This is a genomic window from Paenibacillus roseus, assembly GCF_016424485.1.
Lineage (GTDB): Bacteria > Bacillota > Bacilli > Paenibacillales > Paenibacillaceae > Paenibacillus_D > Paenibacillus_D roseus.
The window spans coordinates 1-57,671 of sequence record NZ_JAELUP010000077.1 but is presented as its reverse complement, the minus strand read 5'-3'; the positions used below and the strand labels follow the sequence as shown (position 1 = coordinate 57,671).

Sequence of the window (57,671 nt, the reverse complement as noted above, 5' to 3'; positions counted from 1 at the left end):
CGTATGAAGTATCTCAGTGAAGCGCTATCCGTTGAGCGAGCTCGATTGTTCGTAGGGAGAGAAGAAGAGCTCAGCTTCATGCGAAACTGGGTAACCCGTGAGGATGCCCCGACCGAGGTGCTGTTTCTCTCCGGCATGGGCGGCATTGGAAAATCCGCGCTCATGCTTCAATTTCTCAATATGGCGCAAATGGAAGGGATATTCTACATTTGGCTGGACGGACGGGTATGTACGGACACGCCGGCCGGATTTATAGAATCGCTTCATTCCTTTCTCATTCATAAACCGCTTGCTTACGCTTCACCGAACAGAACGTTTCAGGATATCGTTGCGGAGATGACCCGTCAGAAAGTGCTGCTGTGTATCGATAATTACGAAAACATTCATCGAATCGAAGGCTGGCTGAAGGAAGTATTCCTCCCAGGGCTTTCCTCGACGGGACTGCTTGTCATGCTCGCTTCGAGACAAGACTTGTCGTTCCATTGGCAGAATGACTTGGCCTGGCAGAGCAGGATCAGGCATATCCGTCTCGGCCCTCTCACGCGGAGCGAGGCGCAGCATTATTTTCATCAAAGAGGAGTGGGGACGGAGACTGAGCGGCTCATCAGCGATTCGCAGGGGCTGCCGCTCGCCATGGCGCTTTTTGTGGAGCATTTGAGATTGCTGGCAACGGATACCGCCGCTTTCGCTTTGCCGGTTTCCATGCGGGTCAGTGCGGAAATGCTGCGGGAAGCAATCTCGTCCAATTTGAAAGAGGTACTGGATTTGCTCTGCGTTTTGCCGTATGCGAATTCGCAGTGGTTGGGACGTTTTCTCACCACCCCACTGACCGGGATGGATCTGCAAAAGTTGATTCAAATTTCCTTTGTGCGTCCCACCGCCGGGGGCTTGGCGCTGCACGACGTTGCGCGAACGTTTTTAATCGAGGACTTTTTACAGCGCGATCCGGAACGTTTCCAAGCGCTGAGATTGAAAATCATGATTGAGTTGGCGAAAAATTTCAAGGAAGCCGTCGGCCAGGAAAAAAAACGGATTGCGTCCGTCATGCTTTCGGTTTGCCGCGACGTCTTTCGCCTGAATTCCAACTTCATCTTTGCTATCAACCCGGATGTGCTGCAAATGCAGCCCTACCAAAAGAGCGATTTGCCACACCTCCATCAGATCATAGCGGAAGAGTCGGAATACACCGTCTCTGCAGCAACCGCCCACGCCCTTCTGGACGCGTTGTCGGAACAATTCCCGGATTGCATTCAAGTCATCCGCTCCAAAGACGGGATTCCGCAAGCCTTTACTTCGGGTGTGCTCCTTTATAAGGAAACAATCTCGTTGTTGGAACGCTTTATGCCGAATATCCTGGATCTCGTTTTTCCAAAAGAGATCCATCAAATGCGGAGTTTGTCTATTGAGGAGGCAGATACCTTTTACCAGTTAATATCGGGTGTTTCATCCCGCATTAACGACACTTCATATTACGAAATGGTAGGCTCCTTCGTCGGTACGGTCGTGCTGGACATGATTGCTTCGAATTCTGCGGGTCTTTGTATCGTCATTGTGACCGCTCATGAACAGATTAAAGAACTGCTTCGAAATCTGAGCTTGCAGTCACGGCCGTTTCCGACAAGGACAAAGAAACACCCCCTATTTGGCGCTACCATTTACGAAAATGACTTTCGCGGTCTAGATTTCGGCGATCACTTGTTGAAATTGGTTAAAACACCTTTAGGCCGCGGGAATACGGACAAGTCTTCCGATCACGAACTTTCTGAGAAAGAGATCGTCGACCTGCTGACGCGAATTGGCGATCCGGCTGCCTTGGAACGGACAGACGTGGCACATAGACTATCATGCAGCGGACCCGAGTTGAACCAAATCTTGCAAAGCGTTTTTTCGGAGCAGCCTCCTTTTCCTATTACCATGAGAAATCAAGCCATTCTGCAAATGATATCCGAAGCGCCGCTGCTGTCTGCGGAAATCGCGGCTGACCGGCTTCACATTAGCCGCGCAACATATTACCGGGCCCGAAACGCTGCAATTGGAAGCCTCAAGAAAGTGCTGATGAGGAAGGGTTTGTAGGAACGAAAGTATAAGCAAAAAAGACGCGCGGGAGTAAACCCGGCGTCTTCTGTTGTTCAATGATATTGTCATTTATACGAAAATCGGGTCTCATGCTTAACTCGGGAGATTATACGCAAGCGCTACGTTTTTCGCATTTTTTTGAGCTTTCAACAGGCCCTAATTGCTCCTTTGTGTCAACAATTTTAGAAGAACGGTCACGGCCTCTGCCCTTTTCGTCCTGGCACTAGGATCGAAATGATTTGATCCTTTGCCTTTCATATAGCCCATCCTCTTAATGGCGGCGACTGCTCCTCTGGCCCATGCGGGAATGTCCTTATCGTCCTGGAAACCGGTCGAATCATTCGCATTTGCTTCTAAAGACAAATTCAAAGCGTTTGCAACCACCATAGCCATCTCAGCAAGAAGTAATAGGCGCGTCCGGACGGAAACTGCCATCCGCATAGCCAGTAACGATTCCACCGCTTAAGGATTGCTTGATGCTTGCCTCGGCCCAATGTCCGGAAATATCATTCAAGTCCTCATGAACTTAATCGCAACACTCAATTTATTTTACCAAAACAAGGGTCATTAATAGCTCCATCCGGTCGGTAATACCTGGCTTAATTCACCGTGCATCGCCATACGATCCCACTATGCGCCCAAACAACAAAAAACAGGTATCCTTTCAAGGCGGCCTAGGCACGGAACGGGATCGTTCTAATCTTAAAGAAACCTTAAGGATTGAACATCATCGCCTTGAAAAAAATCATATTTCGGATGAATCATGCTATGATCGAGTTAATCTATATTTTGGTGGTGACGACAATAGAATGGAACGAATTCTCATAGTTGACGATGATCCACAAATTCGCGAAGTGATCCGTATCCATATCGAACAATCCGGCATGCATACGCTCGAAGCCGAATCCGGACAACAAGCGATCGAACGGCTCGAAGCCGAGCAAGTGGATGTCCTCATTCTGGACCTCATGATGGATGATCGCGACGGATTCGAAGTACTGCGTTACTTGAACAAGCGCAGATTAGACGTATTGGCTATTGTGGTCAGCGCAAGAAGAGCAGAACAAGATAAGATCGCCACGCTTGGACTCGGGGCAGACGACTATATGACAAAGCCTTTTAGTCCCATGGAATTAATGGCTCGCATTCAAGCGGTTCTGCGCAGACGGCATCCTAAATCCAGTCCCCCTTCTTTGGTCATTCGTTTGAGCAATATGATTCTGGATATCGATAACTACACGCTTCTCATCTATAACGAGAAGATTTCCTTAACGATGGTAGAGTGCGATCTCATGCAACTCCTGATGCAGAACCCCGACCGCGTGATGACGAAGCTCGAAATCTATCAACAAGTCTGGCAGCATGAGCGGTATGACGATAACAACTTAAGCGTATATATGAGCCGGCTGCGTAAACAGTTGGAACGGACTCAATCGTCTTGGGAAATTCAAACCGTACGCGGCGTTGGTTACCGGTTGACTGGAGCCGGCCTATGAAATTGCGTACCAAGCTGTGGATATCACTTGTGCTTAGCGCCGCAATGAGTATGGTACTATTCGGTTATACGACAGTCTGGATTGGAAAGGTAGCGAATAAAGGCTACGCACTATTCGAGTTAAATCCGCTTGCGCAATCCATTGTCAATTCTATGGAGGAGCAGCCTGAATTCGGGGTGGATACGGTAAAACAAACCTTCGACAGCGCGCACGCAGAACATCCTGCCATTCGTTGGGTGTTGCTGAACGATCAGGGACAATCCCTTTATGATACAGCAGGGCTTAATCCGACATTTAACTTCCATGACTTGGCGATGCTGATGCAGAATATACCCAGAAGTTACTTAACCGAAGAGGAGGTTCATATCCTCACGCCTGCCACCAAGAACGGACAGTCGTACTTCTTGCTTATGAGCATTCCGGCCTCCGCGATGAAGCAAGGCGAGGCTTATTTTCTCATTCGCGAGCTCAAATCGTTGCTCACACTGGTATTGCCGCTTATCTTGTCGTTTTCGATTCCCTTTCTGTTGGCCTTATGGTTGTTCACATCCTTGAATAAAAGAATTCGCAAACTCAACCATGCGCTGAATCAACTGACTATCCAAAGCGATTCACCCCTTGAAGAACTGACCGACACCTCCAAGGACGAGCTTGGCCAGCTGACGCAGCACTATAATTCCATGGCGCATCGAATCCGAGCTCAATTCGCGGAAATTCAACAGTTCGAGAGTAAGCGCAAGCTCCTGCTATCCAATCTGTCACATGATCTGCGGACGCCTCTGACGACGATGCTCGGCTGCGCCGAAATGATACGCACCGGAAATTATAAAGATCAGCAAGAGCTCCAGAGCAGAGCCAAAATCATTCTTCAACGTTGCAGATACATGGACAAGCTGCTCGACCAAATGCTGGACATCTCTCGCTCGGATGCGGATGATCTGACCCTGCGCCTGGCGAATCACAATTTATCGGAGATCGTTCGCAAAATCGCGGTGGAATACATCATGGTGCTCGATGGCGATCACGTGGAGTTGGACGTCGAAATGCCTGATGAGGATATTCATCTCCTTATCGACGCTCCCCTTATGGAGAGAGCCTTACGTAATCTTCTCGACAATGCGATCCGGTACGGCAGGGATGGACGATATCTTGGCATCCAGTTGACAGCGGACGATCAGTCCGTGAATTTAACCGTGAAGGATAGAGGGAAAGGGATTCCTACCGAGCATCAGGCGCACGTCTTCGAACGCTTTTACCGCGTGGACAGCGGAAGAAAGGGAGAAGGGTTAGGGATTGGCCTGGCTATTGTCAAGGACATCGCCTATGCCCACCAAGGCAACGTGGAGATGAATAGTACGCCGAACGTGGAAACGGTGTTTCGAATCAAGCTGCCTCGTTAAAATAGAATAGTATTGGCCCCACTGTGGTTCCTAGCTAAGATGTCACTGCCCATCGCACACAAAACCGTAAAAGGACCGGCCGCCTCCAGAATTGGGAGCAAATGCTCCACCAACTCTCCGTCTTTTGCCAAACCGCGTCGGGCAGCATCTTCGCTAGGCGGCCCCTTTCGGGAAGGAATTTCTTGTTCAGCCTAAACACTTTTTTTCCTAAGTGTCCAGTCTGTGGGGACCAGTTTATATTCTCTGATGCAGACGAAATCTGTTCGAAGTTCCACCATGCATTACCATACGATCCTGCCATGCGCTCACATAGCAAAAACAGGTATCCTTTCATGGAGCCTAGCGCTTGCTATTTCCCGGTTAAGGCCGCTACAACATCATCAATTACTTTGCCATTTGCAGTCGGACCCGAGGACATCCAGTGCCGGGCAGAAACTTTGAAGACATGGTTTTTTCCTACTGCTGGAATCGATTTCCACACATTCAGCTTTTCTACCTCACTAGCTTCTTCGGTGTACTTCTGGAAATCCTCTGCCGAATCTATCGAACCGCCATAAATGGCAAATACATAGTCCGCTGTAATCGATGGCAACTTTTCGAGCGACGTATTGACGCCCCAGTCATCCTGGCTTCCTTTCTGCAACTCAGCGATACTCGCATCCGCTTTCAGACCGAGCTCATCATATATAAGCGGCGCAAAGCTTGGGAAAAACACTTGCAAATCTTTATTGGACGGACGAATGTAGGCAACAGTAGCGTCAGAGCCGACTGCCTTGATAATCGTTTCTTTCGCTTTCTGGAGCTTATCCTCATAATCGGCAATAACGGACGCTGCTTTTTCTTCTAACCCGAGCACTTTGCCGATCGTTTTAATATTCGTCTTCCAGTCATCCGGCTTATAGGCAATTGTCGGGGCAATCTTGCTAAGCTCTTCATATCCCTTTTCGTCTGTAAAGTATTGCTGCAGGACGATCAGGTCAGGCTGAGACGCCAGGATTGCTTCCAAATTGAACGAAACATCCGCGCTTCCAGACAGTTCTGCTCCTGCCTGCTTGAGCTCATTTTCCAAATAATAGCCCTTAAAGCCAAATGCGTAGACAATTGGCGCGCCGAGCGACAGCAAAATATCTTCATGGCCGATAACTGCGATCCGCTGCGGATGAAGCGGCACTTCGCTCTTACCGAAGCCATGTTCCACCGTCTGCGTTTGAGGCTTTGCTGGTGCAACATTGCTGCCCTTCGCTGCTTCTTCCTGCTGGCCATTGGCATTGGTAACTGCCGATGGAGTTGATGCTGCTCCCTGTTCTTCCTTTGCTACCTTGCCGCATGCAGCGAGCATAACCGCCAGCAGCAATAAAACGACTACTCCCGCAATCCCGCGGGCCTTACTACGTTTTGCTTTCTCTTTATAATGCAATGTTTACCCTCCACCTATTTGATATTGAAAATCATTACCATATATATGATAAATCAATTGCCTGCTCCTGTAAATAAAAAATTGTGCTCGATTTAAGATCTTTGCTTCACTCTTATCATGTACGCTGGCCAGAGACGCTGCAGTACGATGGCTGCTGTTATCTCAGCTATAGAATATACTAATCCAAACCATATAAAGAGGGTTGCCCCGAAAGCCGATCGTTCACAGCTTTTAGGGCAACCCTCTCATCTCTACAATATGTCGTTAGTCGATCATCCCAAGCTGCCGCAGCATGCGGATAAATACGATCGACGCTTGCGCGCGTGTTGTAACGCTCTTGGGACTAAAAGCGTCTTCGCTCGTACCCACCATAATCTGAAGCTTCACCAACAAGCGAATGCTTTCCAGGTAAGAAGCATCCACACTTCCGATATCGTTGTAGCGGTCCAGATTGGCTGCTTCACTGGCTGCCTTCGGCTGCTCAAGCCGGATCGCCGCAGCCAGCATGCTTCCCATTTCCTCGCGGGTCAACGCTTGATTCGGATTGAAACTGGCGCCTCCTGCGAAATCCAGCAACCCCATGGCCTTCGCCGTCGCTACCTCACCGGCGTACCATGCGTCGGCTCCAACATCCCCATAGGATGCTGCATCACTAGCGGATGCCCCTCGTCCCAACGCACGGACGAGCATAGCGGCAAACTCCGCTCTCGTCACTGCCTTGTCAGGGTGATACCGGTCGTTGCCAACCCCTGAAACAAGCCCTTTGGCTGCCACCAGTTCAATGGAAGATTTGGCCCAATGCTTCTGCACATCGACGAAGCTTGTGGCATTGTCCGCCACCATGTAAGTGCTGTTGGAGTAGGAGTTGATCACGACAACCCATACGCCGTCTTTGCCATCCCCACCACCCATCTTTACAGCTCTGGCAGGGACAAAACCCCATTTCCCTGCTACTTCGTTATAGCTGAACGCCCCCCACTGCGTCGGCATAGCCGACATAGGCTTCAGCAGCGGAATGATTCTAGTAATCGCCTTGCTGAACGTATCTACTTTTCCGAGTGATTGACCTGTCTTCGTTTTCACAATCTCCAGATGATAATCGACCATTGCTCCCAGCACTTTTCCATTCGGCAGTCCTTTTTCCAAAACCGCTTGAAGCGCCTTATTCCCGGACTTGTCGGTTAATGTGATCTTAAAGCTAATATCCCCGACTTGGAGATTGTGCTTCGCCAGCAGTTCCTTCCATTCAGGTATAAGCGACGCCAGGTTAACCGGTATTCGATAGCTACCATATGGCGTCTTGATTTCGATGTAGAAGCTGGCATTTTTAGCCGCGAAGCTCGCTAAAATGCTCGCCGGTATGCCGACATAGGCTGTTCCGTTCTGCAGCCCCGCCTCAAGCGTAACAGACGGCTTGGTCAGGTCAATGCCAGCTGGATCAAGCGGCGTGCCATTAAGATCAATGGTCGGTTTGTCTGGCAACAGCCGATCCGCTCCATCCTTCTCGTCCATATCCGGTTTTGGATTCCCTTCATCACTACCACCGCCACTACTACCACCGCCGCCAGTACTCTGTTTCGTGAATGTCATCGACAACACATCGCTGTCCGCCATCCCTGATTTGACCGCAATCGCTTTGATCGTTGCAGTGGCCCTCAAGGTGAACGGTGCTGTATAGGGCGTGCTTCCAGTTGTCGGTGCTGTGCCGTCAGTCGTATAGTAAATGTCTGCACCGGCTGTTGCGCTGGACAAGGTTACGATTTGACTGCCGATGAACATGCCGCCAGCAGGTGAAGCTGTCGGTGATTTTACTTGCAGCAGCGGCAGGGTTACGCTATCGCTTGTGGCCGGACTGGCGTTATAGCCCGCTCTGGCTGCCACGCGCTTGTATCCGGTGATAGTTGCGCCGGGTGTAACATCCTCAATACTGTTGTTGCTGCTCCATGCAATGCCGTCAAAGCTGTATTCCGCGCCTGCCGTCGCCGGTATCGTTACGGTATAGCTCTCATCGTCTACGCTTGCATAGATAAGCGAAAATGCCTGCGGCGCGCTTTGATTGAGATTGTCAAAGACTACTGTACCGGTTTCGCCTGCCGCGCCCGCTTCAACGTTAGCTGTCTCCTTGATCCGGGCGAAAAAAGTGTGACTGCTTGTCGGCGCAATACCCGCAAACACATTGCTGTCCTGCCATTCGCCGCCATCCATCCGGTACTCCGCGCCAATAATGGCGTCCACCGTATAGGTGTAAGTATCAGTGCTGTTATCTACGACAGAGCTTCCATTGACCGCCGGTGCGGCGGGGCCCGCAGCTTTCTGAATGATGAAAACAACATCCTGAGTTCCCGTGAAATTGCCTATGCCCTGGACGGTCAAGACGGCGCTATTTCCAGCTTCCGTGTTGCGCTTGTCAGATACGGTGTAATCCACGCCCGCCGCCAACGTTTTACCATCAAAAGCTACAGTAATTGTCGGCCGAACAGGACTTCCGGTGTAGGTATAGCTTCCCGTCACCTGAACGGCAGCGTGGGCAATATCCCGCATGGTGAGGTATGGTCCACCATCACCGCTCTGAGTGCCTCCGACGTTTTTCAGAATGGGCAGCTTGCCGTCCTCGATCATCCAGACATTCGAATCCCAACCGGAAGTGTCCCAATTGCCCGCTGTCGTCCAAAAAGCAGCGGCATATATCTGCGTGAGGAATACATCTGCACCGTTCAATCTGTCAGCGTCCAGGTCATTCCAAACGCCAGGCATCGCGCTGAACGCCAAGTTGCCGGCGAGAACAGCACCAGGCATTTTATATCCTGCCACACGCCCGATATTGGAAGTTCCGCTGACCGAAGCGTTCAGCGCGACGCTGTTTTTCAACATGCCCTGAGATGAAATGCTTCCTGCCACGCCTCCGACATAGGCACCGCCGCTGATATTGCCTACCGCGTAAACGTGCTGTACCTTGCCTTCGTCAATGATCGACCCCACCATGCCCCCGACTTCGTTGCCTTCCCCGCTGACGTTAGCGGCGCTGTAACAGTTTTGTACAATGCCATCGGTGATCTTTCCCGCTACGCCGCCGATATCGCCTGTGCCGCTGACGCTGACGCTGCTGTAACAGCTTTGAATAATGCTGTTAATGGCATTGCCGGCCACGCCGCCAATACTGAAGATCCCACTCACAATGCCAGTAACAAAGGAATTCTGCACAGTGCTGTTCTCCATATTCCCAGCTATGCCGCCGATGAAGTTGCCACCTTTGATATTCACATTCGCTACACCGAGATTGTGCACGGTACCGGAGTTGATATTTCCAAACAATCCTTGATAGCTGATGCCTGATCGATTGATATGCATATTGGAAATCACTTTGCCGCCGCCGTTAAACCTGCCCCTGAACGGATTGTCATCTGTTCCAATAGGCTCCCACCCGCCGTTGTCAACGTAGCCGGAAAGGTCAATGTCTCGCATAAGCTCATAGTACTTCGCAACATTTGCATACGGAGCAGTGCCAGCGTTCACCAGTTCGGCAAGTGTGGCAAGCTCTGACGCCGTGCGGATTTGGTAGGGGGCTTGCTCCGTTCCGCTACCCAGAAACTCTGCGCCGTTTTTGTCCACAATATGATCGGGCAGATCTACCGCCGCGCCGAATAGACCGGGCAGCTTGCCGATTGCGTAGGTCCAGACAGCATCATTTCCAAACAACGCTTCAAAAAAGCCTGCGGCGCTGATTTCCTCGGCAGTTCTGCTTTCTCCGTCGAACCCGTCTGCAAAGTCATCACTCCATGTACCTGGTATTCCGCTAAAGGCCACATTGTCGGAAAGATCGCCTCTGGAATCTCCCGTCACACGCCCGACATCCATACTGCCGCTGATTACAGGATTTAACGCAGCACAGTTTTGCAGCGTTCCATATATTGATCCCGCTATGCCCCCAACACTAAAGATACCGCTGACGTTGCCGGCAGCATAGCAGTTTTGCAACGTGCCGTAGCCGGTAACATGCCCTGCCACACCGCCGATATCGCTGTTTCCACTAATACTGCCGAAGGTGGAACTGTTTTTTACCGTTCCATCAACATACCCGGCGATGCCGCCTATATAGTTTCCTGTCCCTCTTACGCTGACGGAAGCGTAACAGTTCTGAACAGTTCCATTCCCATTATTGGTTTCGTCAATATACCCCGCCACACCGCCGATTGTGTTGACACCGCTAACGCTGCCCGTAACATAGCAATTTTGTACGGTTCCGACAACATCCCCCGCCACGCCGCCAACATAGCGTTTGCCAGCAACCTTCACATTCGCCAAGCCGAGATTTTGCACGGCTCCGCCGAAGTCGATGACTCCGAACAAGCCCTGATTATCACTGCCGGGGCGATTGATGACCAAACCGGTTATTTTATTGCCGCCGCCATCAAAAATCCCCTTGAACGGCTTGGTATTTGTTCCAATGGGCGTCCAGCCCCCGTTAGAGTTGTAAACGGATAGGTCAATATCATTCGCTAGTTGAAGATATACTTTGGCGCTGGCATTGCCCAGTATAACAGATTCCAACTTGCCTGTATTAACAAGGGCGGCAATCTCGGCAAGCTGTGCCGCTGTGAAGATTCCCAGCGGACTTGTGTCCGTGCCGTTGCCCTCCATGCGCATCAGCATACTGTCCGCGCTTTGCGGAATATAAACGGTGATACGAGGCGCCTCCACGCCCGGCGCGATCGCGTACCCCTCATCGGGAACAGCCGTGAATACATACAGCCCTCGCGCCGGGAAATCTGCATTGAAGCTATGGTCTGCCTCCCATATCACCGGGATTTGAGCCGATTCCTCCTCTACGATGCCGGAAATAGTCGCGGGAAGCTCCGGTGTCATGGTGTTCTGCCAGCGCAGCTCATCGGGCAGTTCGTCGAATGCCGTAACGATTATCGAATCCGTAAATGTTTCCAAAGCGGCCCCTTCTTCGCCTGCACCGAAAGACGGCTCATCTGCCGCCGCCGTAACCGGCACCATGTTCAGCACCATGACGATCGACAATACTACCGTCAACCATCGCCGGGTTGCGATCGCGATACTTGCCTTGGACCAAGATGCAATCGCCGCCTTATGTCTTGTTAATCTCTTCATATTTTGCACTTCCTTCTCATATGTCGTCTATCTATCAACCAATAATATCAATCGCAAGCGCATAACACTCTTAATGAAATCTTAAAAGATTCCACAAACACAAAAAAACCTCTCATCCAAGAGAGGGCTTCGATTATTTCGTCAAGCGCTGATTTTGATTTTGAGCCCAAAAAAACAGGGCTATCTCTAAGGTCTTATTGATGACCTTTTGAGACAGCCCCTCATGTTAGTGTGTTATTCCTCGCCCTTATTAGCAAGCATTCTCACGATAATGACTACTGCTTCTGCTCTGGTTGTGCGACTTGTCGGATCGAACTGATTCGATCCCTTGCCTTGTATAATACCATCTTCTTTCAAACCAGCTACGGCATCTTTAGCCCAGAGCGGAATGAACTTATCATCTGCGAAACTAGTTTGACCCTGAGATTCGAAATGAAGACCCAGCGCATTAGCCATCATTACCGCCATCTCCGCTCGTCCGATTTCCGCATTCGGGCGGAAAGTACCGTCTTTATAGCCATTTACGATTCCTGCTTGAACAGCTTGAGCAATCGCTTGTTCTGACCATTCATTCTCGGTATCTTTGAACTTTGTATCTTTTGCTGCTTGCGGAAGCTTCAGCGCATTCACAAGCATGGTTATAAATTCCGCGCGCGTCACATTCTTCTCAGGCTTGAATGTTCCATCCGCATATCCTTTAATAATACCCTTGCTTATCGCTTTAGATATACTCTCTGACGCCCAATGCTTCGCCGTATCGACAAATTCGACTGTCGTTGCCGGGGAATCATTCGTATTTAGCGCCATTACCGCATATAGACCGGACAATTCATCCAACTCCACTGTAATACGGTTTCCATCGACCTTACCGCCTGCAACTTCTACCCATTCTTTCTTTGCTTCATCATAAGAGAAAATTGCTACTTTCTGATCACTCTTCAATCCTGCTTGATCGTAAACCATGGTCAAAGTGACTGGTTTGTCAAACTTCTTCGAAGAACTGTTCTTGATCTCATAAATTGAGCTAACTAGATTGGCATTATCCGGAAGATCCTTCGTTCCCTGCCACTTATTGATTGACAATGTAAGCGACTCGTCATTCGCATTGGCTGGAATTGAAATTGTAACAACGTCCGATAGGCTTAATTTGCCTGCTCTTCCTGACGGCAATGTCAGTTCGCCGTCCGTTGATTCAACCGGATCACTTGAAACAGCGCCAGAACCATTGCTAGGGTAGTAAGCTGATGACTGGCCCTTAATTGTAACGGACAAGCTCCCTACTATACCGGACTCGTCCGTTGCCGTTGCCCGAACGACTACCATTCCATCGGCTTCTGCAGTCAACAGACCCGTTTCGCTGATATTCGCCTTTCCAGTTCCGTTCTCTACGGTCCATACCACATTTTTGTTCGTAGCGTTATCAGGAAGAACCTCAGCCAGAAGCTGCAGCGAGCCGCGCTTCGCTTTGATTTCCGTCGCTCCATCCGTTGATTTTACAATAATCTGGTTCACTTTAACTGGAGTAACAACGTTAACCGTAAGCTCGGACTTAATGTTGCTTGGGTTCCGTATTTTGTCGCTGCCAGCAATCGTACCAGTTAATGTATAGGTTCCCTCTTCAGGTCTATAACTACCTTTTTCCCATGTTACGGGCACTTGCGCGAGATAGCCGTCATTGAGCATAACCTCGGCGGTCGCCGGCAGATTTGCTTGATCGAATTCGACGCCTGTTGCCACTGTAACGGTTTGTTTGCTGCCTGCTCGAATGATGGTTCTGCTGGATGGCCCCATCTTCTCAAGAAGATTGTCTATTTCAGCCTGCGTTACTCCGCTAGCAGAAGCATGGCGCACTTTGTTCGGCAATTTGAATTCGGTGTCCACCATTTTCGTCCAATTATTGCTCGCCAGATCATTGGTATAGGATACGCCAAAAATGCCGCCGCGCATAAAGTAATCATAGTACATATACCATTTGTTCTCTGTAAAGGATTTGATAACGAATGGCCCTTCCACCAGATGATCCGTAATATAATCATCGCTCGCTACCTCAAAGCTGCCTGGCTGCAATGTTTTTGAAGTGGCTACATTAAGGGCTTTGTACGGCGTGTTGTCGCTATTGTCTCCCCGCTCATCCTTATAGAACATATAGTAAGTGCCTTCCCACTCCACAATGCTCGCATCAATGACCGAATAGCCTGGATTGAAAAAGCTGCTCTTGCCTGAGACCGTAAGGAAATCTTTCGTCGTGTTGCTGTATATCGTTCCGTGAGACCAGTAGAGGACATAGTTGTCTTGAACAGGGTCATACGCAATTTCTGGAGCCCAAGCTACTTCGATATTGTTTACCTTGAGCAATCGTTCGTTTTTATAGTTTGCCAAATCGTCCGTGTCCCACACATACAAACTGTCTGTGCTCCAGCCTTGCGTGGATGCCAGGATAAACTTTCCATCCTGCTTGCGGTACAAGTAAGGGTCGCGAATCCGTTTCGTCCCCTGCGTCGCTCGCAGGACGATCTGACCGTTGTTAAGCTCAACCCAATGCAAGCCATCGAAGCTGTAGCTCAAATAGAAGTTTTCTCCTTGGTCGCCATCTTTAAAGTGAGACATTACATAAGCGACATATTCCTCCATGACGAGCAAGTTAAATGTTTTACTCTTCGTAGCATTTCCTTTCTTCACCGTTGCGGTCAAGGTTACCGTCTTGTTCCCTTTTCCTTTTGCCGGACGATGCACAGTGCCGTCCTCCCCGACAACGGAAGGCGCACTGGACACCCAACTGATCTGGGTATTGTGTTTGCCGCTTGTCGGCAAGATCAAATCCTTCTCGACCATCTTCACCAGATGCAGTTCCGCAAGATCGAGTTCGACTTGCAACTCATCTGTAAAAGCCGGCACTTTCGCTGTAAATTCTCTCACTGCCGTATAGCCGTTTAGTTCAAGAGTGGCAGTCAAGGTAACGGTCTCTTCGTTTCCTACGGGAAGAACGACCTTTCCGTCAGTTGCAATAATGCCCGGCTGGCTGGATGTCCAGGTAATGCTGGAGCCATTCGCGCCTTTGCGTGGCAATACAAGGTCGCTGGTAACCTTGGAGATATCCCCCAAATCCAGCGCTTCTTTATCCAAGTTAACCAACCTTTCTTGCACGCCATTTACCATTGATTCGATTTCCCCGGCTGTCAGCGCTTTGGTGTAAATGCGGAAATCGTCCAGCTTCCCTTCCAGGGAAGGATCAGGAAAGACAGACTTGCCGATAAAGTTATCGGTTGTAACGCCGAGATCTCTAGGCGTAATCGTGAAATCGTTCTTTGTTACGATTGGCTGTCCATTCAAATATATTGTGCCTACTCCGCCTGAGAGGGTAAAGGCGAAATGCTGCCAGCTTCCGCTTGGAAACACTGTCCCTGCTCCTGTTGAAATCCGTTGCTCTCCTCTGCCGTCGTTCAAAACCAGGGTTACGCCGACAGGGTTGCCCCAAGGGGTGCCATGTGGCGACAGAATCATATATTTCTGAGTGCCGGCAGCAAACGTAAAGATCGTTTCCCATGGCTTCTTCTCATTCAAATTCACCCACAACGAGATGGTGAAATCGTCTACATCGCTCAATATTCCGTTGGGCATCTTAATATGTCCGCCCGCGCCTCCGAACGCCAAAGCACCGCCATGAACGCCTGTCGTCCACTCGACGCCATCCTTAAGCTCTCCATCATAACGCGGGTCTGTTGGCACGCTGTTGCTCGCGATCCACCCGGTTGTTTCATCAAGCTTATAGTGAACCTTGAGTTTATTGATCGGTCCCACCCTTTTATAATTTTTGACGGCTTGCACCAATCCGAGATACGCTTGCTTGACTTCGTCCGAGGACACGCCTTCTTTGCGGGCGGTCTCGCTAGCCGTGCTCACGAATCCGTTCAGCTCCGCCGCCGCGTTCAGCGGAAATTGATCCGGTCCGCTTCCTGTCAGTTCAAGAAGATCCTTAGCCTGCGAGATAAGTTCGTCCAATTCCGCTATCGTATAGAACATTTCTGGTTGATAGAAGGCGCTAGCAGGCACTATTGACTTCTCCAATCCAGGGCGAGACCAACGCAAGTACAAGTTTTGTCCCCCATCTTTTTCATAATACTCGACTTTAAAGTTGTATTTCTTACCTGCTTCAAGCTTGATAGGCTTGGTAGTCTGTTCCTCGTTCCAGTTGTCTAACCAAAAATCAATAACAAGTTCATTATCAATCCATAGGCGGAAGCCATTATCGCCGATCATATAGAAGGTATAATCGCCATCGGCAGGCACTTCGATTCTTCCTTGCCAACGCACGGCTACGTTATCGCTTTGTCCTGTACGTTCATTCATTATCTGTTCGAACGGATCGTTCGAAAAATCAATATTGCTGTCCACTTCCGTACTCTTTTTTTCGTAGAACTTGTTGTCCCCTTGGCTGATATAGTAATCGCCTCGAAGCCCATGGGCATCTCCTGAAGGATTCGCATCCGCAAATGCCGCTGCAGGTATTATTCCACTAACCAATAGTAGTGCCGCCATGAATAGCGCAAGCAGTTTCTTCATCATCATCTTGTTAAGCACTTCCTCTTCCTCCGTTTCATTTGTTGACTGATTGATAGCGCTTTCCCTAATACTCTGCCTAGTATATCATTTGGCTTTTTAATTGAATTTAGAAAAAAGCGTTTTTTTTTATAATAAACCGCTCATTCTAAATCTTGCGCTTGTTGGTCGCCATTGCTTCCATAGTAGCGTGATACCATACCGTTCATATCGTGCATGCGATCCGTCAACACATCCGACGAAGCCGCCACTTCTTCCAGCGCGGCGAGTTGCTCTTCTCCCATCGCGGCGATGTTGTTCACGTCCTGTTGAATGGCGCCGGCGCGATCTTCCACATCGGATATCATTTGAAGCAGCTTGTCCATTCGTTCGCCTGCCTTCTTCAAATCAACGGTTATCGAGCCGATTTTGTCCCGAACGACAGCATTGACATCGCGAATCGCTTCGAACGCCTCCTGTGTATCCGCCGCCTTGCTCCCACCTTCATTCAGCTGTGCCATGCCGCGTTGCATCATCTTGTTCATATTCCCGATTTGCCGACGAACAGTCCCCATCTTCTCATCGGCATCGGCAGCCAGCTGGGAGGTTTGATTCGCAAGCTGCTTGATTCTTCCGGCAATCACAACAAAGGTTTGTCCTGTACGCGTCTCATGCGTGGCTTCTATCGAAGCATTGATCGAGAGAATATTCGTCTGAGAGGCGATATTCCTGATCATTTGAAGCAAACCGGCCATCTCGTCGATCAAAGCTTCCATTTGCGCAGTCTCCTGATCCGCTTGCCCGACGGTGTCTGTCAATTGGTGGAAATGCTCAGAGAATTCTTTGATCGTATCTGTACCCCGGTTGGAGAGCGATAACGAACGCTCGGCATGTTCATCAATGTTCCGGGCATGATCGACGATCTGCCTGAACGAGTTGAACAATCCATCGAACTCGCCGGATGAAGCTTCAATCCGTTGGCTCTGGATGCCAAGCGATTCACAGATCGATAAGGTGGACTCCGAGATCACTTCGCCGACACGGCGATTCTCGCGTACGCTTTGCAGGATGCTCTCCGAAGAAGCCAATGCCGCACCGTTCGCCTCTCTGATCTGTTCAATCATCGCAGCGATTTGATCGAACATCCCGTTAAAGGCTTCGCACAATAGGCCGATTTCATCGCGGCGTTTGACAGCGACACGCTCTGCGGACAGATTACCGTTCATGAGCTCCACCGCACTGCGGCTTAACTGACGGAGCGGCCTTGCTATCGTTCCGGAGAACACCCAGGCAAACCATGCCGATAAGCCGATGACAAGGACAAACTGCCCCCCGATGAGCTTCAGGTTCCTATTAAATCCGTCTGTAATTTGCGATTTAAGCCGCTCGCTAGCAATCAGCTTCTGGCGGATCAAATCCTGAACGCCTTCCTCGACTGTGGAAGTAATGATCGTAATATACTCATAATCAGCTTCCAGTTGTTCCGTACTCGCGCCCGAATCCAGTCGTTCCCCGAGTTTGTCGATCCTCTCTCGCAGCGATTCCAAAGTGCCTGTTACCGTCTGAACGGATTGCCTCGTATCGGCATCAGATTCACGAGCCAGCAAGTCCTGCACGTGTTGATCCATCGTCTGAAGAATTTCGTATTGCTTGCCTGCCGCAAATTCGGTTTTTCCGGTTACGATCTTGTTGATTTCCATATCCAGATCCGACTTCAATAGCCCGTTAACGGCATTGGCCTCCGAGATACCGTCCAGCATAAGGTTATAATCCTGCACGTACCCCGAAAAGAAGATGTATTGCCCCATACTAACCGAAGCCATGATGAACAGCACGACAACAAATGCGGACACCAATTTGATCCGAGTAGACAAGGAATAGAACATACGAGAAAAGCTCACAAAACTACCCCCTAACCGAGTTCGTCTTCATGAGCTTAATTTACATGACCGTAGCTGAAACAATCTTTAGAAAAATCGGATATTTCATACATTATTCCGTTATTCTAAGTTTTCGCAGTTTGTGAGCTTTGCGTCATTCCCGTTCAAAATTCACGGTATTGAAGCTCTTGCTTGGCTGTTTCCTGCGTGAAGAGACCTTCAGCTGTAATGATCTTCATCGGCAGTTCCTTCCCTTCCATTAAATCTTTCACCGCTTTCATCAATTGGGGGCCAAGCAGCGGATTGCATTCGACAGCCACATTCAGTTTTCCTGTCACCAACGCCTGAAACGCAGGGCGCGTCGCATCGATCGAGATGACGATTATATCTTTCCCGGGAGAGAGCCCGTATTCTTCAATCGCTTTAATAGCGCCTAGCGCCATATCGTCATTATGCGCATATACGACGTCAATCTGTTTGCCGTATTTGCGCAGCGCGTCTCCCATCTTCTGTTTTCCCTGTTCAAAGGTATAATCGGCATAATAAGATTCCATGATCTCGAATCGATTATATTGCCGGATGATTTCTTCAAACCCTTTTTTGCGGCCAACCGCAGGAGCGGATTTCTCCGTTCCTTGCAATTCCACAATACGATAATGATCTTTTTCGGTCAGTTGCTCGGTCATCCAACGCGCGGCTCTCCTGCCCTCATCGACCATATCCGAGCCAATATAGGCGGTCCACAACGTGTCGTCGCTTACGTTCACTTCCCGATCGGACAAAATTACCGGTATCCCCGCGTCCTTCGCTTCTTGCAATATCTCCTCCCAGCCAGTCTCCGTCTTCGGCGAGAAAGCGATGACATCTACTTTCTGCTCGATAAATCGGCGGATGATCTCGATCTGTTTCTTTTGCGATTGTTCAGCGTTCTCAATGATAAGCTCGATGCCTGCTTCTTTGGCGGCAGTGATGACCGACCTCGTGTTGGCCAGCCGAAAATTGCTCTCTGCTCCGACCTGAGCGAAGCCCATCACAATTGGTTTATTCGGATCTCGTTTTCTCGTGCCGCTTCCGACACTTGCGGTGCTGGCGCTGTCTGTGTCCAGACGCGAATCGTCAGTAATCTTCTGGCTGCGCAAGATCACTTTCTTGGGGATTCCCTTCTCTTTATTCAGAATGTCGATCGCATAATTGAGCGCTTCCTTACCGCCAGACGGACTTGTGAAGAGCCCTGTCATACGATTGTCCGTGATCAGCTTGACGCTGCCGTTCTCCGTATTGGCGCCGTCAATTCCGATGATGTCAACATTGTTCAATCCGGCGCGACTCACTGCGCGGCAAGCGCCAATCGCCATCGCTTCATTATGCGCGAATATCAGATCGACATCACCATTTCGTTCCAGCCACTCCGTCAGCAAATCCTCTGCCTTATCCCGCTGCCAGTCGCCGTACAACGTCTTGACAATCTGGATGTCAGGCCTCTTCTCCAGCGCTTCGTGGAAGCCTCTGCTGCGCTCCTCCACGCTAGGCGAGCCTTCCAACCCCTGCACCTCAATGACCTTTCCCCCGGCTGAACCGAGCGTTTCCAGAGCAAATTCTCCCGCTTTCTTCCCGATCATCTCATTATCCATTCCGATGGACAGCGTATAATTATAATCGCTTACGTCCCGCCCCATCACGATAACGGGAATGTTGCGGTACGCATCGCTAATCGTCGGGGTCAATGCCACCGGATCGTCCAGAGAAACAATGAGCAGATCGATGCCCAAGTCGAGCAGCCGCTTCACATCGTCCGCCTGCTGCTCACTGCTCTGGGCGGCGTCCGTGAAGATCACGCGCACATCGTCGCGGTGCCGCACTTCCTCACGAATTTCCTCATTCATAGCCACTCGCCATGGCTCGGACAGATTAGGCTGCGAGACGCCGATCAAATAACGAATATCGTTGCGGGCAGAGGCGCTATTCTCGGCCGGGATCAGGCGCCATATCAGCATGACGCTAGCCAGCAGGACCGCCAACACAGCACCGTATATCCAGATCCGCCGTCTCATGAACGTTGTCCTTTCCGGTACACAAGCGGCGGAACACCGGTAATTTTCTTGAAGGCGTTGGAGAAATAGTGTTGGCTTCTGTATCCAACCGACTCTGCAATCTCGTACACTTTGATCGTCGGATCGTTCATTAACAGAGTCGCCTTCTTAATCCGAACCTCCGTCAAGTAATCGATGAACGACAGCCCCAACTCACGCTTGAGCTGTTTGCTCAAGTACGTCGGGCTGACCTGAACGCCATCTGCTACATCACCAAGCGACAGCTCCGATCGGTGGAACTCCCGATCAATAAATTTTTTGGCCAGGACGACGATAGGGGACAAGCTGCCTTTCACTTTCAACCCCGATACCAGTCTACGGTAGGACGCCGGTATGCCATGAGGATAGTCGTGTACCACGCATAATTCGATCATCGCCGTTTTTTCGAGAATCGTCTCTAGCTTATGACGAATTTGGGCTCCAAGCTCCTCCAGTTCCACTTCGTCTCCCCCTTCAACCACGAACACAATATGGCCTTTCATATCGCGGAAGACGAATGATGGTACTTCCGATCGGACGACATCTTCAGTCACATTCTGGGTGGCGAACTCCAGCAGATCCCGATCCCAAAGGCGATGCGAAGAGCCCGTATCCAAACTTGGCATCATCTTGATAGCAAGCATGCTGACAGACGATTTCAATGGTAGCTGGAAGAACTCAAGATTTGTCCATATGTCTTCCTCATCCAGCAACCCGTCAAACCATTTCATCAGAAAATTGTCGCGGATCATTACAGAATTGTTCTTGAGCTGACGATCCACCCACTTGTCCCGCTCCGCATCCTGCTTTATCGCCTCCAACGACTTGATTGCTCTGGCGACAACTTCCTCCAGCTTGTTCTTCACGACTGGCTTCAGCATGTAATCGAAAACTTTCAACTTTACGGCCTGCTGCGCATACGAGAACTCGTCGTGGCCAGAAATTACAATTACCACGCACTGCCTTAGTGACTCGTTTATTCTCTCTATCATGTCAAGCCCATTCATGAAAGGCATGTTGATATCCACGAATATTATATCCGGCTGCAACTCCTTGATCATATCCAGCGCTTGTTTTCCGTCTTCGGCTTCGCCGACAATCTCGATATCCAGTTCCCGCCACGGGAGCGCCTTCGCTAGCCCCCTTCGTATTTTCGGTTCGTCGTCGGCGATAAACAGCTTCCACATATTAAATCCCCCACTTATGTGCCTGAGAATGGCAACTGCGCGATTGTAACGGTCCCTTTGCCAAGCTCGCTATGGACCGAGATGCCGTAGGCAGAGCCATACGACAGTTTGATTCTTTCGTTCACGTTCAAAAGCCCATAGCCCTGATTGCCGTCAACCGCTTTCACTGATTGAATGCTCTCGCGCAGCAAAGCAAGCTTGTCCTCCGGTATGCCCGCGCCATCGTCCTCCACAGTCAGTAACAGATTGTCGCCTTCACGGAAGCACCGGATCATAATTTTCCCCGGGCCTTGCTTGGTTTTGATTCCATGATAGATAGCGTTTTCAACAAGCGGTTGCAAAATGATTTTCAACACCCTGCATCCCTTGACATCGTCGGAAACGAAAATCTCATACGCCAATTTATCCTCGTATCTGGCCATCTGAATAACCAGATAACTCTCGACATGCTGAAGCTCATGCGTAATCGGGATGATTTCGTTCCCTTTGCTCAGACCGATACGGAGCAGATTGGTCAGCGCCACGATGATTTCGACGATATCTTGAGCATCGCGATCTTGCGCCATCCAATGAATCGTATCCAATGTATTATAAAGAAAGTGAGGCTTGATCTGAGCTTGCAGCGCCTTCAATTCCGCTTCCCGCTTTGCTTTCTGTTCCATATAGACCAGGTTAATCAAATTTTCGATTTCCTCCACCATCTTGTTAAAGCTGTTGCCGAGCTGCCCGATTTCGTCGTTCCTCTTGCTTCGGAAACGCAGATGCAATTCGCCCTCCTCGACTTTTCTCATTAAGCTGCGAAGTTTGGCAACTGGACGAACGATCGAATTGGTGAAGAATGTCGATGCGATGAATGCCAGAAACAGCGTGATCAGGGCGATAATAACCATCGACAGTTGCAAATCGGAAACTACCTTTAGCGACTCGTTGAGCGGAACGACACCAACGATCCGCCAGCCGTTATTCTCAAACGTGTTGTAGATGATCCGATAGTCGAGGCCGAAAATCGGCTTGATCAGACTGCCCGTCTTTTCTTTCAGCCAATCGCTCGAAATGCGGTAAACGATGTGGTTCGCAGGAGAATATACGACACCGCCTGTTTCTTCTACAATGAAGATGAAGCCGCTCTTGCCTAGCGACACCGATTCGACAATGCTGCGAATAAAATCCAGTTTCATATCGATTAACAAAACGCCGATCACTTCGCCGCTTATCTGATCTCTGACCGCTTTGGCGACAGATAAAACTTGATCGACGCTTAAATTTTGATTCACTCTTATATTGCGGCCAATTGGATGACTGAACAGGTGAAGTTTATCCGGATACTTCACCGCAATTTGGTACCATTCCTCATCTGTCAGCGGATTGCGTTCAATTCTCTCTATAGTATTGCTGGCGAACGCGCTGTTCTGGCCGACCGCAAGAATCCCGGCAATCTCGGGCCGCTCCCGCTCGTAGATAGCCAGTCTATTTCGAACCTGGTCGCCCAGATCAGCAATCCTTGCCACTTCGCGTCCGTCTGCCTTTAGAAAATCAATGAGTTCGTTCTCAATCGACAAATAGGCTATGATGTGATCCATCTCTTTCAGATTACTTTCAATGTAATCCTTGACTTGATTCATCATCTGGATCGTGTGGGAGCCCATCTCTTCTTCGATCGAGTTCTTGTACAGATAACTGCCTAGAAAACCTAGTGACAAGATCGAAAGTAAAATAATAATAACGAAATAGAAAAGCAATTTGACTCTGATGCTTCGATTGTCCAATACGCCGACATGCAATTGGATCAGCCCATTCTGTAAATGTCTATAAAAAAACCATCTATCCTCTAGATTATAAAGAAAAAAGCGAAAATGCAAAAGAGCATCTTTCACTCTTTTGCAAATTCAAATGGTGGTAATTTTAGACAATAACCATCCTAGTATTTACGGTTAGGCAAAGCGTCGATCGCCTTTTGTCCAAAGTAAACATCTTCTTCGGATTTGATCCATTTCGGAAGTTCCTTGCCTTCTTTATAATCCAGTACAGCTTGCTTCAATTGAGGCCCAAGCAGCGGGTTACATTCTACCGTAACGTTCAGCTTGCCTGCGGCAATCGCTTCGAAAGCTGCCTTGATTCCATCGACGCCGATAATCTTCACGTCGGTGCCTGGTTTCAATCCGGCTTCCTCAATCGCTTGAATCGCTCCAAGTGCCATATCGTCGTTGTGAGCGTAGACAACTTGAATGTTTTTGTCCTTCTTCAGGTAAGCTTCCATAACTTCTTTTCCTTTGGCGCGAGTGAAATCACCAGTTTGCGAGTATACGATCTTGTAGCCAGCTTTGCCAGCGATCTCTTCTTCGAAGCCTTTCTTACGGTCATTTGCCGCGCTTGCGCCAACAGTGCCTTCAAGCTGCACAATGTTCACTTGCGCGTCTGCGCCGAACTCATCAACCATCCATTTCGCTGCATTCTGGCCTTCCAGCACGAAGTCGGAACCGATGAAGGAGACATACAGGTCTTCATTTCCTGGCGTGATGCCACGATCAAGCAGGAATACTGGAATGCCCGCATCTTTCGCTTCTTTCAGCACTGTTTCCCAACCGGATTCGACGACTGGCGCCAGTCCGATCGCATCTACCTTCTGGGCGATAAAGGAGCGAATCGCTTTGATCTGGTTTTCTTGCTTCTGCTGTGCATCGGAAAATTTCAGTTCGAATTTCGGGTCGTTCCCGAATGTCTCTTTGATCGAACCTGTCTCTGCGTCGCGCCAGCCGCTTTCCGCGCCGATTTGTGCAAAGCCGACAACGATCTTCTTGTCTTTATCGCCTGCGCCGTTCGCAGTCTCGCTCGTCGAAGTCTTGTTTCCAGTGTTTGCTGTTTCCCCCGAATTGTTTTTGCTGCAAGCAGTGAAGACGGCTGCAACCATAACGAGCATGAGCAATGTAACCAACACGCTTTTTCTTTTCATCTTTTTTATTCCTCCAAGTAAAGGTTGATTTTTGCTACACTTTCACTATACCGATTTCATTTTTGCGTGTATTTACATTTTCACGTTATTCTTTGCAATTTTCCGTGTAATCTGGGTCGCGTTGCCGCCCTTCTCTTTTCGCATAACGATCAATCGCTGCAGAGCCATGAAGAGAAACAAGAGGAAGCCGATGACGATTTTCGTCCACCAAGAGCTGAGCGTGCCTTGGAAGATAATTATCGTTTGGATAATGCCTGTACAGAGCACCCCGAACATTGGCCCGATCAGATACCCGAAGCCGCCGGTCAGCAGAATCCCACCGATCACGCATGCGGCAATGGCGTCCATCTCCATCCCCATCAAATGCAGGGAGTTGCCGGAGAGCATGTAGAAGGTAAAGACGATGCCCCCGAGCGCGGAGCAGAATCCGCTTAGCGTATAGACTGCAATCGTGGTGTTGCCTACCGAAAGCCCCATCAGAACGGACGAGCGCTCACTGCCCCCAAGCGCGTAGACCGCGCGGCCAAATCCGGTGTAACGGCCGACCAGGATTGCCAGGATCACGAACAATAAAGCAATTACGACACTGATGGAGATAAAGCCTCCGCCGAACAGATTAATTTTATAGCTGGAGATTTTCGTATAGGTTTCATTTTTGACCACGATGCTCTCCGTTCCGATCAAATAGGCGATTCCGCGGCCAAGGAACATCCCCGCCAGCGTGACAATCCACGGATGAAGCTGAAATCGATGAATCAGGTATCCTTGACCGGCGCCGAACGCGATACCGACAAGAAGCGAAATCGACATAACTACATATGCATTCATCCCTTGTTCGAGCAATGAGGCGGATACCATACTAATCAACGCGACAACTGAGGCTACCGACAGATCGATGCCGCCTGTTATAATAACGAATGCCATACCGGTAGCCACGATGATCAAGTAAGCATTGTCAATGAAAAGATTCAGAAACACCTGCATGGAGAAAAATCCGGTATACATCATCGAACCCGCTCCATAAAGCAGCACGAGCAGCAACAGTGTCGCTAGAATGATAATATTATTGCTGCTAACGCGAATACGCAGAGCCTTCACGACGTAGTCACCTTCCTTTTGAATGTCAGCATTTGTCTGAACGCGTCGGATTGGATCAGACATACGAGGATCACGACAAACGCCTTAACCAGCAAAATCGATTCCGGTGGAACACCCAGCGAATAGATCGTCGTTGTCAAGCTTTGGATGAAGATAGCGCCGATCACGGTGCCGCCCAAATAAAACCGGCCGCCACGCATAGATGTGCCGCCGATAACGACCGCCAGTATCGCATCGAGCTCATACCACAACCCGGCATTGTTCGCATCGGCGCTGCTCAGGTTTGAACTATAGATGATGCCGGCAGTAGCAGCCAACAGCCCGCAAATCGCGTATGCGGACATGAAGATGGCGCGCGGTTTGACCCCGGCATACTCGCTGGATTTTCGATTGGCTCCGGTCGCTTCCAGGAATAAACCAAACGCCGTCTTCGTCTTCAGCAGGTAAATAATAATAAAGACGGCAGCGGCAATGTAAACCGCAAATGGTAGCCCCAGAAAATAGCCTTTACCGATAAATTCATAACCTTTATTCGTCGTCGTAAGAATTTGCCCGTTGGTAATCAACTGTGCAATCCCCCGGCCGACTGTAAGCAGGATGAGCGTGGCAACCATAGGCTGGATGCCGAGAATAGAAACCAGCATGCCATTCCATAAACCACATAGCAAGCCAATAACAAGAGACGCCAATATTGCCACCCAAAGCGAGTGGCCTTCCAGCATGAATATGGCCATCGAACCTGCAATCGCAAGAACAGATCCGACGGAGATGTCGATCCCTTCCAATGCAATGACTAGTGCCATTCCAATCGCCATGATGATAAGCGGCGTCCCCCGGTTTAACACGTCTACCAGACTGCCGTACAGGTGTCCGTCAATCACTTCGATTTTGAAAAAACCGGGTACAACTATCAGGTTAAACAAGTATAGTATGGCCATTGCCAAGAGGGGCCACACGATTTTATATTTCGTCACTCTACGCACCGATGACGCCAGACTTGCCATACACCCCTGCTCCTTCCGCAATCATTTGCATGATCCGATTTTCATTCATATCCGACCCAGCTATCTCGCCGATCTGTACCCGGTCGCGCAATACGACGATTCTGTCGCAGCAATTGACCAATTCCTCAAGCTCAGCAGAGATGATGAGGATTGATATGCCGGAGGCTGCCAGATTGAAGATCAACTTCCGTATTTCCGTCTTTGATCCGACATCAATGCCCCGTGTCGGCTCGTCGAGAATAAGCAGCCTTGGCTGTGTCGCCAGCCATCTGGCCAGAATCACCTTCTGCTGGTTGCCCCCGCTTAAATTGTCGATCCTTTGCTCCGTACCGGGTGTCTTGACCTTGAGCAGCTCAATGTATTCCTGAGCGATTTCCTTCTGCTTCTTGGTCTGGATGTATGAGAACAAACCGTTCTTCGCCTGAAGTGCCAAAATAATATTCTCGCGAATGGTCAGTTCACCGACAATCCCCTCCACTTTCCGATCCTCCGGACAAAAGCCAAACCCATATTTAATCGCCTTCTGAGGACTCATGGCAGCGATCTTCTCTTCGCCGAGCTCAAGCACGCCGGAATCGGACTTGTCTATGCCGAATATAAGGCGTGCGATTTCCGTCCGGCCCGATCCGAGTAGGCCCGCAAGCCCAAGCACCTCTCCTTTGCGAATTGTTAGATCAAACGGATTGATCGAACCTTTTTTACTGAGTCCATTCGCACGAAGGAATTGCTCCGCGGATGCCGTCTTGTTGGACTTCTCTCCGGATAGCTCATCGGGATTCCATTCCCGTCCGATCATATGGGACACAAGCTGCGTTCTTGATAACTCTTCCGTCTTATATTCTCCGACTAACGTTCCGTTCCGGAGCACGGTAATACGATCCGTGACTTCATATACCTGATCCAGGAAGTGAGTAACGAACAGGATACCCATCCCTTCCTCCCTCAGCTTCTTCATCAACGAGAACAATTGCTTGACCTCGTTCGTATCCAGGCTTGATGTTGGTTCATCAAGAATCAGTATGCCACTGGAGATATCGACTGCCCGGGCAATCGCAACCATCTGCTGGATGGCAACCGAATACATGGATAATTGCTGTTTAACGTCGATATATAAATCCAGCCGAGCCAGTAGCTCTTCGCTGCGACGATTCATAGTTTCCCAATCGATCATTCCCCATTTGCGCGGTTGTCTCCCGATGAAGATGTTTTCCGCTACGGATAAATTCGGGCAAAGATTCACCTCCTGGTATACCGTGCTGATCCCAAGTTGCTGAGCTTCAAGCGGAGATTTGGGTTGAATCTCTTTCCCGTTTAGTTTCATCACTCCCGAATCCCTCTTGTATACTCCGGTCATAACCTTGATCAATGTCGATTTACCCGCGCCGTTCTCTCCCATCAACGCGTGAATCTCACCTTTGCGCAAGCATAAATCCACCCCCGACAATGCTTTCACGCCGGGAAATTCCTTGCTTACCCCTTCCAGCTGCAATAGAATTTTGGTACTCATGCGAATTCACCCTCTTTCTTTGTTCAATTCTAATTTTAGGAGGGATGGTACCCGCTGTATTTAGAATAATGAGTCATTTTTTAAGCATTTCAGTCTTTCACCGCGCAGCGATCATGCTTCCATTGCATCTGGCGAGCTTACGGAAAGGCAAAAAGCCCTTGCACAGCAAGGGCACAACTCGAGTTAGATAAGCTGATTTCGGATCATGTTCTTGGGGTGGCGATAATCCGTAAGGCTTGGCTCTCGCTTCACCTTTCCGCATAGGCGCCAAATTACTACGGACATAAGTATAGCAAACCGCAAGGAACTGACATGGCCGCTTCCGGACCAAAAAAACACGACCCATAGGCCGTGTATTGCAAATTGGGTAGCCTAGCGGTGATCACTTAAAAAGTGAGAAGAACCGTGGCTTTGCGTCGCGGGTGATCTTGGCATAGAGTCCGGTACGGCTACTTTCGCTTCGGTGCGTTTCCAAGCGTATCGTCCGGCGATGTCCTTCATCCGTTCACCAGGCCCATTTCATTCGCTTTAAATCATTTAAAACCGATGTTTGTTCGCTTCAACCCACACCTCAAAAGACTTAAGCGGAATGTCATACTCCCTTGTTTCATTTATATCAAATCCGTAACCGGGGACGACCTCTAACCACTCCATGAAATTAACCGTTCCCTCCAACATGCCGTGTTTCACGGTTTCCTCAGCGCTAAGCGTTTCAAAAACCACTTCCTTATTAAGAAGACGACTCAGCGTTTGGGCAATCTGAGTCATGGAAAGCTCGTCGCTTGCGATATTAATGTCCTTTCTATTAAACTTCACCGGATTCCCAAAAGCTGCACGAGCGAACTGGGCTGTATCCTCCCCGGAATTCAATTTCAACGGGGTATCTGCTTTCATCGTGCCAAACAAAACTCCGTTCTTAAGTTCCGGTGCCATATAGACTGAATTAGGCTCCAAAAAATTCTCCATAAACCAGCAAGGATGTAAAATCGTCCAATATGGGAAACCGCCATTACGTACAAGCTCTTCGATTGCGTATTTATTCTCCCAAGTCTGAACCATTAACTCATATTTATCCCACCGCGGAAATAAATTGCTGCCAGCGACCGAGGTGTGCACGATTTGTTCAATTCCGAATTTCCTTGCAGCCTGTACCATGTTTGCAGCATTACGCGGCTCGACCGTTGGATCATAGGGGTCGGCGTACTGCGCTGAAAAAATCGCCGAGACATTCTGCATGGCTGGTTCCAACGATGCCGGATCGGCCATGTCACCTTGTATCATCTCCGCTCCCAGGGCAGCCATCGCCTTGGCAGCCGAAGACTCCAGATTTCTGGTCAGAATCCGCACATGATGACCATGCTTCAGCAACTCACGGGCTACATTTCCTCCCTGGGTTCCTGTTCCTCCTATTACCAATATTGGTTTTATTTTGTTGGACCCCATATCGAATCTCTCCAGTCTAAATATAGTTTATTGAACAATCGAATTATATTACCGTGGTAAAGTTTTGTCAACACCATGGTAATATAATTCGGGAGGATGAGCTGACACGGAAACATACAAACTAAAAAACGCTCCACCACTTCTACTGAGCGGACAGAGCGTTCCAAATTGTTTCACTTATTTTTCTTTAACGACCAGCAAAATTTCGAATCGCTTCCTCGTTTCTTCCAGAATATCGAAGCTGCCCCCCATAATAGCCCAATTCAGAATAATACCGTTGGCAATATTGCACATCGAATCGAGCAAATCCTCGGCACTCGCCGGATTTTTAATCTGACCTTCATCCTTGGCCCGCTGGATCAGAGTGGGAATAATATTTCCCAATAAGGATGATTTGCTCTTATCTAGCGGGAGTATTTGGTTCCGAAGGTGAACTCTGTAGTTTTCCTTCGTCATTTCTACTCCCAAACGAACGCTGTGCTTCACATAAATTTCCATGGCTTTCATGGCCTGGTCTGCATAATCGCTTACTGAAAGAATATCCAATAAATCATCATTCGATATCATGTTGTCGAAGGAAAAGAATCCGGTGATCAACTCATCCTTGGACTTAAAATGGTAGTAAAACGCAGTTTTGGTCACATTGATTTCTTTACAAATTTGGTTGATCGTGACTTGGTCGAATCCATATTTATTAAATAAATTGATGCTTACATTCAAAATGGCTTCTTTGGTTGTACCTCTTGTACTCATAATCTGCCCCAACTCCTTTGTAAATATTATAAATCATGTGACCATGAAAAAGTAATACATTACCCGAGTAATACGATTAGGATCCTAAGTTAAAACCAACGGAACTGAAGGAGTTCCAAATTATCGGAGGAATTTACAATGGAAAAGATTTTTTATGTTGATCCTATGGTGTACTCGAGTAGGCCATATGGATTACAAATCGTCTGATTTTTGATAGAATCGAGTCAGTGAATGTCGTTTTATGTCACATTTCACTCGTGCTGTTGAATCGATTTTATTCTATTAGTGGATATGGGGACTACAGATGTGGGCATTGGTCTTAATCTTTTTAATCATACTTTCTATAATCTTTTCATTTTTTCTTAAAAAAGAAAATATGTTTTGGATTGTTGTTATTCTAGCATCTGTAGCAATTGGTGTACTGGCCGATATTCTACGTACCCGTTATTTGCCGAATGAAGTCATGGTTGGCAACGGACAGCTTGGCATAATCTTTGTTTTATTCAGTTTTATTTTCCTTCATGTTCCGGTATATGCATTTTTGATGCTTGCGATTTCATTATATCGAATGTCTCCTATTCTTCGTAAATTGGTGACCATAACAGGGTTCATTCCCCTTGTGTATGATGCCTCGCATACATCGTTTATGCCCTCTTATGAAATCAACTACTCGTTCTTGTTTTGGCTTTGGTTGCTTTATATTATTTCCGCATCATTATTAATCGTATTGAAATATATTCGTACACCGCCATCGCTTGAGAAAAGTCATTATCTTTCGATTATCATTGTTTATGTTCCCCATCCCTGGCTTGCACTTTTCACTTTTATTTTGCCTCTCAGCTTACATGGCGTCGGAGGAGAATGGCCGTATTTTCGCATTACATTGCAATTATCCGTAAGTATAGCTTTTCTGCTAAATCTGTATTACATCCTTTTTCCCGGTTTTTTTGGGGTTCGATTGAGTGCTATTCGCAGGAAAACCGAGAGCAGACTCGTTGCCTCCGGTGTGGAGATTTTGAATCACTCTCTGAAAAACGAAGCTAACAAGATGCTTTTTATAGCACGTGAATTGAAAATGATGGAACTTGATCAGGAAGAAAGAAGCCAATACATAGACTTAATCGAGCAATCTGCCAAAGAAATGTCAGCCACGTTGGAAAAACTGAACAAGAAGACACGAGAAGTTACTATAAAATTAGGAGTGCACACCGTCGAAGAATTGCTGGATAATGTGAGAGAAAAGTGCGCTATGCTGTTTCATCAACGAAATATACGTTTTTCGATATCATCTGCGTTTACAGGAACCTTACGTTGTGATTTACAGCTGTTGTCAGATGATCTATACAGCCTGATTGATAACGCTATTTATGCGACAGCCAAATGCGAGGAACCGACAATTCGGATTGAGGTCGGCACCTACGGCCGTTACGTTTATATTTCTCTGTGGGACAACGGTTGCGGAATCTCGAAGGACAATCGTAGACGGCTGTTCGAGCCGTATTTTACAACGAAAAATAAGTCAAGTAATTTTGGTGTAGGTTTATTTGCCTGTTTCAACAATATCTCCGCACAAAACGGTCTGATTCACATTGAGTCGGAAGAGGGGGCATGGACGAAGGTAAATATTTATATCCGAAAGGGGAATCAAGTATGATTCGGATCATCCACGCAGAGGACGAGGAATCTTGGCGGTATCTCATCGCGAATAAAATCAATCGGGAATCGGATATGCAGGTGGTTTCCTCCGTTGCGAGCGTGAATGAATGCTTGCAGGAACTGGATCGCGCTCATTACGATATTGCGCTCATCGATTTGAATTTGAGTGAGGATGAGGACTATGCCGGGGGGATACGGATTGCCGGTGAAATTCAATTACTATATGCGCACGTGAAAGTCATTATGGTCACTTCCAATGAGAATTATCCCTATATGGAACGTTCCGTCGTGGCTGGCGCCCGGCATTATATAACGAAGAGCAAGGTTGGTCAAATCGCAAGCCTGATACGGCTTGTTTATCATGATGCGGATCAGTCGATGCAATTGTTGATGCATTCCTTAGTCAAGTATAAGGAATTATCCTATCTCGACACCTTTAACCTGACCCCGCGCGAGAAGACGATCTATTTGCATAAGAAGGAAGGACTCAGCAATCAGGAGATTGCCGACTTATATATGCTATCGATCTCAACCGTCCGCAATCAGATAACGAGTATGTTGAACAAGATCGGAGCGTCCACGACGGCCTTTGCCTTCCAGAAGATACACAAGCTGCTGCTCGAATAAGTGAATGAAGAAAGAACATGGAAAGAAAGTCGCATACAGGTCGAGTTGGAAGGGGGCAACGCACCTCTTCTTTTTTATGTGCAGAAATGCAAAAATGATAGTCCTATAAAGTTAGGAGTACACAGCTTAAAGGATTGGCTTGATAATGCTTAATGTAGATAAACGATGCCGAAAGGCGATTTTTATGCGAAAAATGCGGAAAATTGGCGAAGCCCCACATTCAAGCAAATCGCAAGAGAATCCAATATTACACACTGGGGGATTATGCAACGTGACTCAACGGAAATTCGCATTTCTAGTGCATCCTAGAACCCGCGTCAGCGAGGATTTATCAAGAGCGTGGAAGCCGTTCCGATATATACCGAACCGCGTTTTGGATTGGGGACTAAAGAGGCTGCAAGTACCCCCTCTTCATGTTGCGGACGTCTACCTGAGAGACCAGATGTCCGAGCCCATCGGTTGGGTGCTCGCGGTGCCGCTGAGCGCCAAACAAATGTTGGAATTGCCCCCGAAGAAAGTCATCTCCAAGATTGAAGAAGCCATTAAAAAAGCGGCCGCATTGGGAGCGGATATTATCGGTCTGGGGGCGCTGACATCCCCGGTCACGCTGGGCGGACAAAAACTGCTGAAACGCACCGAGCTGTCGATCACGAACGGAAATGCGCTTACTGCGGTGATGACCTGCGAGGGTATCGGCCGTCTTATTGAACGGTGCCCTGCTCCTGCCCCTACAATTGCAGTTATAGGAGCCTCAGGCAGCGTCGGCAGCTGCTTGGTAAAAATGATCGCGAGTAACCGTATGACGGAGCATCTCATTCTGGTCGCCAGAAATATGAATCGGCTTAACAAACTCTCGGAGTCCGTCAGACACATCAATAAGGACATGGACGTACGAACATCCTGCGACATGAATGTTGTGCGTGAAGCGGATATTGTCGTGCTGCTTACCAGTTCCAGCGACAACCTGCTTCAGCCGGCGCATCTCAAAGAAGGCGCATTGGTACTCGACGACACGCAACCTCGAAATACAGATGAGACACTGCTGTCTCACCGTCCGGATATTATGATCGTTGACGGGGCTATGGTAGATATCAACGGAATCGTCATCAAAGGCGATATCAACGTCCCAAGTGGATTGGCTTACGCCTGCCTGGCCGAGACGATGCTGCTTGCGCTTGAGGGTCACCCTGAACATTTTTCGATCGGCAACCCAACCTTGGAACAAGCGAACTACATTGGAACCTTGGCGCATAAATACCGCCGATACGGCTTCTCATTAGCACCGTTTCATTCATTCGGAAAGAAGTTGCCCCATGACATTCCAACAAACGAGGTGAAAGGATGATTCGAGTCGTCATACTCGGAGGCGGATACGTATCGGTATGGGCATGCCGATCCATCGTTCGAAAAATCAACCGGCAAGTGCGCAAGGGAGAAGTCCAGATTACCGTGATCAGCACCGAGAACTATCACGCTTACCACGGATGGAGCGGAGAAGTGCTTGGCGGCATTATCCCGTTGCAGCACCAACGTTCCTCGCTCAGAAATCTTTTTCCGCATGTCCGCTTCATACGGGGCGAGGCGACGGCGGTCGATCTGGAGGCAAGCGCGTTGACCGTAAGGATTAACGGGGAAGCAAGTCGCTCAATTATTGTGTCCTACGATCATCTGCTGTTCGGATTAGGCTCAGGGGATCATAACGAGCGAATAAACGGTTCAGCGGACAACGGGTTCCGGCTGAAAGACCCGAGGGAATTGCTCAAACTTCGAAATCATCTCATCGATGTCATGGAGCAGGCCGAAGCCGAGGAGGACGAACGGATCATCGCCAAATGGCTAACGGTCGTTGTGGCCGGAGGCGGATTTGAAGGGGTCGAAATATGCGCTGCGATTGCAGAACTGTTCCACAAGTCCAAGAAGCATTATTCGGTACTAAGAAATCATCAACCACGCGTTGTTTTGGTACATGCGGGGACCGCGCTTCTCCCGCAGTTTCGGCCGCACTTTAATAAATTGGCAGACTACGCCACCGCGCAGCTTAGGCAATACGGCGTTGAAATTCGCTTCCAGGAAGCGGTTGAATCGATCGGGCCTGAAGGCGCGAGATTCTCGACCGGCGAGATCATTTCCAGCCGAACGGTAATTGCGGCGGTCGGTCAGAAACTTATGCCATTGAGAGGCTCCGAAAGCCTGCCGCGCGACAAAGACGGCCGTCTGCTGACAGACTCTTCTCTGAATATCGTCGGCAACAACAAGCTGTGGGCAGGGGGCGATATCGCCAATGTCAAGCACTATCGGACAGGTAAAACGTGTCCGCCGAATGCGTTATGGGCCATCTATCACGGCAAACGCACAGGCGACAATATTGCCCGATCCATCCTGGACAAGCCGCTGCGCCCTTTCCGCTATCCGGGACTCGGTCAAGCCGCGAGCATGGGAGTCGGCAAGGGGATCGGCGAACTCTACGGCATTCAGTTAAGAGGCTGGTTTCCTTGGCTCCTGCGTTTGTTCTTCTTCCTTCGTTTCATGCCGTCAAGGCGGCAAATGCTCCGCGTCTTCATGGATTGGATACTGCACCCGTTCGGTGGCCACGATCTGTCATCGATTGATTATGAGCAAGTCGTAAAGAAAGAAGCATCGAATTCGATTGCCAACAAAAGGGAGGAATTGGTGAATGTTTAAGGCCTTAGGCTCTCTTGCAGCCAAGTATCCTAAAATCGTCATCAGCGTCTGGATCGCCATTCTGCTCGGGTCGGTATTCCTCGGTCCCAAATTAGAGGAACAACTGTCCATCAGCGCATTTAACAACATGGACAGCGAATCGACAGACGCACGCGCAGACATCAAGACGCAATTCAACGGTCAATATCCGCAGAAGCTGATTTTACTCGTAGAGAGCGGGAATATTCAACCTTCCGATCCGGCGTTTAAACAGTACATTCTGTCATTAGAGGAGGAGATGAAGAAAAATCCGGCGGTCGGCACAATCGAAAGCGCCTTTTCGTCCGACAATCCCGCATTATTAATTGCGGACACGAATGCCGCGATCATCAATGTCAACATGACTTCCGACGATTCAACGACCATGCGTTACGTAGAAGTGATTAAGCGTGACATTATTCCACGGCTGCCCGATTCGAACGGCTTTACCGTCCAGATCACCGGCGCGCCGGGAATTGCTTATGATTTGAATACGATAGGCAAACAGAATGTTACGAAGGTAGAGAGCATCGCACTTCCGATTGTCTTTCTTCTGCTCGTTATCGTGTTCCGGTCCTTGGTCGCCGCATTCATCCCTCTTATCATCGGTATATTCACCATTCTCGTCGCGACGGCCGGAGCTTATCTCGTAGCCGTCAATATGCCGCTATATATCCTGATCACGAATATCATCACGATGCTCGGCCTCGGCGTGGCGATCGATTATGCCCTGTTTGTCACCCAGCGTTTCCGCGAAGAGCTGTCCATTCATTCCGATAAACGGGTTGCAGCGGTAAACGCGATAGGTACGACGGGACGGTCCGTCTTCTTCGCAGGAATAACCGTGGCGATAAGCCTCTTCTCCCTGCTGGTGCCGAACTCCATGCTAGCCCGTTCAATCGCGGTCGGCGGTATTCTCGTTACGGTCGTCTCGCTCCTCCTGGCGCTGACTCTTCTTCCGGCGATGTTGGTGTTATTAGGAAAGAAGATCGATTTGCTGAAAATCAAACTGCCCAATTGGAAGAAGCAAACCACCAACCAAAATGCGTTCGTAAAAAAGCTGATGACCAATCCGGTCGTATTCCTGCTCATCGGTATTGTGCTCACGGGCATATTCGCCCCTGCGGTATTCGATATTGAAATTCACGAACCTGCCGGCGCTTACACGGAGCTGCCCGTGAGCAGCGAGGCAAGGCAGGCGATGGAGAAGATCGTCGACCACGCCGGCGTAGGCAACATTTTTCCCATTCAAATACTCATTCGGAACGAAGACCGTACGATGTACGAGAAGGAAAGTCTCGCAGAGCTTGAACGAATAAGCCAAAGCATCGGGCAGCTTGATCATATCGAGAATGTCATCAGTCTAACAACCATTAATGGCGCAAACGCTGCAACTACAGACCAACTGTATGACCTGTACATACAGAGAGACGCTTTCCCCTCGGATACGCAACAGCAGCTGCAGACGCTCGTAAGCAAAGACGAACGCGCTTCGATTGTATACGTTATTCCAGAGGCGTCTCCCGGTTCCCCGGAAACGCGGGAGCTCGTTCATCGGCTTCGCGATGATATATCCAGGCAAATGAGTCCGGGGTACACGATGAATGTCACCGGCGAAACGGCTATCGGTCTAGACTTCGACGCGCAGTTCATTCGTAACATTCCGATGATTCTCGCCATAAGTATTTTTCTTACCTTTGTCTTATTGCTGATTACGTTCCGCTCCGTCATCTTGCCGATTAAGGCAATCGTTCTTAACCTGCTCGTCACCGTAAACACGCTTGGGTTTCTAGTTCTCATGTTCCAATACGCGAACATACCCGGAACCCATGAGGCGCCGCTCAATATTAATACGCCTGTCATCGTGTTTGCGCTTCTGTTCGGATTAAGCATCGATTACGAGGTCATGCTCGTCTCCAGAATCAAAGAACACTTCGATAAGTCCGGCAATAACGAAGCTGCCATCGTCGAAGGCTATTCGAAAACATCCGGGATGATTAACGGAGCGGCGGCAATTATGATTACGGTATTCGGCGCCTTCTACTTTGCGGACCTGCAAATCGTACGCGAAATCGGCGTGGGCCTGGCGTTAGCCATCTTCATTGACGCTGCCATCGTTCGCACGATCGTCGTTCCGACTTCAATGAAATTGCTCGGCAGATTGAACTGGTGGTTCCCGAAGTTTCGGCAGGGGCAGAAATAGGACCAACTGATGGGCACCACTGCAGAATCATAACGGAACGGTTAACCTCTCACACGGGCGTTCTCGTCTACAGCAAACAGCGTTCCGGTACAAGTGCCGGAACGCTGTTCTGCTGCACCGCGATCAACAGGTCGGTTATAATCCAGGGCAACCAAAATATTCGTATGACTTTCTATGGCAGTTCATACAACTGCGAGTCTCATTAAACAAAGCAAGCTCTCGCATACACGTGAGCTTGCTCGTCCTAGATTTTATCGGCGTACGTCGAACTTCAGATCAAATCAGACTTTTGCAGCAGGCGCTGAACAATTGTCGCCACCTCTGCCCGAGTTATAGGGGAGGTCGGTGCCAATTCTGCTGTTGACCTGCCGGTCACAATGCCCGATTGCAGGCATTGGATGATCCCCTTCCTTGCCCAGCTTGAGATATGGGCAGCATCGGTATAAGTATCAATCCGTTCAAAAGAGCGAGTATCCCCCGTTTTGTTCTTCAGGCCGGTCAGTTTCATTGCCTTGGCAATCATGACCATCGCTTCCTGACGTGTAATGCTGTCATTGCCGCGGAAGGTGCCATCCTCGTATCCACTTATTAATTTATAGGTATATGCAGCATTTACTGTACTGTAGTACCATACTTCTTCCTGAACATCGAAGAAAACGGATGGCCCTTCCTCAGGCCTCAGTCCCAGCCCACGAACCAGAATTGCAACGAATTCAGCCCGGGTAATGGCCCGGTCGGGATAAAATTTTCCATCCCCCGTTCCTTGAACGATCATCCTTGAACCCATTTCATTCACAATGGACTGTGCCCAATGATTTGTAATATCGCTGAATAGGACCTTGTTCTGAACAACCGCGTAAACACTGTTGGTAAAGCTGCTGACGACCACGTAGCTTTTCCCGTCCATCTGAACGACTTTAGTCGGCACTTGCCTAAAAGAGCCATTCGGCTCGACAACGATCGCCGTCGTGACTTTAGTGGGGTCTATGCCCTCAGGAACGGTGATCATCCGACTCACATAGCTGTCAAACTTGGAGATTTCCACGATCTTATCCCTGTATTGAGCGGTAATTCTAAACTCGACGGGTGGCGCGACAAGCGTATAACCGCCTGATTGAACCACATTTTCGATCGCCTTCTGGAATTCGACTGCAGGCGATGCCACCTGAATCTGAATCTGAATCTCACTTAGTGAGGCGTCTTGGCCCAGTTGTTTAGCGAGATATGCCATTCTGATTTCTTTTGCGGGCAAATTAAAGCTGCCTTTGCCGGTTTCGATGCCCACTGTCGCATCCTTCCTAATCATATCCTCGAACATTTGAACGGTTAGCTCGATTGCAAATACCTCAGCATCTCCCAGCAGTTGAATTCTTACGGTAGCATGCTCTCCTTCCGATGCAAGCAGCCTCTTTAGACCCACTGTATTGACTTTGGCGTACGCAATCTTTCGATTATTTTGGACCGATTCCGTCACCTTGTAAGTTGGGATGTCAGTTTCACTGTTTCCATCCGTGGCAGATGCGCCCCCGCCATTGCTGCCACCTCCAGGCGAGCCGCCACCAACTCCGGTACCTCCTCCTGCCGCCTTGACCACCACCTTCGCTACTACGCTCGTAGCCGTAGCCGTCGTACTCCCAGTTGCGCCGCTGTTCGTATTCGTCACCACAACGTAGTAAAAGAAGCTATCGGCTGTGCTCGTCGGCGCGCTATACGTCGCGTTCGTTGCGCCACTAATCGCCGTTCCGCCGCTATTGCTGTTTGTCGTATTGCTGTACCACTGGTAGCTCAGCGTCCCGACGTCGCTTACTGTTGCCGTCACGCTCAGGCTGACGGTGTCACCGACGTTCACCTTCGCGTCGGATGGTTGCCCCGTAATGTTCGGTGTCGCCGCATCCACCAGTGCGTTAACCGTCACCTTCGCTACTTCACTCGTAGCCGTAGCCGTCGTACTCCCAGTTGCGCCGTTGTTCGTGTTCGTCACGATCACGTAGTAGTAGGACGTTCCAGCTACTGTGGTCGGCTCGTTATACGTCGCACTGGTTGCACCGTTGATCAGGGTACCACCGCTTGTGCTACTCGTCGTATTGCTGTACCACTGATAGCTCACCGTTCCGCCGTCGCTTACCGACGCGCTGACGCTCAGGCTTGCATTGTCGCCTACATTCACCGTCGCGTCCGTCGGCTGTGTGTCGATCGTCGGCGTTTCCGCGTCCACCAGCGCGTTAACCGTTACCTTCACAACCTCGCTCGCCGCCGTGGCCGTTCTCGGTCCATTGGAACCGCTCCGCGTGTTCGTCGCCACCACATAATAATATGTCGTGCCCGTTACCGAGGTCGGCACGCTGTATGTCGCGTCCGTCGCACCGTCGATCGCCGTACCGCCATCCGTGCTGTTTGTCGTGTTGCCATACCATTGGTAGCTCAGCGTCCCGCCGTCGTTCACCAATGCGATGACGCTCAGACTGACGCTGTCGTTCTTCACTACAGTCCGGCTCTGCGGCTGAAAGGTAATCGTCGGCTCCTGCACGTCGGCTACCTTCACCGCCACCCCGTTGCTTGTCACGGATTTGACCCGATACCCCGGTACGTTGTTGTTCGTGTTGATTACGATGACGAAATAACGCGTCGTCCCGACTATATTCGTCGGCACGCTGTAGCTGCTCCCCGTTGCGTTGACGATTGCGCCGACGCCATCCGCATACCATTGATAGCTCAGCGTTCCGCCGTCGTTTACACTTGCGCTCACGCTCAGCGTCGCCGTATCCCCGGGCAGTACTGTCATCCCGGACGGCTGTGATGTGATCGTCGGCGTCTCCGCATTGGCCGATCCAAGCACAACGATTTTCACAACCTCGCTCGCCGCCGTGGCCGTTTTTGATCCATTGGAACCGCTCCGCGTGTTCGTCGCCACCGCATAATAATATGTCGTGCCCGTTACCGAGGTCGGCACGCTATATGTCGCGTCTGTCGCGCCGTCGATCGCCGTACCGCCATCCGTGCTGTTTGTCGTGTTGCCATACCATTGGTAGCTCAACGTCCCGCCGTCGCTCACCGATGCGATGACGCTCAGACTGATGCTGTCGTTCTTCACCACAGTCTGGCTCTGCGGCTGGAAGGTAATCGTCGGCTCCTGCACGTCGATTACCTTCACCGTCGCCCCGTTGCTTGCCACGGATTTGACCCGATACCCCGGTGCGTTGTTGTTCGTATTCGTTACGATGACAAAATAACGCGTCGTCCCGACTGTATTCGTCGGCACGCTGTAGCTGCTCCCCGTTGCGTTGACGATTGCGCCGACGCCATCCGCATACCATTGATAGCTCAGCGTTCCGCCGTCGTTTACACTTGCGCTCACGCTCAGCGTCGCCGTATCCCCGGGCAGCACTGTCATCCTGGACGGCTGTGATATGATCGTCGGCATCTCCGCATCAACAGACGCGAATGCCTGTCCAAACAGCACTTGTGAAACCGCAATTCCAACAAGCAATATAGACGCAATAATACGTGTAATGGGGTGTTGATGTCTATTTCTCATCCAACCTTCTCCTCCAAATATCTGTTTTGGGCAACACAAACAGCCTGGATAAATCCTCGCAGATTTCCAAGTTGTTTATGACGCCATGATTTAATTACGGCATGTGCTTGAATTCATACCCCGTCGTGGCTAGTTGCCGTCAACCGACGAATAAAAGATCAGTTTTTAAATACGGGAGCAGTCGGAATTTGGCGTTCCAAGAACTTCAATGCCGTTTCCAAACCATTTTCCGCTTTCATTTGTTTGGCGACTGTAGCAGCTATTTTGTATACAACCGGGTCCTGAAGTTCACGAATGGCTTGCAACAGCTTCTCTTGGTTCAGCTTGGAGAAAGGAATATGTCTGCCTATGCCAAGCTCTACAATTCGCTCACCCCAGAAAGGTTGATCGGCATAAGTAGAACAAATAATGGAAGGCACGCCGCTCTCGATCGCTGTATGTGTCGTACCGGCTCCTCCATGGTGAATAATCGTACTGCAGCGCGGAAACAGGAGTTCGTGATTAGCCGACTTTATCATTCTGACTGTATCAGGCAGTCGGTTCCCCCCGTTGTCCATATCGGACCAACCGGATGCGATGATGGCTCTCGTTTGAAGAGCATGGGCAATAGCGACCGCCATATCAATCATCTGCTGCGGCTCCAGTACCGGCAAGCTGCCGAATCCAAAATAAATCGGAGGGGGGCCCTCATCCAGCCACGCGACCAAATTCTTATCCAATTCCGCCTTTTCCTGCTCGGGAACATACTGACTTGGAATTTTCCACTGGCCGGTAATGACGACATGCTTGCCCCAGTCTTTTGGATGTGCAATAAGTGCCTGACTGAACGCTTGCATAACCGGTATGTTTTGATGTTCTATTTTGTTAAAAAGAGTTCCTCGTGAGGGTGCAAGTCCTAATTTAATTCTCCATTCATTCATGTCCTTGCGTAAACCTTTTTCATTCACTTTGAAAACTAATCGAAACGTCATTTTATTCATAAAACGAAGTGGCAATCTCCTAGTTGTAACCAAGAAATGCGGAAACGCTTCTGTTGCCGGAAACATTGGGAATGGATTCGCAAATAGGATAGGCTTGTTCAATTTCTCCGAAAGATAGCAGCCATAATAAGTTTGAAGGGGGTGGGCGATAATCAGATCGCAATCCTCACACGCTGCCGCCGCATCCCTTTGCAGTGCATACCGATTTTCATGCAAAATGATGTTCAATTGATTTAGAAACTGCTTCATATCACCTGACGCCATCCACTTGCGACCTTCTTCAGACTCCAATACCTGCTGAGAATCCATTCCGATTGGCAAATAAGGTCTATTATATGTTTTTGTGACGTACTCTTGAAAATTTTCCGGCCCAGCCAACGTTACTTGGTGTCCCTGCTCTTCAAGCCCATATGCGAGGGCAAGAAATGGCCTTACATCTCCGAATGTCCCCATCGTTAATAATGAAATTTTCATATCTTAATCCCCATTATCAGAAAGTATGATTATGTTATTATCGTATCAGAAAATTCCTAAGCGATGGTCTCATTTTAGTCTCAATTACCTATAAATTTCAGAGGATTATGTAAGTTTTTGACGAATAGTATTTATAGTATTTTTAGAAACAACTTTCTGCCAGGGTGGTAAAGTATGGGGAAACTTAGTGAAACGCTTGCTTTGGAACGCTGTCGTCTGTTTGTAGGACGGGATGCAGAAATCGCGGCTGCGCAGCAATGGATTCAAAACCAAAATGCGCCAACCGAAGTCCTGTTTATTTCGGGTATTGGCGGCGTTGGCAAAAGCTCTCTTATGATGAGGATTATCGACTTAACGGCACAGGCCAATCAGCTTGCTATTTGGATTGATGGACGGGTTTGCCCGGAAACGCCAGCAGGATTTGTAGAGGCGCTGTTTGACAGTGTTAAACAAAATTTCGGAGATTTGACGCACCAGACATTCTCAAATAAAGAAATCATTCAGGAGATCTTCAAAAGCAAAACCCTTCTATGTATTGATAACTATGAATCGATTCAAATGATCGATAGCTGGCTGCGAGAAGTGTTCCTTCCGCAGTTGCCTGCAACTGGGCTTATGGTTCTCCTTGTTTCCCGGAAGAACCTGTCAGAGCCCTGGCAGCATGATCTGGCTTGGCGAAGCCGGGTCAAACATATTGCATTGCTTCCATTCATCAAGCAAGAAGTGATGCTATATTTATTTCGCAATGGAATCACGAAATCCGTTGACACGGAACAAATTTTTAGCGAAACGCAAGGATTACCGCTTGCCTTGGCACTTACCTCGGAGAAGCTCCAGCAGGTTGGTTCACATGTATGGCCGCTATCGTTGCGCATCAATGCCGAACTTATGCGTGAAGTAACAGCGCCAGACCTGCTGGAAACATTGGAACTGTTATGTATTTTACCGCAAGCGACCCCTGAGTGGCTTGGGCGTTTGCTTCGTACTCCCCTTGATGCGGATAAGCTGCTGAAGTTAAGCCGGATTTCTTTTGTCCGTCCCACCGCGGATGGATTTGCCTTGCATGATGTAGCGCGTTATTACCTTAAGGAAGATATGATGCGCCGAGAGCCCGAAAGAGTACAATCCTTGCGCACGCGCATCGTTATGGAATTAGTTCAAGATATTAAATCTTCCGATATCCATCAGCGCAGAAAACTTACATCGATCCTGCTCTCCACATGCAGGGATGCGTTCCAAATAAATTCGGTCCCCATCATCCCTCAAGATATTGAACACATGCAGATGGAGGCATTCCAGCCAAGCGACCTGCCGCACTTGATGCGTATTCTGCAAGACCAAGACTCGCTTGCCGTTTCTATTGAGAAGGACCTCATCGTGTTGCAACAATTGGCTGAACAATTTCCGGAATGCATACGTGTTTACCGCTCTAAAGAAACCATTCCTTTAGCATTCTGTTCAGGTTTTCATCTTTATCGGGAAACAACCGCTTTCCACGAAACTTTTTTCCCTGGCATGCTGGAGCAGGCTTTTCCGGGTGAAATCGAGAAGATGCGCACGCAGTCAGTTGAAGAATCGAATACTTATTATCATTTACTGGCCGGCACATCGGAAAGGGATTCCGATCATACCTTTTGGGAACTCATGGGAATTATTATCGCAGAATGGCTGATCCTCTACTCTGCTGGGTTGCGGCTCGTTATGATTAATACGTATGAGGGGTTAAATGGAATTCTATTTCAATTAGGCTATCGAATGAGACCACTTACAGGACTTCCTGAGGATCATCCATTCTGCCATGCAACGATCCGTGAGCTGGATTGGCGTGACTTGGATGTAGGAGACCGGATTCTTGAATTGTTTGGTATGAAAGCGCCAAAGTCAACAAGCCCATTATCAAAAATCATTCCAGATAGAGCGATTAAGTCAGCCTTGCCACTAGCAGAAGATCCTGTGAGACTGGAACAAACCGAACTTGCTAAAATTCTGGAGCTGAGCGGCATCGAACTGCAGGATACGATACAAAAGTTGCTTTGGGGCGACCTTATATTCCCGCTTGATGAGCGAATGCAGCAATTATTGCGTCTAATGAGCACAATAGCAAATCTGACGGCCGAAATAGCAACTAAACGTTTGCATGTGAGCAGGGCAACCTATTTCCGAATTCGGGCAGATGCTTTGCGGGTTTTGAAAGAATTATTGTTGCTAAAATGCAGTTGATTCAACATGATCCACGTAATATCCAGAGCACGATGGAACGAGGACCACTAGAGACCTTATACCTCATTATGGTCAATTGGCTTCGCTATGAATAGGTGTATTCAGTTTGACGCTTACAAGAAAATTAGAGGGTCACATAGAATAATACTATGTCACCCTCTAATTACTGGTCAAAATGTGTCGTATTGACTCCGCCATGTTCGACGGAGAATTTGCATGGCTTCAGCCCCTGATCTCATCGCAACAAGTTTGTAAGCCGCTCACCCATCACCTGCAACATGCTCCGTAGAATATCCATGTTCTGAAAGCACAGCGAGAAAACCTGATCTCGGTGAAGTTGAAGCAGGACTGTCGGAGAAGTCACCGTGCAATCCGCCGAACGGGGACCGTCATCAATGATTGCCATCTCTCCAAAATAGTCTCCTTCGGCAAGTTGTGCAACAGTGTCGCTTCCCCTGTGTATACGGACGGACCCTTCAATGATACCGTAAAGTGTATCTCCATAATCTCCGACCCGGCAAACGACTTCTCCCGGCTCGAATTCAACTTCATCCACCATCTGTGCCAGCCGGATGATGTCGTCCTCGGACAGGTGCGAGAAAAGATCGATTTTTTGCAATACCAGCACTCGGCGAAGAAGTGAATCCGGGTGGTCTGTCCTGCTTGCAGATAACGGGACTACGACTTCCTCCTTGGTGGTAGCAGCTTCTTGAATTGCTGCATGAGATTTTTGTTCCGCCAATACCGACCTTATCCTGCGGGATATCAACTTCATCATTTCCATAGCGATTTGCGGTCGGTCGAACATCACGTCATAAAAATCATCCGAATCCAGCTTAAGGAATATGCTGTCCTCCTCTGCCACCGCATCTGCAGTCCGAAGCCTGCGAATTAACACGCCTGACTGCCCGAATGATTCGCCAGTCTTCCTTTCAGCTACCTTTTCTCCGTTGCGATAAATCCCGACAAGTCCGCTCTTCATTAAATAGAGCGCATTCTCTGAGTTTCCAGATTTAAATATATACTCCCCCCGCTTGGCACCAGCCTTCACGAGTTTCATCGCAATAGCGGAGAGTTCGCGGCTCGTTAGCTCATGAAACAACGAAAAGTTGCGAAGCGTATGAATGCGATCCATATGCATGTTGAGTTCACTTGACTCATCAGGACTTACTGCAAACCGAATCACTTGTCTCAGCCATAAATCGTCCAGCTGATTAAGCCGATCCAGTTGCTGCTTCAGTTGGGCCTCCGATCTGGAAGAATTTGCGCCAGAGCCCGACGCTGCCATAACTTTTGCTACTTCCATGCGTATTTGGCCATGGGCCAGTTGATCAATGACCTCCATGGCATTCGCTTGCTGGCGAGCATCTCCCCCCGACCAATTCGCATATACCGCTTGTATCGTCGAAAAATCATAAATCAGAGAGAGGAGTTGGAAGACACGCCAAACGCAAGCTGAACGGAGTTGACTCGCTACTTTTTCTACTTCTTCATAAGCCGGAATTGTCGATAGTCCTGTAATTTGCTCCGAAAGATTCCAATAAAGCTCTATTTCTTGCATGACTAGCTCATGAATGACCGCCGTCTGCTTACTTGAAACCGTAATGTTCCGAAGTATACGGGTCAACGCTTCCAACAACTTGTCTCTTATCTCGAAGTTCGAGAATGCATACCAAGCAAGAAGCTTTTCAAACGCCAAAGGTGTCGCGATTCTCTCAAATACTTTGGGCAAATGCAAGGGAAAAGGCGTCTGTTTGAAATAAGAATCGAGAAGTGGAAACAGCTTTTTCTCGTCATACCCTGCCAAAGCTAATATCGCTTCCTTACGAGTGTCTCCATACTGAAGAAGCGGGACAATGTACGGGACAAGCTCCGCTACTTGCAGAACGCCCGCAGATCGAAGCGCGCGCTTGCGAACCTGCGCCGATTCGTCCTGCAGCAAGGGGACTAGCGGCTTGTAGAACTGCTTAATGCCGATTCGCCCAAAGATTTCCGCTACGGCTGTCCGCTCCTCTTCATCGGTGCTTTTAATTAATGATTTCAAGACGTCGACTGCCTGAAACATTCCTTCAATTCCATAATATTTGATAAGGCCCGCTATAGCGCCGGACCTAATCTCTAAATTTCCTGTACGATGCACATATTCTGTTATGAGATCCCAATGTTGCTCTTGCGCATATGCGGCTAAGGTAAGCAACGTCTGGGACTGTACTTCATTGTCAGAAACAGCAAGGAGCTTCAATAGATCAGACTCCAACCCTTCCGGCTTCTCGCGCTCAATATGCAGAAGCGTCTCAATAACAACTTCCCTTGCGGGATGAACAAGCAGCTTTGGAAGAAATGGAGCAAGGTCAAAGCCTTCTAACCTGCTGAGAGTTCGGAATGCATACAGCGCCTGCTGCTTGTCGGGGCTTTGCAAAGTATCTACCAAAAGTTGCACACTCGCGGCATCCATGAAATCGAGTTCCGTTTCGTCGAGCTTTGGCTCATCCGTCCGCAACGTGAACAGCAGCGTCTTTAAGTAAGCCCCCTTGATCTTGATTGCTGCAGCGATGCACAAGCCGAGCAAGGCAATCGTGATATAGCTGAATTGCTGGGCTGTCAGAATAGGAGAGAGCAAGATAAGGCAGATCGCAGCAAGACCTTTTGCCCCATTACGCACAATGCCATCCAAGAAACTTTTCGCTTGGTTTCGCCACTGAGGAGGGATTGGGAACATGATGAGCTGATTGACTGAAGAGTTGATCGTATCCCCGATAACTTTATCGCTTCCTTTTACAATGACGGCCATCGCCAATACTGGAAATAGAAGCATGCCAAAGCTTCCTGCAAAAAGCACAAGCGGGAATACGAGAATGGCTGTCATCACCCCGAATCGAGAAAACAGTTTGCCAGCCAATAATACTTGCACCGCCAAAGCCAATAATCCCGCAAACCCGTAAAAGCTGCCCATGAAGCCCGCCAACGCCTCATTTTGCAGTTCGCCTTTCAAAATGACTTTAAACTGAAAGTCGATAAAGGTTAGAGCGAGGACCAGCGTCGCCGACATGACCGCCACATACCGGAGATGCGGTACTGAACGAAAGAGACTTTCTTTCCGGTCTTCCTTCTTCTTTTTCTTCGTCGTTGAAGCTCCCTTTGCTTTCTTGTTCGTCATCGCGAACACGACCTCAGCATTTCCACTTAGCCGGATCAGCACGTACACTGCCAACAACGCCAACAATTGAAGCACAGCATAAATAAAAATCAGATTTTCCGTCCCCATCCATGGAACAATCCATTTGAGCCCGAACCCACTTATTATGCTCCCAATAATGCCTCCGCTCCCTACAAGACCGATCGTCCGTTTCACTTTGCGCTGGTCCAGGACGAAAGTTGCAAATTGCCAAAAACAGACGATCATGAGAAAGTTGAACACATCGTAAGCGATATAAATGGTAGGGAAAATCCACAGGTGCCCCGCTCCAACGCCGATTCGGGAAATGATGGAGAGCAAGCCAAGTGACGGAATCATCCATTTGATGATCAAGTCAATGCGAAAGCGGGAACTGCATTTCTGAAAAACGAAACCTGTGAAGATAAGCGCAACAGCCTGTGGTAAATACATTTTGGACAGCAACGAACCATCGAATCGCGACAAAAACAGCGCATCCGCCGCGGTTCGCCCCACCGTTGAAGCTGAGACGACTAACAACAGATAGATGAACAGGACAATTACTTTACGATATTCTTCTTTTTCCTCGGCAAACTTTCCGCGGACGGTTCCAATTGTTTTATAAGAAAAAAACTTCATTCCGCACAACTCTCCCTATGTAGACACATAACTTATAGTTCCACTTATTGACGTTATTCCCCTTTTGATTGTCAACAGTAAATCAAACAGCTGGACCATTTGTTTTTTGAATTCTGAGGTAAGGTACGTCGTTGTTGTCTTGGCATTGTAGAGATCGCTCCTTCGCATGATAGATCTATTCTACAGGCCCTCATTTTGATTGTCCAACATAGTGTAGCCTATCCAATGATAGCGGCAACGTTGAAGTTTGTGGGCAAAGTCCTTGCGACGGATGCGCCCGTATTGTCGGACAGATTCAGAGGCGCCGATTTGTTAAAAAGCTCGGCTTTTCAGGGGAAACTACTTAAGCAAAGAGCCTCCAACCCACTGTGAAGTAGTTGGAGGCTAATACTTTGGCAATCCGGGAGGTGATTATTGGCTTGCTTTTTTGTGCCCATATGTTCAGCAGAACCGTTAATGCCTCATCTCTTGTAGCGTGACCCTTTGGACGAAGCGATTATCGCCTTTGCTTTTCAAGATGTCCGTTTGCTTGACGGGAGCAATGCCGGCTTCACCAGGGAATGCCGCTTTTTCATTCCTTCTTACTGCCTCGTGAAGTAATAGATCATCGCTTTGCGCATCGCGGATCTCATCACCGTCTGGAATGTCGATAAGTTTTCGGCTAAGCCAAGCGATGCGAGTGGCGCTACCGCGGACATGATGTTCAAAACCTGGAAGCCGAGCTCGTTGCGGTAAACGTCCCACAGCGTGCCCCACGTATCGCTGGCGCTGTATCCCGCCTGCACCAGTTGGATGCACGCCGGTATCCAGTCCCAGCCGAGTTTCCTCATGACGCGAGCGGCGTCGTTGGAGCTGAGGCCCGCTTCGCGCATTATCGCGAACGGGATCCCTTCAGAGAGATCGGTCAGCATCGCGCTGATCGCGCTGTCCAGCTCCGATTGGATGAAGCTCACGCCAATATTGGCGACCGACTTGAGCGCTTCGTAAACCTGCATGTCCGTAAAATATCTGCGATTGTTGTACGACTGCATCAAGGATTGTCCCAATTGTTCGAGCGTCAGCGTGGAGTTTCTTGCAACCGCTTGAGCAATCGTCGCCAATGTCCATGGGCCTTGTGGGCCGAACCACAAGCTAATGGCGTAGTCGTATGGATTGCAATTCACCAGCTCAAGCGCCTTGACCAGATCGTCGATATTCGTATAACCGTTGTTGTACATGTATCCGACCAACATGCTCGGGCGCGGGTCCGCCCCATACACGATCGTGGCAACCGTCTCCAGCGGATAATTCATGGCGCGCAAATGCTTGACAAGCTGTTCGGGCCGACTTAACATTCGTCCGATATCGCTGAGCGGATAGCCAAGCTCAATCAAATAGCGAACAGTATCACGCAGACTGTACTTCCATAGACCTTCCAGTAAATACTCGGCATTCGACAAACTCAAGCCAAGGTTGCGGAACTGCATGATCACCGTCGAATCCCCATTGCTCATATTATAACGAATGGCATCAAACAGATCTGTGAAACCCGCCTGCTTCATCGCAACGAGAATATCGCCTTGCGACTTGTTCTTGAACGCCCCCTTGAGCGCGGGATATACGAGCAGTCCCTTGTAGCCCCATTGGAGCAATTCCGTTGCGACACTCTGCATGTCGCTGCTGCCGAACAATTGCACCATAACAAGCGCCATCTCATTGACGTAGTCTCCGTGAAAGTTATAGTCATAAGCAAACAGGATACTCTCTTTCGTATAACCGGCTTGATTCAGCAATCTGGCGATCGTTACGCCGTCGAGAGTAGGGTAGCTTTGTTGCACGACTGCCAGCACGTCATAAGCTTTGTAGCGCCGCTCCGCCATCCAGGAGATGTACAGCACGACCGGATCAAGTCCATAATAGGCGCCGACTTTATTCACGATCCCTGCCTCTTCCAGGCCGAAATGACGATTATCCAACATGGCGGCCAGCACGGCAGCAGAGTTCAACCCATATACGCGCTCAAGAACGCCTATCGTTTCTTCGAACGACTTGCCCAGCGAACGCATCACGCTGATGGCATATTTCGCGGTGCGGACATCGGATGCCTTCAACGTGGCGTCCAGCCGGTTCGTCACTTCCGGATACACGGCGGCAATGACGCTGTCCATCGTCGAGAGCGCGCCTTCTTTATAAATGTAGCCGTCGCAATACGCCTGGAACACGGCTGCCAAAACATTGTCCCGCGAATACCCGGCAGCGGCGAGGCCTCTCGCCATCTCGACAGAATCCGTGCTTGTGAATGTCTCCTTGAGCGTTACAGCCGCCTGCGTCGCCGAGTAGTTGCCCCGGATAAGCGACTGGGCCATCGCAGCGAACGGATTGATGTTGAATACGGCGGTCACTGCAGCCGTAATATCCTCGGAACTATAGCCCAAGCGCGGGTCGCTCAACCAATTCGTCACCTGCGGAACAACCTGATCCTGGACTCCGGTATACAGATTGTAAAGCGCCATCGTAACTTCATTCAGATTATATCCAAGGTTGTGCAGCGCCAGCGCCATATCGTTCATCTGGGTCCGCTTGTATAACAAATACATAGCCACTTCCGTAGCGCTATAGCCTGCGGCTTTGAAGACGGCTCCGTTCAGGACCAGCCCATCGCCGATCTGATTCATGGTGAATCCGCCAGCCGCAAAATCCATGATAAGCGTCGTCGTATCGGTATGGCTGTATGTTCGCTGCAAAATATCTTTTATCGTAAAGAACTCGGACATGCTGGGAACAGACGAACCTTTTAATGCACGGACGGCTTCGTCGGATGACAATCCGTATATATCCTTGAGCACCTGCCCAAGAAACGGGACGTCGACAGAGCCCATGAACATCCGTGATCGGCTAGGACTCAAGAAATAGAGCATGTCAACCATCGAAAAACCGCTGGCTTCCGCGATTGCGCGCGCCGTTTCGATTTTGCTGAAGACGAGCTGCAAGTCCACAGCGATCGTATCGTAATTCGCAAGACCCGCGCCAGACAAGAACTTGGCGATGTCCGTCGCGGAATAACCCGGAATCGACTCCCTCGTCGTCGTATTCAAGCCGCTTGCCGCGAGCAGTCTGATCAGATTCGGGCTGGCAGAGTTGCTATAGACCTTAACAGACAAAGTTTTCAAGACGTTGCCCATGCTGGGCAGCGGATAACCCGCATTGCGCAACTCAAGTACAATGTTGCTCGCTTGCGCTTGCGTGAGCGTATTCGAAGGCGCGAGCCACTGCACGATGTCAGCAGCGTTAAAACCTGCTCTGACGAGAGCCGCGACCTGAGTCACTTCGCGGGGCTGCATCGTCGTAACTGTCGGAACATTGAATTGTGCAAGCACAGCCGCGAGATCCGTCAGACTGCCGCCGAGTTTCTTGCGAACCGCGTCCAAAGCATCGTCTACGTTGTAAGCCTGCATGCCGGGGAATGCCTCCGATCCCCTGCTGAGCAAAGCGCTCATCAAATCCGCCCTTGTTCGAATGGCTCCGTTCGTCAGCAGCATGGTTGCGGCCTCAACCGCGTTATAGCCGCCATTCTTCAGGAAGAAGACCGCATTGTCGAGACGTCCAGATTGCGACATCAGGTAGCTGTAAGCCTCTGTGACGGTATACGCGCTATGAATAGCGGCGGCAGGATTCTGCGCATAGCCGAGACTCGGATATATCTCGGTGATCGTATACCCGGCGAAACGCATCGCTTTAACCGTATCCTCTTGCGTCGCTCCGTAATCCAACAGGAACATGTTCGCCGTGTCCTGCGCGGAATAACCAGCCGTCCGCAGCAGTTCCGCCGTCCGGTTCGGGTCGGATTCGTAAATGTCTTTCAGCACCATGCCCGCCTTGCTCGCATTGATATCGGCGGCTTTCAGCGCCGAGACAGCTTGCGAGTCGTCGTTCCCGTAAACTTCCTTCAGCACGCGTCCGACATCGTTGCTAAAGCTGCTGTAACTGTAAGCTGCAAATAATTTCGCGGCTCTTTCGTTGCTCGTATCGTAATATTTTCGCATCGATGCCGCCAGCTTGACGTTGGGGAAAAACCAACTGTTGGCTACGACCTGAACGTCGGTATACTCCACCTGCTTCAGCGCTCTCACCCAGTCGTCGGATTGGCCGTTCAAGTAGCTGAAGTTTTTGCCCAAATTCTGTATGTTCAGGATGCCCGCTTCTTTCATGCCGATCAGAAGATGGTAGACGCTAATGCCTTGCGGCAAGAGCATATCGGGCATGTTTTCATTGGTGATGCCATAGACGGTGTTGAGCGCTTTGATGAGTGCGTTCGTATTGTAGCCGCCTTCGATTAACGCTTTGGCGGCGACGCTCGCACTAACGCTTGCGTTGTTCTTCAAATCATCCGCTGTCTGCTCGGCAGTTTTCCCGAGCATGCGATTGTATGCCGCTCTGCCGCCTGGCGTGCTGCCGTCGGTAAATAACCGCCAGGTCAAAGCGGGAAGCGCCTTGTTGTCCGTGGAATGAATCGTGCCCGGCACATATTTCAGTTCCAGCGCATTCGGATTGACGGGCGCACCGAGCGCAAGTTCAAGCCGGGTGGCCGATTCCGACAGCGTCACGCCCGTAATCGCAACCGGCACGCTGGAGTCCGTAATTGTGAAGCCCGCAGGCGCAGCGGGCAACTCTGCCAGCGGTTTGCTGAACAACAACGTCAGCTTCGTCAACTCGGGACTGACCAATGCTCCGGTGATCGCCGGCACGTCAGGAATCGACACCGTCTTGCTGGCGCCGAACGTGTATCCCGGCTTCGCAAGCGATAATGTATATACCGCCCCGCCCGTCAGGAAACCTTCCGCTCTATAGCTCGAGCCGGCTTGATCCGTGCTTCGGAGCTTCGATACGAGCGCGGGCATCCCGTCGGCGTTCACCATGATGATATTCGTGCTCGTCATATTCGGAACCGCAGGCGTCAGCAGCAGATCGAAACCGCTGGCCGACGGATTGCTGACCTCAACAGTAACCCTGATAACCGTCGGTACGCCGCCAGATCCTGATCCGCTGGAGCCCGATCCGCTCGCCCCCGATCCTTGCGTCACCGTTCCGCCGACATTGGCGGAAATGCCGTCCGCGACGACCGTCTGCGCAGGCTTTTGCTCAATCGTAACCCCGGATGCCGTGACCGACGCCGTATCGATTTTCCCGTCTCCCTTGATCGTCGCGGCTGCACCTGCATTCACGTTGGTTACCTGCGAGTCTTTTTCCAAGGTGACTTCGGCTCCTGCCGCTTGCTCCGTTAACGTTAAATTGCCGATTTTGCCGCTCGTTACGGTCAATTGCGCAGGCGCAACGATCACAACGTCCGGGAAATCGCCGTCCAGCGTCACTTCGCCTGTCGTCGACACTTTCACGGTGCCGTAACTGGCCCCGTTTCCGCCGACAACCTGCAGCGTGGCGCCCGATTCGACCGACACTTGGTCCACCGCCGTAGAGCCTTCGATGACGACCCGGACCTGGCCGTCTACTTTCGTAATGACGACCCTGCTCAACGCCGAATCCAGGATGTGGATGCTGTTTTTGCCGCCGCCTTTAACCGTCGTCGTCCCTTCAACGACGACGCGGTCTAGCGTGACGTCACCCTCCCCTATCCCTTCGCCAAGCAGCAGATTTCCCTTGATCGTCACGTTCTTCAACACAACATTCGGCACGTTGATCGCCACATCGCCCGAATACGTTTTCGTACCGGAATCCGGACCGTACGTTCCCGCTTTGTCGATCGATAATGCAGTTTCAACAGGCTTCGTATCGCCTAGCCGTTTACGGGCATGATCCAGAAGAACGACCGCTTCGGCGCGCGTCAGCGGCTTTCTGGCTTTGAACAGATTTCCATCATATCCCTTCATAATCCCTGCATCTGCAACAGCGCTAATGGCGCCGCGGCTCCAATTCGCCATGCTCTTTGCATCTGCGAAATTGCCGGATTTGATTTTGCTGCCCGTGTCCAGATGAAGCAAGTTTGCGATAATGACAGCCGCTTCTTCTCTTGTAACGAAAGCTTCCGGGCGGAACAAGCCTTTCCCGTCCCCCTTCATGTAGCCTGCCGCTTTCGCCCGCGCAACGTCCAACGCGTACCATTTCGAAGACGACACGTCTGTGAATGATCCGGTTTCCTCCTTCGTGTATTGAAAAGTTCGATTAATGATCGCCGCCAGTTCCGCGCGTTTCACTTCGCTATCGGGGCGAAAGCTGCCATCAGGAAAACCACTGACCAACCCTTCCTGCAACCAAGCCTGAATTGTGGTTTCCGCCCAATGACCGGAAATATCCGTCTTTGCGGACAACGAACTTGCGGATTGCTCCGATGCCGCGGACAGTTCCGTTAATGCGTCAGCCATCGCCGCATTCGATTGACCGGGAATCGGTATAAGCTGTGCCAGCAGTGTGAGGATAAGCGAACATGCTACAATTCGCTTCCCCCATTCATTCATAATCTTCCCCATGATCCATCCACCTTTCGATCGAGCCATTCTCCAATTTTTCATGACAATTTGTCTAATTTTTTTTCAAAAACCGACAATCTATTTTGCATCGTACAATCTGAAGGTTAAATAGCAGTAAAACAGCAGATTCAATGTGGAAAAATTGCTCCATCGTTCTAAGATAGTATACATAAGTTGAACGAAAGAAACGGAAGTAGGTAGCTGGAGTGTGAAAGGATTCTGGAGAAGCGAAGCGCTCGCCTTGTTCCCGAATTTCCCTTTATTATCATTCATTCAAGAAATTTGGGAACAACAGCGATTGGAAGAATCTTTCACAAGGATAGGCGATGGGAAGGCGATTACGAAGAAAGGTTCAAATGAACAGAAGAGTCAACCGTCAGAAGGGTCTGTAGAGGTTTTGCAAGCAGAGGTAGAACGTTACGTATGGAGAAATACCGTTCGTACAAAGGCACAGTCGACAAGATTGCACCGAATATATTAGAACGTGACTTTCACACTGAAAAGCCAAACGAGAAGTGGGTTCGGGATATAACAGAGTCTGGCATTATCAGATGAAACCCTATCGTCATGATCTAACAGAACATGGTATCAAGCAAAGTATGTCATACAAAGGTAACAACGCGCATATCTAATCGTTCCATAGTCTACTTTGAAGCGGAATCCCATGAGCCGAATAGAACGGAGAACGCAATAAAGTCAGCAAACCAGAACCACCATGAAATGCCGGACACAAACAGGAAAGAGGCTATAAGCTTCGCCCCAATTGTTCGGAATCCGCCTGATGTGGTTGTCAGCAACAGCGTGTCCATCTCCGTTTCCTTCTCCAGAACAAAAACGCTCATTAACCCGAATATGCAGATGAAGAGCACCAGTAAAGCAGAAAAATCGTATTGGACATAATATTTATACATCTCTGTATAGGTGAACGTTGAGATGGAACGTCCCTGGAATCGCTCCGCAATGGCTTTATTCTTCCTTGCCTCACCATCATTGCCGACAGACTCATAAAAGACAACATTCCGCTGTGCCGCAGCTACAACCTGATGAGCGTACCCCTTATAATCATAGGCATATCGCATGAGATTTACAAAATTGAAGCAAAAAAAATCCAATCCTCATAGACATTGGTCAAGTGAGTATTTGGAGGTCGATAGCTCGTTCTAGTCGTCAACTCGGCTGTCAGTTGCTCCAAAGGCCGATAGATGGTCATCAACCTCTCAATTTTCTCATTTGTGATCGGCCCGCTGAAGGTATCGTATTGCTCCTTGTATAATACGCTCCAAGACGGGGTAGCCAGTAACGAGTTGCCTTGATGGACGCCGTATATTTTCACGATGTTCAAGACAGAAAAAAGAACCAGCGTTACGAATATGGATCTCCTCAGAAAATGTTTGCGCCGTTCAAAACCGATTAATGCTACCATCGTTCGCTCTCTCCGAAAGAGTACAAGAATATATCCTCCAGATTCGCCTGTACATTTATCGCCTGTTCATCCGGTTTCTCATCATCAATGACCCGAAACTGTATACCATTTCCATCCCGCAGCATATTGCTGATTTTGAGCCGGCCAATATGCCGATCCAATGTTTCATCGCTTGCCGTTACGATCCACACCTTACCCTTCAAGCCGTCAATGAGCGCTTGTGGAGTATCCTGCCTGAGCAGCCGCCCATCCTTGAGTAACATGTAAGTCCGATTTACTATCGAACTGGCAGGAACTCAACATCTATCCGACTTTTCGCATGAAATAATTTTACAAATCGAATTATCTTAAGCATTCATTTTTCATTTCTCGGTTGACAGCGCAGTTGCAAACAGCCTGAAACCGCCTAACGGATTTCTGTTTATTTCGACATTAGTTGCTCGGACACCACCCTTTGAATGGTCTAGCTCTCTCTTTTCTCGACAGTTTGTGACGTGTAGATGGCGATGTCATCCCCCGCCAAGCGCAGGATTCGCTTCACGTTGTCACTGACGTGCGCGGACACGGCTCGGATGCGCTGTTCCCCCATCGTTGCGACGATGACTTGGATACTCTTTAGCATGGCTAATAGCATCTCGGCCGTTTCATTGAGAAAAGCAATAGGATAGGCTGTATGTGCCTTAACGAATTATGATGGGAATTGATCCGCAAACAACGGATTCGGCGACATCATACCTCCCCAAATTCTATGCTTGACCCACAACGATTGAATATAAAGGGAAACAATAATCCATATAAAGGCGAATGAAAGGGTTAGAAAATCTCAATTCAATTTAGCGATATTTGACTAATATATAGTGAGTGTTATAATAAATATTGGAATAAGAGTAAATTTACTGATTACTGAACTGGGAGGGATTACTATAAAATATCTAACATTTTATTTAGTATTATTTTCGGTCATGGCTTTGTTATTATATTTCGTTAGAGATTTAAATTATATGTACACTCGCATTATTTTTTTTGTATCTATAGTGATTATTGTGTATATAGTGGTGAATCTAAGTGGTAGATATTACAAGAAGAGTAGAAAGTGATACATGAATGCAGTTTTTGTATTTAATTTGCCCCCCAAAATGGATTAGTCACTTCACGAGACAACTCGTTTGCTGAAAGGAAAAGTTAAAATATAGAATTGGTGGTGCCAGGGTGGTCATCCCTGAATTGCCAGTTATTTTTCACTTGTCCAAATACGCTCTCTTCGCTTAAATCATTCTTAGAACCGACAGCGCATAGCCTGAGTTTCTCACAGGTTTGCTGTAGCGCAGTACTCCATTCTGACAATAATTCCATGATTCCCCTTTGGCTTGTGTACAGGCCTCTTGAGGGACGTCCTCACAGTCTCACTTCGATAATGCCGCTTCCGCAACTCATATCTGCTTTCCCTTGTTTCCTTGCTTGCATAACGAAACCACAACTTGCGTCCAACTGCACACGTCCACGTATATTGGTTTCATCGTTCATAATTCAACCCAATTGAGGGGTATTATATGACATGATATTTATATAACGCTAATAATGAATAGAAAAATATTATAAAATGAAATTGTTTACTTTAATTAAAAAATATGGTATTTTTACTTATAAGTACAAATAAGGGCATTTTAT

31 protein-coding genes are annotated in these 57,671 nt (G+C 49.2%); 9 read left to right on the top strand and 22 right to left on the bottom strand.

Annotation, left to right across the window (positions count from 1 at the left end; translation table 11 throughout):
• Positions 1-3 precede the first annotated feature (3 nt).
• Entirely contained in the window at positions 4-2,073 is a 2,070-nt protein-coding gene (locus tag JFN88_RS14815; RefSeq protein ID WP_199020062.1) for an ATP-binding protein, read from the top strand.
• A 159-nt stretch (positions 2,074-2,232) separates the two neighbouring features.
• Here the strand turns inward: JFN88_RS14815 and JFN88_RS25480 are convergent, their stop codons facing one another.
• A complete protein-coding gene (locus tag JFN88_RS25480; protein ID WP_369123012.1) occupies positions 2,233-2,463 on the bottom strand; it encodes an S-layer homology domain-containing protein in 231 nt (76 codons plus the stop codon).
• A gap of 7 nt (positions 2,464-2,470) precedes the next feature.
• A complete protein-coding gene (locus tag JFN88_RS25475) occupies positions 2,471-2,590 on the bottom strand; it encodes an S-layer homology domain-containing protein (protein WP_199020060.1) in 120 nt (39 codons plus the stop codon).
• A gap of 295 nt (positions 2,591-2,885) precedes the next feature.
• Here JFN88_RS25475 and JFN88_RS14800 point away from each other — a divergent pair, with 295 nt between their 5' ends.
• Together JFN88_RS14800 and JFN88_RS14795 are read left to right on the top strand one after the other, a co-directional pair.
• A complete protein-coding gene (locus JFN88_RS14800) occupies positions 2,886-3,572 on the top strand; it encodes a response regulator transcription factor (protein WP_199020059.1) in 687 nt (228 codons plus the stop codon).
• Positions 3,569-4,972: a sensor histidine kinase gene (locus tag JFN88_RS14795; RefSeq protein ID WP_199020058.1), complete on the top strand. Its 1,404-nt coding sequence runs from the start codon at positions 3,569-3,571 to the stop codon at positions 4,970-4,972. Before JFN88_RS14800 ends, JFN88_RS14795 begins: the two co-directional genes overlap by 4 nt.
• Positions 4,973-5,321: 349 nt before the next feature.
• Here JFN88_RS14795 and JFN88_RS14790 read toward each other — a convergent pair whose 3' ends face one another.
• The 13 genes from JFN88_RS14790 to JFN88_RS14730 all read right to left on the bottom strand — a co-directional run bounded on the left by JFN88_RS14790 (position 5,322) and on the right by JFN88_RS14730 (position 29,931).
• Positions 5,322-6,389, bottom strand: coding sequence for an ABC transporter substrate-binding protein (locus JFN88_RS14790; protein WP_233167880.1), 1,068 nt, complete (start codon positions 6,387-6,389; stop codon positions 5,322-5,324).
• A gap of 264 nt (positions 6,390-6,653) precedes the next feature.
• The gene (locus JFN88_RS14785; RefSeq protein WP_199020057.1) at positions 6,654-11,504 is read right to left on the bottom strand and encodes an S-layer homology domain-containing protein; all 4,851 of its coding nucleotides are present in this window, start codon (positions 11,502-11,504) and stop codon (positions 6,654-6,656) included.
• Positions 11,505-11,738: 234 nt separating this feature from the next.
• Positions 11,739-16,082: an immunoglobulin-like domain-containing protein gene (locus tag JFN88_RS14780; RefSeq protein WP_199020056.1), complete on the bottom strand. Its 4,344-nt coding sequence runs from the start codon at positions 16,080-16,082 to the stop codon at positions 11,739-11,741.
• A gap of 122 nt (positions 16,083-16,204) precedes the next feature.
• Positions 16,205-17,941 carry a methyl-accepting chemotaxis protein gene (locus JFN88_RS24595; protein WP_199020055.1) on the bottom strand — a complete coding sequence of 579 codons (1,737 nt, stop codon included), beginning with the start codon at positions 17,939-17,941 and terminating at the stop codon, positions 16,205-16,207.
• Positions 17,942-18,084: 143 nt separating this feature from the next.
• The gene (locus tag JFN88_RS14770) at positions 18,085-19,971 is read right to left on the bottom strand and encodes a substrate-binding domain-containing protein (RefSeq protein WP_199020054.1); all 1,887 of its coding nucleotides are present in this window, start codon (positions 19,969-19,971) and stop codon (positions 18,085-18,087) included.
• Positions 19,968-21,176 (bottom strand): response regulator transcription factor, encoded by a 1,209-nt coding sequence (locus JFN88_RS14765; RefSeq protein WP_199020053.1) that lies wholly within the window; start codon positions 21,174-21,176, stop codon positions 19,968-19,970. Before JFN88_RS14765 ends, JFN88_RS14770 begins: the two co-directional genes overlap by 4 nt.
• Before the next feature lie 14 nt (positions 21,177-21,190).
• The gene (locus tag JFN88_RS14760; protein WP_199020052.1) at positions 21,191-22,942 is read right to left on the bottom strand and encodes a sensor histidine kinase; all 1,752 of its coding nucleotides are present in this window, start codon (positions 22,940-22,942) and stop codon (positions 21,191-21,193) included.
• A 152-nt stretch (positions 22,943-23,094) separates the two neighbouring features.
• Positions 23,095-24,126, bottom strand: coding sequence for an ABC transporter substrate-binding protein (locus tag JFN88_RS14755; RefSeq protein WP_199020051.1), 1,032 nt, complete (start codon positions 24,124-24,126; stop codon positions 23,095-23,097).
• Positions 24,127-24,198: 72 nt separating this feature from the next.
• Positions 24,199-25,224 (bottom strand): galactofuranose ABC transporter, permease protein YjfF, encoded by a 1,026-nt coding sequence (gene yjfF, locus JFN88_RS14750; RefSeq protein ID WP_332908486.1) that lies wholly within the window; start codon positions 25,222-25,224, stop codon positions 24,199-24,201.
• Positions 25,221-26,228, bottom strand: coding sequence for an ABC transporter permease (locus JFN88_RS14745; RefSeq protein ID WP_233167877.1), 1,008 nt, complete (start codon positions 26,226-26,228; stop codon positions 25,221-25,223). Before JFN88_RS14745 ends, yjfF begins: the two co-directional genes overlap by 4 nt.
• Positions 26,200-27,735, bottom strand: coding sequence for a sugar ABC transporter ATP-binding protein (locus JFN88_RS14740; protein WP_199020049.1), 1,536 nt, complete (start codon positions 27,733-27,735; stop codon positions 26,200-26,202). The genes JFN88_RS14745 and JFN88_RS14740 overlap by 29 nt, the downstream gene beginning before the upstream one ends.
• A 537-nt stretch (positions 27,736-28,272) precedes the next feature.
• Positions 28,273-29,178, bottom strand: coding sequence for an NmrA/HSCARG family protein (locus JFN88_RS14735; RefSeq protein WP_199020048.1), 906 nt, complete (start codon positions 29,176-29,178; stop codon positions 28,273-28,275).
• Positions 29,179-29,355: 177 nt separating this feature from the next.
• Positions 29,356-29,931: a TetR/AcrR family transcriptional regulator gene (locus tag JFN88_RS14730; RefSeq protein ID WP_199020047.1), complete on the bottom strand. Its 576-nt coding sequence runs from the start codon at positions 29,929-29,931 to the stop codon at positions 29,356-29,358.
• Between the two features lie 304 nt (positions 29,932-30,235).
• Between JFN88_RS14730 and JFN88_RS14725 the strand changes: the two genes are divergently transcribed.
• The 5 genes from JFN88_RS14725 to JFN88_RS14705 all read left to right on the top strand — a co-directional run bounded on the left by JFN88_RS14725 (position 30,236) and on the right by JFN88_RS14705 (position 37,117).
• Positions 30,236-31,585, top strand: a complete 1,350-nt coding sequence (locus tag JFN88_RS14725) for a sensor histidine kinase (RefSeq protein WP_199020046.1) — start codon at positions 30,236-30,238, stop codon at positions 31,583-31,585.
• Entirely contained in the window at positions 31,582-32,214 is a 633-nt protein-coding gene (locus JFN88_RS14720) for a response regulator transcription factor (protein WP_199020045.1), read from the top strand. Before JFN88_RS14725 ends, JFN88_RS14720 begins: the two co-directional genes overlap by 4 nt.
• Before the next feature lie 271 nt (positions 32,215-32,485).
• Positions 32,486-33,559 (top strand): saccharopine dehydrogenase NADP-binding domain-containing protein, encoded by a 1,074-nt coding sequence (locus JFN88_RS25005; RefSeq protein ID WP_199020044.1) that lies wholly within the window; start codon positions 32,486-32,488, stop codon positions 33,557-33,559.
• A complete protein-coding gene (locus JFN88_RS14710) occupies positions 33,556-34,896 on the top strand; it encodes an NAD(P)/FAD-dependent oxidoreductase (protein WP_199020043.1) in 1,341 nt (446 codons plus the stop codon). The genes JFN88_RS25005 and JFN88_RS14710 overlap by 4 nt, the downstream gene beginning before the upstream one ends.
• Entirely contained in the window at positions 34,889-37,117 is a 2,229-nt protein-coding gene (locus tag JFN88_RS14705) for an MMPL family transporter (protein WP_199020042.1), read from the top strand. The genes JFN88_RS14710 and JFN88_RS14705 overlap by 8 nt, the downstream gene beginning before the upstream one ends.
• A 271-nt stretch (positions 37,118-37,388) precedes the next feature.
• On the opposite strand, the gene JFN88_RS14700 is transcribed toward JFN88_RS14705, so the two are convergent.
• Positions 37,389-40,652: an S-layer homology domain-containing protein gene (locus JFN88_RS14700; protein ID WP_199020041.1), complete on the bottom strand. Its 3,264-nt coding sequence runs from the start codon at positions 40,650-40,652 to the stop codon at positions 37,389-37,391.
• A 158-nt stretch (positions 40,653-40,810) separates the two neighbouring features.
• The gene (locus tag JFN88_RS14695; RefSeq protein ID WP_199020040.1) at positions 40,811-42,106 is read right to left on the bottom strand and encodes a glycosyltransferase; all 1,296 of its coding nucleotides are present in this window, start codon (positions 42,104-42,106) and stop codon (positions 40,811-40,813) included.
• A gap of 174 nt (positions 42,107-42,280) precedes the next feature.
• On the opposite strand from JFN88_RS14695, the gene JFN88_RS14690 reads away from it, so the two are divergent.
• Positions 42,281-44,326, top strand: coding sequence for an ATP-binding protein (locus JFN88_RS14690; RefSeq protein ID WP_199020039.1), 2,046 nt, complete (start codon positions 42,281-42,283; stop codon positions 44,324-44,326).
• 235 nt (positions 44,327-44,561) lie between these two features.
• Here the strand turns inward: JFN88_RS14690 and JFN88_RS14685 are convergent, their stop codons facing one another.
• The 5 genes from JFN88_RS14685 to JFN88_RS14660 form a co-directional block, all read right to left on the bottom strand.
• Positions 44,562-48,119: an Npt1/Npt2 family nucleotide transporter gene (locus tag JFN88_RS14685; protein ID WP_199020038.1), complete on the bottom strand. Its 3,558-nt coding sequence runs from the start codon at positions 48,117-48,119 to the stop codon at positions 44,562-44,564.
• A 581-nt stretch (positions 48,120-48,700) separates the two neighbouring features.
• Positions 48,701-54,580, bottom strand: coding sequence for an S-layer homology domain-containing protein (locus tag JFN88_RS14680; protein ID WP_199020037.1), 5,880 nt, complete (start codon positions 54,578-54,580; stop codon positions 48,701-48,703).
• Positions 54,581-55,224: 644 nt separating this feature from the next.
• Positions 55,225-55,692 (bottom strand): hypothetical protein, encoded by a 468-nt coding sequence (locus JFN88_RS14670; RefSeq protein WP_199020036.1) that lies wholly within the window; start codon positions 55,690-55,692, stop codon positions 55,225-55,227.
• Positions 55,665-56,003: a hypothetical protein gene (locus tag JFN88_RS14665; RefSeq protein ID WP_199020035.1), complete on the bottom strand. Its 339-nt coding sequence runs from the start codon at positions 56,001-56,003 to the stop codon at positions 55,665-55,667. Before JFN88_RS14665 ends, JFN88_RS14670 begins: the two co-directional genes overlap by 28 nt.
• Positions 55,997-56,266 carry a hypothetical protein gene (locus JFN88_RS14660; RefSeq protein WP_199020034.1) on the bottom strand — a complete coding sequence of 90 codons (270 nt, stop codon included), beginning with the start codon at positions 56,264-56,266 and terminating at the stop codon, positions 55,997-55,999. The genes JFN88_RS14665 and JFN88_RS14660 overlap by 7 nt, the downstream gene beginning before the upstream one ends.
• Positions 56,267-57,671: the final 1,405 nt, after the last annotated feature.

Excerpts from the sequence above, each read along its gene's own strand:
- JFN88_RS14815 (WP_199020062.1), top strand. The coding sequence starts at position 4 with ATGAAGTATCTCAGTGAAGCGCTATCCGTTGAGCGAGCTCGATTGTTC.
- JFN88_RS25480 (WP_369123012.1), bottom strand. The coding sequence starts at position 2,463 with ATGGTGGTTGCAAACGCTTTGAATTTGTCTTTAGAAGCAAATGCGAAT.
- JFN88_RS14800 (WP_199020059.1), top strand. The coding sequence starts at position 2,886 with ATGGAACGAATTCTCATAGTTGACGATGATCCACAAATTCGCGAAGTG.
- JFN88_RS14795 (WP_199020058.1), top strand. The coding sequence starts at position 3,569 with ATGAAATTGCGTACCAAGCTGTGGATATCACTTGTGCTTAGCGCCGCA.
- JFN88_RS14785 (WP_199020057.1), bottom strand. The coding sequence starts at position 11,504 with ATGAAGAGATTAACAAGACATAAGGCGGCGATTGCATCTTGGTCCAAG.
- JFN88_RS14770 (WP_199020054.1), bottom strand. The coding sequence starts at position 19,971 with ATGAGACGGCGGATCTGGATATACGGTGCTGTGTTGGCGGTCCTGCTG.
- JFN88_RS14765 (WP_199020053.1), bottom strand. The coding sequence starts at position 21,176 with ATGTGGAAGCTGTTTATCGCCGACGACGAACCGAAAATACGAAGGGGG.
- JFN88_RS14755 (WP_199020051.1), bottom strand. The coding sequence starts at position 24,126 with ATGAAAAGAAAAAGCGTGTTGGTTACATTGCTCATGCTCGTTATGGTT.
- JFN88_RS14745 (WP_233167877.1), bottom strand. The coding sequence starts at position 26,228 with ATGGCAAGTCTGGCGTCATCGGTGCGTAGAGTGACGAAATATAAAATC.
- JFN88_RS14740 (WP_199020049.1), bottom strand. The coding sequence starts at position 27,735 with ATGAGTACCAAAATTCTATTGCAGCTGGAAGGGGTAAGCAAGGAATTT.
- JFN88_RS14735 (WP_199020048.1), bottom strand. The coding sequence starts at position 29,178 with ATGGGGTCCAACAAAATAAAACCAATATTGGTAATAGGAGGAACAGGA.
- JFN88_RS14730 (WP_199020047.1), bottom strand. The coding sequence starts at position 29,931 with ATGAGTACAAGAGGTACAACCAAAGAAGCCATTTTGAATGTAAGCATC.
- JFN88_RS14725 (WP_199020046.1), top strand. The coding sequence starts at position 30,236 with ATGTGGGCATTGGTCTTAATCTTTTTAATCATACTTTCTATAATCTTT.
- JFN88_RS14720 (WP_199020045.1), top strand. The coding sequence starts at position 31,582 with ATGATTCGGATCATCCACGCAGAGGACGAGGAATCTTGGCGGTATCTC.
- JFN88_RS14710 (WP_199020043.1), top strand. The coding sequence starts at position 33,556 with ATGATTCGAGTCGTCATACTCGGAGGCGGATACGTATCGGTATGGGCA.
- JFN88_RS14705 (WP_199020042.1), top strand. The coding sequence starts at position 34,889 with ATGTTTAAGGCCTTAGGCTCTCTTGCAGCCAAGTATCCTAAAATCGTC.
- JFN88_RS14700 (WP_199020041.1), bottom strand. The coding sequence starts at position 40,652 with ATGAGAAATAGACATCAACACCCCATTACACGTATTATTGCGTCTATA.
- JFN88_RS14695 (WP_199020040.1), bottom strand. The coding sequence starts at position 42,106 with ATGAAAATTTCATTATTAACGATGGGGACATTCGGAGATGTAAGGCCA.
- JFN88_RS14690 (WP_199020039.1), top strand. The coding sequence starts at position 42,281 with ATGGGGAAACTTAGTGAAACGCTTGCTTTGGAACGCTGTCGTCTGTTT.
- JFN88_RS14685 (WP_199020038.1), bottom strand. The coding sequence starts at position 48,119 with ATGAAGTTTTTTTCTTATAAAACAATTGGAACCGTCCGCGGAAAGTTT.
- JFN88_RS14680 (WP_199020037.1), bottom strand. The coding sequence starts at position 54,580 with ATGGGGAAGATTATGAATGAATGGGGGAAGCGAATTGTAGCATGTTCG.
- JFN88_RS14665 (WP_199020035.1), bottom strand. The coding sequence starts at position 56,003 with ATGGTAGCATTAATCGGTTTTGAACGGCGCAAACATTTTCTGAGGAGA.
- JFN88_RS14660 (WP_199020034.1), bottom strand. The coding sequence starts at position 56,266 with ATGTTACTCAAGGATGGGCGGCTGCTCAGGCAGGATACTCCACAAGCG.